This window comes from Agromyces sp. Y182 (assembly GCF_059445385.1).
On sequence record NZ_JCAIUF010000002.1, the window covers coordinates 1195583 to 1250803 of the forward strand.

A 55221-nucleotide genomic window follows, 5' to 3' on the forward strand; every position below is an offset into this window, starting at 1 on the left:
TCGGGGCCCCGCGTGCTGGGGCCGAATGAGACGGTCTGACCGGCACCTCGTCCGGCGCCCAGCACCTGACCTCAGCCCCTGACCTCAGCCCCTGACCGACGACGCGGCCTCGCCCGGACGCCGAGCGGATGCCACCATGTCGTGCACGACGGCGAGTTGTTCGACGACCGCGTCGCGGAAGGCCTTCGAACTGCGCACCGGCTCGGGGAACACCTCACCGATCGCGAAGAAGCGGTCGACGAGCGCACCCGGCTCGTCGGCGAGCGCGCCCGGTGTGCCGACGGCTGCGTGCAGTCGGTCGGCCAGTGGATCGTCGAGCGCCGGGGCATCCGGCTCCAGCGACCTCGTGACGTAGGCGATCCACGCAGCCACGACGAGCGCGAGCCCCGCGGGCACCGCACCGGCGGCGAGCCGGTCAGCGGCGGTGCCGAGCACCCGGATGGGCAGTTTGTGCGATCCGTCCATCGCGACCTGGGAGGTGGCGTGCGCGAGCGCCGGATTGGCGAACCGCGTGAGCACGCTGTCGCGATATTCGGCGAGGTCGATGCCCGCCGGCGCCGAGAGCGTGGGCAGGATGTCGTCGTCGAGCACGCGACGAGCAATGGCGTGAAGGCGCGGATCGGCGATCGCCGCTGCGATCGTGGCGTACCCGCTGAGCGAGCCGAGCCAGGCGAGCAGTGAATGCGTCGCGTTGAGCACTCGGAGCTTCACCTGCTCGTACGGTGTCACATCGTCGGTGAAGGTCGCGCCGGCGAGCTCCCAACGCGGGCGGCCGGCGGCGAAGTCGTCTTCGATCACCCACTGCGCGTACGGCTCGGCGACGACGAGTGCCTCGTCGCGGAGCCCCAGGAGCGAGAACGCCGCCAGGCGGTCGGCCTCGGTCGTCGCCGGCGTCAGTCGGTCGACCATCGACGACGGGAATGCGACCGACGCCTCGAGCCATGTACGGAATTGGCGACCACGGGGGCCGACCGTCTCGGCGATCGAGAGCACGAGCTCACGGGAGACGGCACCGTTGTGCGCGAGGTTGTCGCACGAGAGCACGGTGAACGGGCCGCCGCCGGTACGGAAACGGCGGGCGAGCCCCCGCACGAGGAGCCCGAGCGGGGTGCGTGACGCCGATGCGCCCGGCGCGGCTGCGAGCTCGCCGGCGATCAGGTCGACGTCGTTCGCGATGCCGGGATGACGCCGGTCGATGCCGCCCGCCTCCGCCCGGTGGTAGCCCCGCTCCGTGATCGTGAGCGTGGCGAGCTGCGTCGACTCGGCAGCCAGCGTCGCGACGATCCGCTCCGATTCGGTGCCCGGCCAAGCGCAGTCCACGACCGACCCGACGAGCCGCAGCGATGCCTCGTGCTCCCCTGAGACGAGCACGCCGTACAGGCAATCCTGCGGTCGCAGTTGTCGCACCACCCGGTCACTGCGACCGGTGACGCCGAGGATCCCCCAGCGGGTCTCGCCGGTCGCGGCCGCGGCATCCTCGGTCAGCAAAGCCTGATGGCTGCGGTGGAACGACCCGATGCCGAAGTGCACGATGCCGACCGTCAGCTCGGCGGGATCCACTCGAGGGCGGGTCACTTCTGCGGGGACCTTCGAGGGCGGCAGCGCCGCGAGCGCCTCGCGAGTCAGACGCGGCGGCGCCGCATCACTCATCGCGGGACTCCTTGACCTGGGCCACGAGTTGGGTCGGGTTGATGAAGCGCAGAGCGATGATCAGGATGAGGAGCATCAGGCCGGTGTAGACCACGCCCATCGAGGAGATCAACTGTCGTGCCTCGCCGCCGCCGGCGCTCGTCATGGCCCGATAGATCGCGACCACGAGCGTGTCGGACGTCGGACCCGACACGAGGAACGTGAGCTCGAACATCCCGACGGTTCGGACGAGCACGAGGATGCCCGCCGCGAGGATCCCGGGGATCAGGAGCGGCGCGAGGATTTTGGTGAAGACCTGCATCATGTTCGCCCCGCACATGCGAGCGGCGTTCTCGATCGACGGGTTGATCTGCTCGATGAACGGCGTCATCGTGATGATCACGAACGGGATCGACGGCACGAGGTTCACGAGGATCACGGCGAGGATCGTGCGACCGAGACCGAAGTTGTACATGACGGTCGCGAGCGGGATGCCGAAGGTGATCGGCGGAATCAGGATCGGGAGCAGGAACAGCAGCAGCACGAGCCGCTTGCCCGGGAAGTTGCTGCGCGCCAGCACGTACGAGGCCGGCACGCCGACGAGGATCGACACCACGATCACCGCGAACGCGACGAGGAGCGTCACACCGATGATCTGGCCGAGGTCGAAGCGAGTCCAGGCCTCCGCGTACCAGTTGAGCGTGAAGGTCTCGGGCAGCCACGTGTTGAACCAGGGCTTGCCGAGTGAGTCCACGAGCACACTCAGCACGATGCCGAAGAGGAACACGAAGAACACCGCGATGCCGGCCCAGACGAACCATGTGCCTGGGGAGGCGGCGAGCGAGCGCTCGCCGGGAGGCAGCTTGCCGCGCTGGGTTCCGGAGATGTCGACCGATTCGGTCGGGGGCGCCGCATTCGCGGGAGGCGTGGTGAGTGTGGAGACGGACATCAGCCCTTCCCTCCTGTCGAACCCTTGTAGAGGAAGGAACGGCCGAGGAACACGATCGCGATGACGATCAGTTCGACGACGCCCATCATGATGGCGATGGTGGAAGCCATGCTGTAGTCGAGCTGCTCGGCGAACGAGCGGTAGGCCATCAGCGCGAGCACGCGCGTCTCGCCTGCCGCGTCACCCACGAGTCTCGCCGAGGGGAACACGCTGAATGCGAGCACGAAGGTGAGGATGAAGGTCGTCGCGAGGCCCGGTGCGAGCAGCGGAAGCGTGATGCGCCGGAAGCGTTGCTGCCAGTTCGCACCGAGCGTCTTCGCGGCCGCTTCGAGCGACGGGTCGATGCCCGAGAGGTACGAGGAGATCAACAGGTACGCGAACGGAAATCCCGAGATCACAAGTGAGAAGAAGACGCCGAGGTAGTTGTTCACGAGTTGCAACGGCTCCGAGATGACCCCGATGTCGAGCAGGAATCGGTTCAGCCAGCCCTGCCGCCCCGCGAAGATCAGCAGTCCCTGCGCCGTGAGCACCGTTCCCAGTGCGATCGGCAGCACGAGGAGCGTCTGCATCGTGCGCTTTCCCCTGAACTTGCCGCGCAGCTTGTAGGCGATCGGAATCGAGACGATCACGTTGAACAGCGCCGCCGGCAACGCGAGCCGCATCGTGAGCCACACGGAGTCGAAGATGAACGAGTCCTGGAAGAACGCGATGTAGTTGGCGAACGGCCCGCCGCCCCAGCTCTGCTGAGTGGTCGCGAGCGGCTGAAGGGTCAGCCCGATGCCGTACGCGAAGGGATAGACGAACAGGGCGAGCGCGAAGACCACCGCCGGAGCCAGCAGCCAGAGTTTCGGGTCGATGCCGCGCTCGGCGAGCCGGTGCCTGCGGCTCGCCGAGCTCTTCGACCGCGAAGCAGCATCCGTCGACGAGGTCATCCCCGCACCTCCGCGAGCGGAGCCCGCTCGACGGGGGCGGGGTCGAGTGCGCCGTCGAGTGCGCTGCGATACACGAGCGCGCGGTCGGGGTCGACCGAGAGGGTCACCGTGGCCCCGGCTGCAGGTGCGAAATCCGCGTGCACGTGCAGGTTCACGCCCTCGCGTGTGGTGACGCCGACCGCGAACTCCCTGCCCTGGTACTCCACGACGTTGACCGTTGCCTCGATGGCATTCGCCGGCGGCGTGGCCGCGGTGTGCACGGTCAGGTCGGAGGGCCGGATGGCGAGCCGGATGCGCTCGCCGACCGCGACATGCTGCACTGGGCGGCCGACGAGCGAGAGCCCGTCGCCCGACACACGGGCATGGTGTCCGTCGACGGTCTCGACGGTGAGGTCGAGAAGGTTGCGATAGCCCATGAAGTCGGCGACGTGCCAGTTGGCGGGATGGTCGTGCAGCTCCTCGGGCGTGCCGATCTGCTGCACGCGACCCTCCCGCAGCACCACGAGGCGATCCGCGAGCGAGAGAGCCTCCTCCTGGTCGTGCGTGACGTAGACGGTGGTGAGGCCGAGCGACTGGTGCAGCCGCCGGATCTCGGTGCGCATCTCGAGCCGGAGCTTCGCGTCGAGGTTCGAGAGCGGTTCGTCCATGAGCACGAGCCGCGGCTCGAGCACGATGGCTCGAGCGATCGCGACGCGCTGCTGCTGTCCGCCCGAGAGCTGGCCGGGCAGCTTCTTCGCGTGCTCTTCGAGCTTGACGAGCGCGAGGCCCTCCGCCACCCGGCGGTTGATCTCCGTGCGCGGCAGCTTGCGCATCTGCAAACCGAACGCGATGTTCTTCGCGACGGAGAGATGCGGGAACAGTGCGTAGTTCTGGAACACCATGCCGAAGTCCCGCTTCTCGCTCGGCAGCACGTCGATGCGCTTACCGTCGATGCGGATCTCGCCATGGGTGAGCGGGAGCAGCCCGGCGAGGCAGTTCAGCGCCGTCGACTTGCCGCAGCCCGACGGTCCGAGCAGGGCGATGAACTCCCCCGCTCGGATCGTCAGGTTGAGGTCGACCAACGCCGCTCGACCGCCGAAGCTCCGCCCGACGTCGTTCAGCTCGAGGGACTCGAATGCATTGGCCGTGAGTGGCATGATCTACTGCGCCTCGTACTTCCCGGCACCGATCTCGCGGTCCCAGATGTCGAACGCCTTCACGAGTTGCTCGGCGGGCAATGGGGTCGCCTTCGGCATCTCTTCGATGAGGTCGTCGTACCAGTCACGACCGAACTCGGCGATCAGGTCCTGGCTCGCCTGCGGCGCCTTGTCGAGCGTCGCACCCTCGACCGCTGGGCCGGGGTAGAAGTACCCGCTGTCATAGGCCATCGCGTTGACCTCGGGAGTCAGGATGTACTCGAGCAGCAGCAGGATCGCCGACAACTTGTCGGCGGACTGCCCCTTCGGGACCAGCGCATAGTGCGCGTCGGTCACCCAGGTGAAGTCGTCGAACGGCGCGGCTTCGATCGTCGCCGGCTCCTTCGCCGTCGCGCGAGGCTCGATGTCCCAGCCCGTGGTGGTGGGGATCAGCGCCCAGCTTCCATCGGCCATGTTGGTGATGACCTGGCCGGTGCCCGTCGGGTAGTTGTCGATCGTGGCGCCGAGTTCCTTGAGGTAGGCCCAGGTCTTGTCCCAACCGTTCTCGGGATCGCCGGGATCGTCGTCGCCGAGGATGTAGGGCAGCCCCTGCAGGAACGTGCGGCCGGGGCCCGAGTTCGCGGGCCGTGCATACCCGAACTTGCCCGGATTCGCCTGCGCCCACTCGAGCAGTTCCTCGGGTGTCGACGGCACGTCGGTGACGACGGCCGGGTCGTACTGCAGCAGCGGCCCGGAGGGGTAGTACGTCGTGACGACCCCGTAGTCCTCTGAGAGTTCCTGCATGGCCGCAGCCGGTTCGAGGTAGTTCTCCTGGTTCGACACGCGATCGCCGTAATCGGTGACCAATGGGATCCAGAGGTCTTGGGCGATGCCCGCCGACAGGCCGTCGGTGCCGCTCATCACGAGATCGACCGACAGGTTGCCGCTGTCGACCTGTGGCTTGATGGTGCCGACGAGGTCGGGTGCGCCGGCGCTCTCCCAGGTGACGGCGGAGATGACGTCGGGGTACTCCTTGATGAACTCGTCGATCATCGGGCCGGTGAGCTTCTGGTTGCCCGCGACGTCGAGGATGTTCAGGGTGACCGGCGCCGAGGGCTTGTCGGGTACCTCGTTCGGGTCGCTCGCCGCGCTCGCGTCGCCGCCGCCCGTGTTCGGGGCGGTGCAGCCGGTCAGCGCGAGGGCCGTGACAGCAGCGAGTGCAGCCGCGATCTGGGTGGTACGTCGGATGCGCATTGGTGGTCCTTCCTCTTCTCTGGGTTCCAGACACCGCTGTCTGGAAGGAGCTCAGACGCTGAGTGCGCCCGAATGGGGGGTGTGCTCTGCGATCGCGACGGGCGCGACGCCGGTCGACTGCCGCACGATGAGCTGCACGGGTACGTCGGGGAGTTGCTTCGTCTCGGTCGAACGGCCGAGCACCGTATCGAGCAGCGTGTCGACACACGATCGACCCATCTGCACCCGCGGGTTCTCGACGGTCGTGAGATTCGGCCAGATCATGGTGGACACCGGGATGTTGTCGAACCCGGTGACACTGAAGTCATCGGGAACGCGGGCACCGCGTTGGCGCAGCCGATCGAGGAGGCCGAGTGCCATGAGGTCGTTGTACGCGACCACGGCGGTCGCGCCGGAGGCGATCGCGAGGTCGGCCGCCTGAACTCCGCCGGCGAACGATGGCGGGAAGGTGCCGAGCTCGACGAGCGTGAGCCCGGCATCCGCCTGGCCGAACGCGGTGAACGCCTCGGCGCGTTGCGCGTTGGACCAGGAACTCGGCGGGCCGGCCGCATAGGCGATCGACCGGTGCCCGAGCGCGACCAGGTGCGCCATGATGGCCCGGATACCGCTCGCATTGTCGAAATTGATCGAGGGTACGCCAGGTACCGACCGATTCAGCAGCACCAGTGGCGTCTCGGCGGCGAGCGAGAGCACCGCCTCTTCGCTGCCTCGCGCCGAAGCCAGGATGACGCCGTCGACCTGTTTCGCAAGGCTGCGCACGACCTCCGCCTCGAGCACCGGGTCTTCATCGCTGTCGGCGATGAACACCGCGTAGCCCGCGGCTCGGGCGCGATCCTGCACGCCCTTGCTGATCGAGCCGAAGAACGGGTTCTCGAGGTCGGGTACGACGAGACCGAGGCATCCAGTGCGCCCAGTGATGAGCCCGCTCGCGGCGCGATTCGGACGGTACCCGAGCTCGCGGGCCACCTGCTGAACGTGCGTGCGGGTGGGTTCGGCCACCTGCTCGGGTGAGGCCAGGGCACGTGAGACGGTCGAGATCGATACGCCGGCGGCCTTCGCCACGTCTCTGATCGTCACCGCCATGCCACACCGCCCTGTGCTTCGACCGGCGCACGCCGCCGGCATCGATACATTCTGCAAACCTTTTCAGACATCTGTCAAGCGGTTCGCCCAGAATGCCTGCCATCGAGTCGATGGCCACATCTGCCATCAGGACAGTCCGCAGAAATACGCCTATAGTGTGGGATCAGATGCCGTACGCAGCGGTAGGCCGGCACGTTCAACGCCTGAAACAAGACTGCATCTTGTTTCATCGCGTCACGAGCCGATACTTCGACGAGGGGCGGACATTGCCTGCACCATGGACACTTCACCCCGACCGCGCGCTGCCCGTCGATCCGGGCCAGCGTGCGATCGCGCGCGAAATCTATCGAGAGATCGCCTCGCTCCCGATCGTGTCCATGCACGGTCACGTCGACGCCGCGGCGCTCAGTCGCAACGAGAGCTTCGGCGATCCCGCCGAGCTGCTCATCATCCCCGACCATTACCTGGTGCGGATGCTCGTGTCGCAGGGATTCTCCCACCGTCAATTCGGCATCCGCCCGCTCGACGGGTCGGCGGTGGAGACCGACCATCGCCGCATCTGGCGACGGTTCGCCGAGAACTGGAAGCACTTCCGCGGCACCCCGACGCGCTATTGGCTCGAGCACGTCCTCGTCGAGGTGTTCGGCGTCACGCAGCCACCGAGCAGTGAGAGCGCCGACGCGCTCTACGACGAGCTCGCCGAGAAGCTCGCCCGCCCCGAGTTCCGCATCCGCGAGCTCTTCGATCGGTTCGGCATCGAGATACTGAGCACGACCGACTCGCCCGACTCGGATCTCGCCGACCACGCCGCGCTCGCCGCGGAGGGTTGGGGGGAGCGCGTCGTACCGACCTTCCGTCCCGACTGCCTGTTCTTCCCCGACCGCACAGGGTGGCGGAGCGACCTCGAGTCGCTCGAGGTCAGCGCCGAGCTCGAAGTCGTCGACTACCCGGGCTTCCTCGAAGCGCTGCGAATCCGGCGCCGGGCTTTCGTGGCGGCGGGCGCCCGGGCGAGCGACCACGGCCACCGCACCGCCGACACGACTCCGCTCGAACCGTACGAGGCCCGCCGGCTGTTCGCGGCGGCGCTCCGCGGCGAACTCGGCCGGGCCGAGTCGGAGGCGTTCGCCGCGAACATGCTCTTCGAGAGCGCTCGAATGTCGCTCGATGACGGGCTGGTCATGCAGCTGCATCCGGGAGTGTCCCGCAATCACTCCGACGCGATCCTCGGAACGTACGGCACCGACCAGGGCTTCGACATCCCCGAGGCGGTCGAGTTCACCCGTTCGCTTCGGCCCCTGTTGAACGCGTTCGGGCACGACCCCAGGTTCCGCCTGATCCTGTTCACGATCGACGAGACCGTGTACTCACGCGAACTCGCCCCGATCGCAGGCGCCTACCCGACGGTCAAACTCGGCGCACCATGGTGGTTCCTCGATTCCCCTGCCGGCATGACGCGCTTCCGGGAACTCGTGACCGAGACGGCGGGTTTCTCCAACACCAGCGGGTTCGTCGATGACACCCGGGCATTCGCCTCGATCCCCGCCCGCCACGACCTCGCGCGCCGGATCGACGCCGGCTACCTCTCGAAGCTCGTCGCAGAACATCGCCTTCCGCACGACGAGGCGATCGAGACCGCGATCGACCTCACCTATACGCTGCCGCTCGCGGCATACGCTCGGCGCGAGTGACGCCGGCCGCCCACCCGTCGCCACCCGTCGCCACCCGTCGCCCCTCACCGCAACAGCGCTTAACGGTGAGGGCTGCTCGGACTACGCTGGATGACGAACCCATCCCGTGTCGAGGAGATCATTCGTGCCTGTCACCCCTTCAGCAAACATCGGCGTCGTCGGCCTCGCGGTCATGGGGTCGAACCTCGCCCGCAACCTCGCGAGCCGCGAGGGCAACACGGTCGCCGTGTTCAATCGCTCCCCCGAGCGCACGCACACGTTGACGAGCGAGCATCCCGAAGCCGGGCTCGTCGCGTCAGAGAGCTACGACGACTTCGTCGCCTCACTCGTCAAGCCCCGCACGGCGATCATCATGGTGCAGGCCGGCAAGGGCACCGATGCCGTGATCTCTGAACTCGTCTCCCGCTTCGAGCCGGGCGACATCATCGTCGACGGCGGCAACGCGAACTTCCACGACACGATCCGCCGCGAGGCCGAGATCAGCCCGACGGGCATCCACTTCGTCGGCACCGGCATCTCGGGGGGCGAAGAGGGCGCACTCAACGGCCCGTCGATCATGCCCGGCGGCAGCGTCGAGTCGTACAAGACCCTCGGCCCGATCCTCCGATCGATCGCCGCCATCGCGCCCGACGGCGAGCCGTGCGTCACCCACGTCGGCACCGACGGCGCCGGCCACTTCGTCAAGATGGTGCACAACGGCATCGAATACGCCGATATGCAGCTCATCGCCGAGGCGTACGACCTCATCCGCCAGGGCACCGGCAAGTCCCCCGCCGAGATCGCCGACATCTTCGCCGAGTGGAACACCGGCGAACTCGAGAGCTACCTCATCGAGATCACGGCCGAGGTGCTTCGCCAGACGGATGCCACGACGGGCGAGCCGCTCGTCGACGTCATCCTCGACGAGGCGGGCGCCAAGGGCACCGGCGCGTGGACGGTGCAGAACGCCCTCGACCTCGGCGTGCCGACCTCGGGCATCGCCGAGGCGGTCTTCGCGCGCAGCCTCTCCTCGAAGCGCGCGCAGCGCGAAGCATCCGTCGATCTGCCCGGCCCTTCGACCGAGTGGAAGGTCGACGGCGCCGACGCCGACGCGTTCATCGAAGACGTGCGCCGCGCCCTCTACGCGTCGAAGATCATCGCCTACTCGCAGGGCTTCGACGAGATCGTCGCCGGCGCCGAGCAGTACGGCTGGGACATCAAGAAGGGCGACATCGCGAAGATCTGGCGTGCAGGCTGCATCATCCGCGCCCGGTTCCTGAACCGCATCGCCGAAGCGTACGCCGACGACCCGTCGCTCGTGGCGCTCGTCGTTGCACCCTACTTCCGCGACGCCGTCGCCGGCACGCAAGAGGCGTGGCGCCGAGTCGTCGCGATCGCGGCGCAGGCCGGCATCCCGACGCCCGCCTTCTCGTCTTCGCTCGCCTACTACGACGGGCTCCGCGCTCCGCGGCTCCCCGCCGCGCTCATCCAGGGCCAGCGCGACTTCTTCGGGGCGCACACCTACAAGCGGGTCGACAAGCCCGGCGTGTTCCACACGCTCTGGTCGGGCGACCGCTCGGAGATCGAGACGACTCCCTCGTCGCACTGAGGCTCGGCATGCAACTGACGCTCGGCATGCAACTGAGGCTCGGCATGCAACTGACACGCACCGGCACACCGCGACCGACCAGATCGACCGAGTAGAAACAGGCAGGCAGGGCATCCGTGGGCGAGCCGAAGTGGCGCGAAGAGGGCGAGGAGCCCGACTACCGGTTCACGCTCGCCAACGAGCGCACCTTTCTCGCCTGGATCCGCACGGCGCTCGCCCTCCTCGCGGGCGGCGTACTGCTGCACCAGTTCGCGACCGAACTCGACCCACGGCTCGTCGTCACGGTGCTCTCAGTCGGGTTGGGCGTGGTGGCCGCGGTGCTCAGCGTCACGTCGTACACGAGATGGCGAGCGAATGAGATCGCGATCCGGCGCGGACGCCCGCTGCCGTTCAGTTGGGTAATGCCTGGGCTCGCCGCCGTCTGCCTCCTCACGAGCGCCGTGCTCGTGGTGCTCCTCCTCGTGACGTGAACACACTCAGGATGGACGACTGACATGGCCGCACACAGTGTGCCCGCGACGGGCGATCGGGGCCTCCAACCCGAACGCACCGCGCTCGCCTGGAGCCGCACTGCGCTGGCCCTGGCGGTCAACGCGCTGCTCTCGATGCGTGCGGGTTTCATGGCCGGCGAACCCTGGCTCGTCGCAGTCGGGGCACTGCTGTTCGCGGCATCCGGCGGTGCAGTGGCCATCGGCACGGTGCGACGCCGTCAGCTCGCGGGTCATCGTCTCGTGATCACGCCCCCACGCGGCGCGCTCGCCGGCGTCGCCGTGGCCACGCTCCTCGCGAGCCTCGGCGGCATCGCCTCGATCTTCGCCGGCGGTGTCGTGTGAGCGAGCCGTATCCCGAGTTGCAAGGTGCCGACGACGACGACTCCCGAGGCCCTGTCTACGGCGAGCGGCGTCGCCGAATCATCCGCATCACCGTGCTCGTCGCCCTCGTCGCCATGCTGCTGCCCGTCGTGCTCTCGGTCTACGGCACCGCTCAGGCAGCGGCACAACGCGCGTGCGCGGTCTACGTCTCGCAATTCGACACGGATGCCGCGGGCGCTCGCGTCTCATTCGAGCTGTTCGGCCCGGACGGCGCCGGTTGGCAGTGCTTCTCCGTCGCCGAGAGCGGCACCGCGACGCTCATCGCCGAACTCGGACTCCTGCCCGGAGCCCCTCGCCCGATCGACGTCGACGAACGCGACACCTGAGGGCTCGGCGGGCTCAGCCGCGCGCGTGCACCGTCAACTCGGGAATGGCGGACTCGCCGATCACCCGCAGCAGATCGAGCGCAGCGGCATCCGCACTCCCGGTCTCGGCGGAGTACGCGACGATTCGCAGGTCTGCCCCCTGCACGGTCAGGATGTCGCAATCGAGGGTGATCACGCCGAGCTCGGGGTGCTCGATCCTCTTCCGGAGGGCAGCGTGAGTGGACTCTCCGTGGTCCCACAATTCGGCGAACCGCGGCGAGGCCGACTGAAGTCCGTGGACGAGATCCGCGAGCTCCCGGTCGCGCGGATACCGCGCGGTCGCCTGTCGAAGATCGGCGACGACCCCGGACTCGAGCGCACGCCGCTCGTGCGGGCTGTGTCGTACGCGCCCGCCCGAGCCGGTGAAGATCTGCCACGGCAGGTTGCGGTCGCGCACCGACCCTTGGAGCGGAGCACCCATGAGCGCATTCCAGAGCGGGCTCGAGGTGATGAGGGACCAGCGTGCATCGAAGACGGCGACCGGCAGGTCGCGCATGCGCTCGACGAGCCGCTGCACGCCGGGAGTGAGGTGGGCGTCGACGACTCCGGCCGATGGTGCGAGGAGGCCGGCGAGCAGGAACAGGTGGTCGCGTTCGTCGACGCTCAGTCGAAGGGTGCGCGCCAGCGCCGAGAGCACTTGCGGCGACGGATGCGTCGAGCGACCCTGTTCGAGGCGTGTGAGGTAGTCGACCGAGACGCCGGCCGCGAGCGCGACCTCTTCGCGCCGGAGGCCCGCTGAGCGCCGCTTCGGGCCGAGCGCGATGCCGACTTCGCGAGGATCGGCCCGGTCGCGCCAGGTGCGCAGCATCCGGCCGAGCTCGCGGTCGTCTTCTCTCATGCTTGAAGTATCCCGCGGATCGCGACGAGCTGGGTGGTACTGCCGGTCCCAGGACGAGGAGACGACTGGTCGGCGCACCCGCGGCGTCCGACGATGGGGAGATGACCATCACACTCATCACCGGGGGCAACAAGGGCCTCGGATTCCAGACCGCTCGCGAACTCGTCGCGGCCGGCCACACCGTCTATCTCGGAGCACGCGACCCCGATCGCGGGCAAGCGTCGGCCGCGGCACTCGGCGCACGACACGTCACACTCGACGTCACCGACGATGCCTCCGTCGCGGCGGCGGCCGAGTTCATCGAGGAGCGCGAGGGCATGCTCGACGTGCTCGTGAACAACGCCGGAATCAGCGGCTCGTTCACCTCACCGCGCGACACCCGCGCCGAGGAGGTGCGTGCGGTCTACGAGACGAACGTCTTCGGCATCGTGCGCATGATGCACGCGTTCATCCCCGTGCTCGAACGATCGGATGCGCCGGTCGTCGTCAACGTCGGCAGCGGCATGGGCTCGCTCGCGGTGACCACCGACCCGCAACGGCTCGAGTCCACGATCATCGGCATCGGTTACGCCTCGTCGAAGACCGCGATGAACATGATCACCTCGCAGTACGCGAAGGCGCTCCCCAGGTTCCGCGTCAACGTCGTCGACCCCGGTTACACGGCGACAGATTTCAACGGCGGCCGGGGCAACCAGTCCGTCGCCGAGGGTGCGTCGATCATCGTGCGCATGGCGCAGATCGGGGCGGAGGGCCCGACCGGCTCCTTCGTCGATGCCGCCGGTCCTCTCGGGTGGTGATCGCTCCGGCGCGACACCGCTCAGGTGACACGGCGGCGGTCCGCCCCGGCTCACGCCTCGGGCAGGAACACCCGCTTGTACTTTCGTCCGTCGGGCAGCTCGACCGTCTCGGCGCGCAGCAGCCCGCGCGTGACCCGCTGGTAGATCGCCTGCGGAGTCACTCCCAGCTTCGCGGCCGCCTCGGACACCGAGAGGCCGGGCAGCTCGGTCGGCACGCTCGAGGGTCGCTCGCGCTTGCGCTTGCGGCTCGCCTCGTGTCGAGCCGCGATCTCGTCGTCATCACCCGCCCAGCGGTACTTCGCGGCCGAGGCGCTGATGCCCGCGGCATCCGCGATCTCGTCCCACGACCGGCCGGCCTCGAGTGCCTCGCGTACCGAGGCGAGCGACGCCGGGTCGGCCTCGAGAGCGGCACTGAGCGAGCGGATGCCTCGGAGCCGCTCGAGCGGCGAGGCATCCGTCTCATCATCGGAGCCGCTGGTGCCGCCGTCGTCGAAGCCGTGCAGCGCGTCGAGCGCCACGAGTTCGGCGAGCGCGCGGGCGGTCTCAGCGGAGAGGAACGTCATGTCGGCGCCGCTCAGCTGTTCAGGAGGCCGTTGCGCACTTCGCGGCGCAACACCTTGCCGATGAGCGATTTCGGGAGTTCGTCGGCGACGAGCACGCGCTTCGGCACCTTGTAGGCCGTGAGCCCGTCGCGGGAGAAGTCGCGCAGCGCCTGCTCATCGAGCGTCGCGCCGGCACGCAGCACGACGACCGCGACGACCTGCTCGCCCGAGTGCTCGTCGGGCAGCCCGACGACCGCGGCATCCTCGACGTCGGGGTGGGCGCGCAGCGCCTCTTCGACCTCGCTCGGGGCGACGTTGAAGCCGCCCGTGATGATCAGTTCTTTGATGCGATCGACGATGCGCACGAAGCCCTCGTCGTCGATCGAGACGATGTCGCCCGTGCGGAACCAGTCGGCACCGCCGTCGGTCGCCGGCACGAACACGGCCTCGGTCTCTTCGGGCTTCTGCCAGTAGCCCGAGAACACCTGCGGGCCGCGCACGATGAGTTCGCCCTCGTCGCCCGCGGCGACATCCGTGCCGGGAGCGTCGGGGTCGACGACCCGCACCTCGGTCGACGGCAGCGGCAGCCCGACGGTGCCCGCCTTGCGGTTCGGCGCGACGGGGTTCGCCATGAGCACTGGCGCGCATTCCGACAGGCCGTAGCCCTCGACGAGGTAACCGCCCGTCTCGGCCTCCCACGGCTCGACGACGGCCGCCGAGAGCGGCATCGCACCCGAGATCGCGATGCGGATGCCGTCGAGCGAGACGCCCTCGGCGACGGCGGCCTTGGTGAGTCGGTCGTAGATGGGCGGCACGGCCGGCAGGAAGGTCGGCGGATGCCGCTTCACGACCTTCAGCACGAGGTCGGGTTCGAACTTGGGGAAGAGCACGAGGCGTGCGCCCATGCTCATCGCGAAGGTGAGGCAGAGCGTGAGCCCGTAGGCGTGGAACATCGGCAGCACGGCGTAGACGACGGCCGTGCCTCGCTCGATCTCGGGCACCCACGCGCGGGCCTGCGCTGCGTTCGCACCGAGGTTCGCGTGGGTGAGGGTCGCGCCCTTGGGGCTGCCGGTCGTGCCGCTCGTGTACTGGATCACGGCGACGTCGGAGACCTCTGGCCCGATGATGTGCGCATCGATCGGGTCGGCGCCGACGACCTTCTCCCACGTCGTCGTGCCGCGCACGCTCGTGGTCAGCGCCGCGCGCGACTCGCGCGCCTTCGCGATCGGCAGACGCAGCATCGCACGCATCGAGAACGGCATCGCGCGAGTCACGTCGACCGAGACGATCGTCTGCACCGCGACATCCGCCGGAAACGCCTGGATCGTCTCGACGACGTTGTTCCAGGCGACGACGACTCGCGCGCCGTGGTCTTCGAACTGGTGGCGCAGCTCACGCGGGGTGTAGAGGGGGTTGTGCTCGACGACGATCGCGCCGAGGCGCAGTACCGCGTAGAACGCGACGATGTGCTGCGGGCAGTTCGGGAGCACGAGTGCGACCGGGTCGCCCTTCTGCACGCCGAGAAGCCGCAGGCCCTCGGCGGCGCGCTCGATCTGCTCACCGAGCTCGGCATACGTCGTGGTGCGCCCGAAGAATTCGAGGGCGACATGGTCGCCGTAGGTGTCGACGGAGGAGCGGATGAGGTCGGAGAGCGAGCTGGTCTCGGCCGGGAGGTCGCTCGGCACACCCTCGGCGTAGCTCGTGAGCCACGGGCGAGGCGTCGTGATCGCCATCTGCGAACCTGCCTACGCCGCGCCGTCGAACATGCTCGTCACCGAGCCGTCTTCGAACACCTCGTGGATGGCACGGGCGAGGAGCGGCGCGATCGGCAGCACCGTCAAGCGGTCCCAGCGCTTCTCTTCGGGAACCGGCAGGGTATCGGTGACGACCACGCTGTCGATGACGTCGGACTGCAGGATCTCGGTGGCGGGGTTCGAGAACACCGCGTGGGTCGCTGCGACGACGACACCGGTCGCGCCGGCGGCCTTGAGCGCCTCGGCGGCCTTCACGATCGTGCGCCCCGTGTCGATGAGGTCGTCGACGAGCAGGCAGATGCGGCCGTTGACCTCGCCGACGATCTCGTGCACCGAGACCTGATTGGGCACGAGGGGGTCGCGGCGCTTGTGGATGATGGCGAGCGGTGCGCCGAGCTTGTCGCTCCAGATGTCGGCGACACGCACTCGGCCCATGTCGGGCGAGACGACCGTGAGCGTCGACGGGTCGAGTTTCTCCTTGAAGTGCTCGAGCAGCACCGGCATCGCGAAGAGGTGGTCGACGGGGCCATCGAAGAAGCCCTGGATCTGTGCCGCGTGCAGGTCGATCGACATGATGCGGTCGGCACCGGCGGCCTTGAAGAGGTCGGCGACGAGACGTGCCGAGATCGGCTCGCGGCCACGGCCCTTCTTGTCTTGCCGGGCGTAGGGATAGAACGGCGCAACGACGGTGATGCGCTTGGCCGACGCACGCTTGAGCGCGTCGATCATGATGAGCTGCTCCATGAGCCACTCGTTGATCGGGGAGGTGTGGGACTGGATGACGAACGCGTCGGAACCACGCACGCTCTCGTCGTACCGGGCGTAGATCTCACCGTTCGCGAAGGTGCGCGCGTCGGTGGGCACGAGGTCTGCGCCCAGCTCTTCGGCGATCTCGATCGCGAGCGAGGGGTGCGCACGACCCGACACCAACACGAGGCGTTTGGATCCGGTGGTCTCGATTCCCGACATTTCTGTCCTCTCCACCCGCGGTCTGCCGGTGCGTCAGTCGGCGGCGGGGCCGGATGCCGCTGCGGCCGCCTCAGCTGCGTCAGCAGCCGCGGTGCCGGATCGGTGCGTCTGGACCCATCCCTCGATGTTGCGTTGCGGGGCCACATTCACGGCGAGCGCGCCTGCCGGAACGTCTTTGCGGACGACGGTGCCGGCGCCCGTGTAGACCCCGTCAGCAATCCTAACGGGCGCGACGAACACCCCGTGCGACCCGGTGCGCACGTGCGAGCCGATCTCGGTGCGGTGCTTGTTCACCCCGTCGTAGTTCGCGGTGATCGAGCCGGCGCCGATGTTCGACTGCTCGCCGACCGTCGTGTCGCCAATGTAGCTGAGGTGGGGCACCTTGCTGCCCTGGCCGATGTTCGCGTTCTTCGTCTCGACGAAGGCGCCGATCTTGCCGTCGGCGCCGAGCACCGTGCCGGGACGAAGGTAGGAGAATGGCCCGACGGATGCCCCGGGGCCGACGACCGCGAGGGTGGCATCGGCGCGCTTCACCTCGGAATTCTCGCCGATCTCGCAGTCGACGAGCGTCGTGTCGGGGCCGATGATCGCCCCGGTCGCGATCGCCGTCGCACCCTTCAGCTGGGTGCCGGGGCGGATCGTGACATCCGGTTCGATGCGTACCGCGAGGTCGATCCAGGTGGTCGCGGGGTCCTCGATCGTCACGCCGTTCAGCTGCCAGCCGCGCACGATGAGCGCGTTCAGGCGGGCCGCGGTCTCGGAGAGCTGGGCGCGGTCGTTGATGCCGGCGACGAGCCATGGCTCGGACACCGGCACCGCCTCGACCTCCGAGCCGGCCGCACGGAGCAGGCCGATCACGTCGGTGAGATACTTCTCGCCCTGCACGTTGTCGGTCGTGAGGTTCGCGAGCTGGTCGCGGAGCGCGGCCGCGCCGAAAGCGTAGATGCCCGCGTTGATCTCGGCGATGGCGCGCTCGTCGTCGCTCGCGTCCTTCTGCTCGACGATGCGGTCGAAGAGACCGGTGTCGTCGCGCACGACGCGGCCGTACCCGCTCGGGTCGTCGTAGACGGCGGAGAGCACGGATGCCGCCGCGGAATCGGCGCGATGCTGTTCGAGGAACGCCGCCAGCGTGTCGGCGTTCAAGAGGGGCACGTCGCCGTTCAGCACGAGCACCTCGCCGTCGAAGTCGGCGGGCAGCGCGGCGAGAGCCTGCTCGACGGCACGGCCTGTGCCCGGCACCTCGTCTTGATCGACGATGATCGTGCCGGGCAGTTCGACCTCGACCGCTGCGGCGACGAGATCGCGCTCGTGGCGCACCACGGCGATGATGTGCTCGGCGTCGAGTGCTCGAGCCGTGGCGAGCACGTGCGCGACGATCGGCGCACCGGCGAGCGGGTGCAGGAGCTTCGGGACCGCCGACTTCATGCGGGTGCCTTGGCCGGCGGCGAGAACGATGATGGCGAGGTTCTGGTCGGTCATGCGCGCGCATTCCTCTCGGTGCGGTCGGTGGTTGCGGGGGCGGCAGGTCCAGCTCCGCCACCAGGATTCGAACCTGGACCGAACAGCTCCAAAGGCTGCCGTGCTGCCGTTACACTATGGCGGATCACTCGGGCCGACGCCCGTGCGCGACATCCAGTCTGCCATGATCCTCGGCCGTTCAGACGCGGTCCGCTCGTTGGCACGTGATGAGATGCACTCGCTGAACGCCGTGCCGATCAGGCTCATCTGCGACCGCCGTATCGACGAGTACCGCGCGGGCCGGCCTCGTCTCTCGCCGAACTGAGACGGCCGGATGTTCGTACCGAGCTCGATGCCGTCACCGGCTCGACGAAGTCACGGGCGCGACGAAGTCATTGCTCGAGACGGGCGAAGCACTCGCGCGCGGTGAGCGACTCCGCAACTCGAGCGGCGCGATAATGGCTGGATGACCGATGCTGACGAGGTCGACCGGATCGTCGACGATTGGGAACGCGAGCGCCCCGACCTCGATTTCTCGCCGCTGCAGGTGCTCTCGCGCGTCGCGCGACTCTCGAAGCACCTCGATCGCGCCAGACGTCAGGCGTTCACCCGGTCCGAACTCGAGTCGTCGGAGTTCGACGTGCTCTCGGCGCTCCGACGGGCCGGAACCCCCTACCGGCTCTCCCCCAAGGCCCTGCTGCTGCAGACGCTCGTCTCGAGCGGCACCATGACGAACCGCATCGACCGGCTCGTCGAGCGCGGACTCGTGACGCGCCAGACCGACCCGAACGACGGGCGCGGCATCCTCGTCGAGATGACGTCGGCCGGGCTCACCCGGGTCGATGCCGCGATCACGCGGCTCGTCGACGCCGAGGCCGAACTGCTCGGCAGCCTGCCTGCGGCCGAACAGAAGCGGCTTGCCGGGCTGCTGCGCAAGCTCAGCCTCGGATTCGACTGAGCTCGGCGGGCTGGTACCGGCGCGGCTCGCGTGCGAGCAGGGGCGGCGCCGCAGGTCAGAGAAGTTCTCCCCAGTCATCGAACATACGTTCGAATTCTGGTAGTATCGAGTCATGCAACCCCCACCGGTGATTACCAGATCAGACGGTAATTCGGCGCATGAATTCGGGCGTGATTCCGGGCACGATTCTGGCCGCTTCGATGCTCAAGAGCAGTCGCCGTATGCGATCGCACAAGACGGCCTCGCCGAACTCGTCGAAGCCTCCGTGCACGCGCAGCGCATCGAAGCGATGAACGCGGCGATGCGGGTCGATCTGATCTTCTTGACGGTGTCATTTGCGCTTCGCGCCGAGCAGGCCTTCGTCGCCCCGACGCTGTCCCCCGAACGACGACGAGAGATGGCGCATCGCAGCGTCACCGCCGAGCTCGCGACGGCACTGCACGTGCCCGAGCGCACGATGCAACATCAGATCGATGACGCTTGGGCGCTGTCGACGCAGCTTCCCGCAACGCTCGCGGCGCTGCGGTCCGGAGCGATCAGCCTGCAGCATGCGCGCGTGATCGTCGAGGCTGCCGCCGAGCTCGATGACGAACCCCGCGTCCGGGCCGACCTCGATGAAACGCTCGCGGTCTACGCGGCCGACCACACGCCGCCGAGCGTTCGTCGCCGAGCACGTTCATTGCGCGAAGAACTGCAAGCGCGAACTCTCGCCGAACGCCATCGTGCCGCCCGGGCGAAGCGTCGCGTCGAGATCGAGCCGGCTCCCGACGGCATGGCCTGGCTGCACGCCTACCTGCCGGCGGCAGACGCCCTGCTCATCAGAGATCGCCTCGATCATGTCGCTCGTGAGGTTGCTTCCGCACGCCACCACCGTCACGCGGCTCGATCCGATCGCGATGGCAACACCGGGCGCACCGATGACGGCACGGCGACTCTCTCCTCATCGACCCGCGACAACGCACGCGCCGACGCCGCACGCGATCTTCTGCTGTACGGCGGGCTCGGCGATGACTCCGCCTTCGCGGCTGCATGCGGCCGAGTGCGACCGAGCGTGCACGTGACCGTGCCGGTACTCACGCTCATCGGCTCCTCGTCCGACCCCGGCATCCTCGACGGCTACGGTCCGATCGACGCAGAGACGGCTCGCCGCCTCGCCGCCGATGCCCCGTCATTCGTGCGCCTGCTGACCGATCCGATCACGGGCGCGGTGCTCGACGTCGATCGCACCAGCTACCGACCGCCGGCCGACCTTCAGCGGTGGCTCCAGGTGCGCGACGAGACCTGCCGTTTCCCGGGCTGTCAGCGCGACGCCAGAAGCAGCGATCTCGACCACAGCACCGACTGGGCCGATGACGGCCGCACCGCATTCGGCAATCTGGCCCACCTCTGCCCGCTGCATCATCACCTCAAGCACGAGTCATCCTGGTCGATGCGGCATCTGGCCGGCGGAGTCCTCGAGTGGACCTCCCCCGCAGGTCGCCTGCACATCACCCACCCGGCCCGCTCGATCGAGGTCGACGGCGAGAGTGTTGAAGCCGGCGGCAACGTTCTCCGAGTCCCGCAGCACTTTCACAGTGCCGCCCCGCCCCGTGCCAGTGCCAGTGCCGGTGCCGGTGCCGGTGCCGACACCATGCGTGATGGCATCCAACCCGGGCTTCACGGCGTCGACTTCCAGACGAAATACGACCCAGCTCCGACCTCCCAAGTGGAATTCCCTGACGCACCCCCGTTCTGAACGTGCTCAGCCGCGTGATCGGACCGCGGTGACCTCGCATCGCAGCCCGTTGTCGCGCATCGTGTCACGCATGGCAGTGTCACGTAGGTTCGTGACGAGTGTCCCCGTCACGCATAGTCGTCGGGAGCGAACCAGCGAGCGCCCCCATCGTGCAGGATCAGCTGCGCACGCACAGCGACCCCCTCAGCGCGGCAGGCATCGCCGAGTTCGCGTGCCCACGCCCGATCGGCCGGCGTCGATTCGGCGCCCCCGGGTCGCTCCCAGACGAATACGAGCTTCGCGGCACCGATCTCGTGAACGATCGACGCGAGCCTGCTCGCCATCAGGCCTGCGGCGGTGCCAGACTCGGGCGTCGGCTCATCGGGTGACTCCGGGTAGCCGGCCATCGGCATGATGAGCGGACTCTGCACGTCGCGCTCATCGAGGTAGAGGGTCCACCACTGACGGCGGATCGCACGATCGAGCAGCATCGCGACACGCTCGAGCACGTCGTGGTCGGTGGGAATGGGCAGCCGGGTCGCCTCGTCGGCGTCGAGTCGGGTCATGCGACGATCGTCATCGACCGGGCTGCCTCACCATGGCGGAGCGCGCCTCGTTGTGGACGATTGGCACGATCTGCCCGTTGAGGAGGAGCAGTCGAAGTGCGGTCGAGGAGTAGCCGGCCAGACCAGCCGAACTATCGGCGCAGCACCTTCCGGGCGAGCCAGTTGCCGAGGAACTGCACGCCCTGCACGAACACGACGATGAGCAGCACCGCGGCCCAGGTGATGGCGGGCTGGAACTGCCGATAGCCGTACACCTGCGCGAAGGTGCCGAGTCCACCGCCGCCGATGAGTCCGGCCACCGCGGTCATGTCGACGATCGCGACGAGCACGAAGGTGTAGCCGAGGATGAGCGGCCCGAGCGCCTCGGGCAGCACGACCGTGCGCAGGATGCGAACGGGGCCGGCGCCCATCGCGCGAGCGGCCTCGATGACGCCCGGCGTCACGGTGAGCAGGTTCTGCTCGACGATTCGGGCGATTGCGAAGGAGGCCGCGATCGACAACGCGAAGATGAGGGCATCGTTGCCGATGCCGGTGCCGATGACGAGTCGCGAGAGCGGCTGTACCGCTGCAATGAAGATGATGAAGGGAATCGGCCGGAAGAAGTTGATGACGACGTTCACGACGTTGTAGACGGCGCGATTCGCGAGGAGGCTCCCCGGTCGCGTCGTGTACAGCACGACACCGAGCAGCAGCCCGACGAGACCACCGATGAGCAGCGTGAGCGCCACCATGTACAGCGTCTCGACGGCGGCGACCCAGAACTCGCCCTGCAGTTCGAAGAGGCGATCCATCACGACACCTCCGTCACATCGACGCGCGAGGATATCTCGGCGAGCACCGCGTCGATCGCGGCATCCGTGCCCCTGATTGCGAGGGTGAGATGCCCGAAGGCGCGACCCTGGATGTCGTTGATGCCGCCGTAGACGAGCTCGAACTCGACGCCCGCGGTGGCGAGTGCGACGAAGACCGCGGCCTGCGAGGCGTCGCCGTCGCGGAACGAGATCGTGACGATGCGACCCTCGTGACGCTCGCGCAGCACCGCGAGCTCCGACGGCGACGGGATGCCCTTCACGACGGTGCCGACGAAGCGCTGCGACGAGGGGTTCTGCGGGTTCGAGAAGACGTCGAACACCTCGCCGTGCTCGATCACCCGGCCTCCGTCCATGACCGCGACCTTCGTGGCGATCGACTGGATGACGTCCATCTCGTGGGTGATGACGATGATCGTGACCCCGAATTCACGATTGACGCGCTTGAGCAGTTCGAGCACCTCCCCCGTCGTCTCGGGGTCGAGGGCGCTCGTGGCCTCGTCGGCGAGCAGCAGGCGCGGCGAGGTCGCGAGTGCGCGGGCGATGCCCACACGCTGCTTCTGCCCGCCCGAGAGCTGGTCGGGGTAGTTCTTGGCCTTGTCGGTCAGGCCGACGAACTCGAGCAGCTCGGCGACGCGAGCGGCGATCTCCGCCTTCGACGCACCGGCGACCGTGAGCGGATAGGCGATATTCGCCCAGACCGTCTTCGAGTTGAAGAGGTTGAACTGCTGGAAGATCATGCCGATGCCGAGACGGATGCCGCGGAGCTCACGTTCGGGCATCGTCGTGATCTCGCGGCCGTCGACCTCGATCGAGCCCGAGGTCGCGGGCTCGAGTGCGTTCACGAGACGCACGAGCGTGGACTTGCCGGCGCCCGAGTAGCCGATGATGCCGTAGACATCGCCGGGTTCGACTTCGAGGCTCACGCCGTCGATCGCGACGACGGGTGAGCCGCCCTTCTCGGATGCGGGATACGTCTTGGTGACGTTGCGCAGGGCGACGAGCGCCATGGTGAAACTCCTCTTTCAACGCCGAACCGGGCGGCGGTCACCGAGTGTGTCGGTGACGGCCGCCCGAAGGGGGTGCGATCGATCTTGCGTGCGCGATCAGCCCTTGGCGGCCTTGGTGTCGGCCTCGACCTTGGCGAGGGAATCCTCGAGGTCGGCGGCGAGGATCTTCACGGCGACGCTGGTGCCGCCCGACGCCTCGAGGAGGCCGGCCTGCACCTCAGGGTCGGTCTGGAAGATCTCGACGAGCTTGAGGTAGGTCGTGTTGTCCTTGTCTTCGGCGCGGGTCGCGAAGATGTTGACGTAGGGCAGCGCGTTCGGATCGGTGGGGTCGTCTTGCGCGATCGCGTCTTCGAAGGTGAGGCCGGCGTCTTCGACGAAGTCGTTGTTGATGATCGCGGCGGCGAGGTCGGGCAGCGAGGTCGGCGTGAGCGATGCTTCGAGCGCGGTGACCTTGACCTTCGAGTTCGCCTCGTCGATGTCGGCGAGGTCGGAGAAGATCGTGCCGCCGCTCGAAAGCGTGATGAGCCCGGCCGACTGCAGCACGAGCAGGCCGCGGGCCTGGTTCGAGGCGTCGTTCGGCACGGCGACCGTCTCACCCGCGGGGATGTCCTTCACCGAGTCGTACTTCGTCGAGTAGAGCCCGAGCGGGTAGATCGCGGTCGAACCGATGGGAGCCAGGTCTTCACCGCTGGACACGTTGTAGTCGGCGAGGTAGACGATGTGCTGGAACTGGTTGAGGTCGAGCTCGCCCTCGGTCGTCGCCGGGTTCGGCTGTGCGTAGTCCGAGAAGTCGACGAGCTCGATCTCGATGCCCTCTTCGGCCGCGGCATCTTCGAAGGCGGCCCACTGCGGGTCGGCCTTGCCGACGACGCCGATCTTGATGACCTCGTTCGAGGCTTCCCCGCCGTCGCCTGCCGCCGGCGTGGCGCACGCGGCGAGGCCGAAGACGAGCGGCACTGCGGCGAGTGCGGCGATGAGCTTGGTGTGACGTGACGAGTGCTGTGACATGAGGATTCCCTTTCGCTTCCGGCCCACGCGATCGAGTGCTGATGGCGTGGAGCAGGCATGGCTCCGCCACGGTTGGTAACGGTGGGGGCTTCGATGCCGCGATCGCGGGTGCATCACTACGGTAAACGAAGATCCTCTACCCGCTCGCCAGTCGGGTCATAGATCGTCACAGCTTCTGCGACGTCACGCCTCGAGCGACTCGGAAACTTCGAGCCAGCGGGTCTCGAGGTCGGCGACGGATGCCTCGAGCTCACGCAACGAGTCGCCGAGCGCTGCCAATCCGACGTAGTCGCCCTGGTCGTGCACCGCGAGCTTCTCGTGCTGCAGCGCGATCTGGGACGCCAGTTTCTCGAGCTTGCGGTCGATCGAGGCGAGCTCCTTCTCGGCGTTGCGCCGGTCGGCGCCGGCGAGGGCTGCCGGAGCTGCCGGAGCTGTGCTCCCTGAGCTCGTCGAAGGGGGCTTCGCGCCGCCCTCGCTCGCTTCGACAGGCTCAGCGAGCGACGCCTTGCGCAGCTCGAGGTACTGCTCGACGCCGCGCGGCAGGTCGCGCAGGTGCCCGTCGAGAATGGCGAACTGCCGGTCGGTGACCCGCTCGATGAGGTACCGGTCGTGCGAAACGACGAGCAGGGTGCCCGGCCACGAGTCGAGCAGGTCCTCGATCGCGGCGAGCATGTCGGTGTCGAGATCGTTGGTGGGCTCGTCGAGGATCAGCACGTTCGGCTCCTGCAAGAGGATCAGCAAGAGCTGCAGGCGGCGCTTCTGGCCGCCCGACAGATTCTTCACGGGCGTCGACAGCTGCGCAGTCGTGAAGCCGAGCCGCTCGAGGAGCTGGCCAGGCGTCATCTCTTTGTCGCCCACCTGATAGCTCGAGCGCTGCTCTGCGACGACCGCGGAGACCCGCATGTCGGCCCATTCGGTGAGTTCGTTCAGCTCTTGGCTGAGCGTGGCGATGCGCACCGTCTTGCCGCGCTTCACCTGCCCCGTCGTCGGCTGCACCGCGCCCGTCACGAGCCCGAGGAGGGTCGACTTGCCGGCGCCGTTGACGCCCAGGATGCCGGTGCGCTCACCGGGCGCGATGCGCCACTCGATATCGCGCAGCACGGTCCGTGTCGCTGGGGCGCCGGTCGCGACATCCATCATCGGGAACTGCACCGTGACGTCGAGCAGGTCGACGACGTCTTTGCCGAGACGCGAGACGGCGAGACGGTCGAGCTCGACCTTGTTGCGCACCGGCGGCTCGTTCTCGATGAGCTCGTTCGCCGCGTCGATGCGGAACTTCGGCTTCGAGGTGCGCGCCGGCGCACCTCTTCGCAACCACGCGAGTTCCTTGCGCATGAGGTTCTGGCGCTTGGCTTCGGATGCCGCGGCTGAGCGATCGCGTTCGACCCGTTGCAGCACATACGCCGCGTAGCCGCCCTCGAAGGGTTCGACGATGCCGTCGTGCACCTCCCACGTGTCGGTGCACACCTCGTCGAGGAACCACCGGTCGTGGGTCACGACGACGAGGGCGCCGGAATCGGTCGCCCAACGGCGCTTCAAATGCCCGGCGAGCCAGGCGATGCCCTCGACATCGAGGTGGTTCGTCGGCTCGTCGAGGAACACGACATCCCAATCGCCGACGAGCAGTGCCGCGAGACCGACGCGTCGGCGCTGCCCGCCCGAGAGGTTCGCGATCTGTCCGTGCCAGGGCACATCGCCGAGGAGGCCCGCGATGACGTCGCGCACCTTCGCGTCGCCCGCCCACACGTGCTCTTCGATGCCGCCGACGACGAACTCGGCGACCGTCTTGCCAGGGTCGACCACGTCGGCCTGATCGAGCGTGCCGATGCGGATGCCGCGACGGCGCGTGACCCGACCGCCGTCGGGATCGAGACGGCCGTCGAGAAGCTTCAGGAGCGTGGACTTGCCGTCGCCGTTGCGGCCGACGACGCCGATGCGATCGCCCTCGTCGATGCCCAGGGTCACCTCGTCGAAGACCACTCGCGTCGGGAATTCGAGGTGCAGGCGCTCGGCGCCGAGGAGATGTGCCATGTCCTGACGAGCCTAGCTGTGATGTCCCGGGAGGTTGTTGAGCCTGCGCATTCCTGCCGAGCCTGCGCATTCCTGCCGAGACTGGGCATTCCTGCCGAGACTGGGCATTCCTGCTGCGCCCGCGCGTTCCCTGCTGCCTCTGGGCGGTCAGGGCCGCGAAGGGAACACGTGCGCGAAGCCGTGCACCGCGCGGCGGTCCGTGCCGTCGTCGGGAATGTCGCGTCGGCGCCACGACAGGAAGAGCTCGTCGAGCTGTCGGCCGAGCTCCGCGAGCTCTTCCGCGTTCAGGCGGAGCCAGTAGTGCCCGGAGACCGCGACGTCGTCCCATGGCGGCTCAGCGGACTCGACGAATTCACGTGCCCGATCGAACTGCCGCTCGAGCATGACGGCATCTGCAGATGACGCGGCGAACTCTGCGGCCGGGCGGTCGCGGAACTGGCCTGCGGACCAGCGCATACCGCGACTCACGAGCTTCCAATGACGCTCACGGAGGTCTGACGGATCCTGCGGGGCGCGGGCGACGAGTCCCGCGTCGGTGAGCACCTTCAGGTGGTGCGACACGCTGCCGGTCGCCACGCCGAGCGCACTGGCAAGTGCGCCGGTGGTCGAGTCTCCGTCGACGGCCAGGGCATCGACGAGGCGCGAGCGCACGGGATGTGCGAGCGCCGCGAGCGCACGCACATCGTCGATGGTCCGCACATCCCCTGGGTCCTCCTGATCTGACTCCACGTGCTGCATGCTTCGAGTCTACAGATTCCGCAAGCGTATTTGCGCAACTCTCCTTGCGGAGATATCTTCCTCACATGGGCAGCTCTGAGATGACCGACTCCGGTACGACCGAAGCCGGTATGACATACACCACGCTCGGTCGAACCGGCATGACGGTGTCCCGATTCGCGCTCGGCACCATGATGTTCGGGTCTGCCGGCAATGCCGATCACGACGAGTGCGTGCGGATCATCCACGCCGCGCTCGATCGGGGCATCAACTTCGTCGACACCGCCGACATGTACTCGGGCGGGGAGTCCGAGATCATCGTCGGCGAAGCACTTCGCGGTCGCCGCGATGACGTGATCCTCGCGACGAAGGGGCACTTCGCGCTCGAGGAAGGACGCAACCGCAGCGGCAATTCCCGGCGCCACCTGGTCCGCGCTGTGGAGGCCAGCCTGACCCGCCTCGGCGCGGACTACCTCGACCTCTACCAGGTGCACCGACCCGACTTCGACACCGACATCGAGGAGACGCTCGGGGTACTCACCGATCTCGTTCATGCCGGGAAGATCCGCGCTTTCGGCTGCTCGACGTTCGCCGCCCACGAGATCGTCGAGTCGCACCGGGTCGCCGGAGCACGCGGCCTCATGCGGTTCCGCACCGAGCAGCCGCCCTACAACATCCTGGCGCGCGGCATCGAGCGCGACGTGCTGCCCGTCGCGGAGCGTTGGGGAATGGGGGTGCTGACCTGGAGCCCGCTCGCGTTCGGGTTCCTCACCGGGCGATATCGGCGCGGCATGAGCACCCCGGCCCCCGAAGGGCGCGCCGCTCTCCGCCCCGCTTGGTTCGATCCGGACGAGCCCATCACGGCACGCAAGCTCGACGTCGTCGAACAGCTGCTCCCGATCGCAGAAGAGCTCGGCACGTCGCTACCTGCACTGGCTGTCGCGTTCCCGCTCGCCCACCGCGCAGTCACCTCGGTCATCCTGGGGCCGCGCACCATGTCGCAGCTCGAATCATTGCTCGAATCGGTCGGGGTCGAGCTCGACGACGACGTGCTCGATCGCATCGACGAGGTCGTGCCGCCGGGTACCGACGTGTATGCGCCCAACGGGGCCTTCCCCCTCCCCTGGCTCACCGACCCGAGCCAGCGGCGGCGCGGCAGGGGCCGGGGTGCCAGCGGGTCCCCCAACGACTAGACGTCTCTCCCGTTACGGTGGCGGCTGGCTACGCCGAGAGAGAGACCCGCCTTCGGCATTACTGGGTTCAGTTGCAATAGTGTGTGACGCACAGTAATATCGTCGGCATGAGCGCGCCAGAGGGATCCGAGACGCACCGCCACGAGCTGCGGCGCGGCACCGTGGTCCTCGCGTGTCTGCGGATCCTGCGAACGCCCGGATACGGCTACGGGCTGCTCGAAGACCTCGCTGTGCGCGGCTTCGAGACCGACGCGAGCACGCTGTACCCCCTGCTGCGCCGGCTCGAGAAGCAGGGCTGCCTGACAAGCGAGTGGGACACCGACGAGACCCGGCCCCGCAAGTTCTACCGCACCTCCGATGCGGGGGACCGCCTCGCCGACACGCTGACCTCCGACTGGCGCGCGCTGACCCGGGCCATCGACGCGCTGGCCGACTGACCGAGAGAGAACCGAGATGACCCGCGAACCGATCACCAGGGACGAGTACACCGAACGCTACGTCGAAGCAGCGACGAGAACGATGCCGGTCGACGGGCGCGACGACCACGCCGACGAGCTGCGGGCGTCTATCCGCGACCAGATCGACGATCGCATCGAGCAGGGCGAAGAGCCGGCCGCCGCCGAGAAGGCGGTGCTGAACGGGCTCGGCGACCCCGCCGTCCTCGCCGCCGGCTACGCCGACCGACCCCTTCACCTCCTCGGCCCTCGGTGGTACCCGACGTGGCGGCGGATCCTGCGGATCATCCTCTGGAGCGCACTGCCGGCCGTCGCGCTCGGGGTGGCGATCGGCTTCGCCGTCGAGGGCAGACCTTTCTGGGGGATCGTCGGGCCGATGGTCGGCATCACGCTCACCGCAGGAGCGTGGATCTTCACCATCACCACGATCACCTACGTCAAGCTGGACCGAGCCGATGCGCCGGTCGGACCGTGGACGGTCGACTCCCTCCCGGCCCGTGACCCGAACGAGGGAAAGCCGTCGAGCCGCGCCGAGCGGGTGGTGGGCATCGTCGGGGTGGTCCTGGCGGTGGCCGGGCTCGTCTTCGTCAGCGTGCCGTGGGATATCCCGGACGTCGGGCGGATGTCGGTGCTCGACCCGGTGCTCTGGCCGTGGAGCTTGATCCTCGGCATCGTGCTGATCGCCGCCGGGGCGCTCGTGACGGCGCGGGCGCGGGCGTTCGGCCGGTGGACGATCGGCGCCGCCGTCCTGAACGCCGTGATCGCGACCGCGTGGGCGGTGCTCATCATCGGCCTGACGGTGACCGGACGGCTCTTCGACCCGTCGTTCGTGGAGTTCATCGACATCGATCTCGACGCGCAGCGCGTGATCGCGGTGTGCCTGGTGGCCGGCACGATCGCGCTCACAGGATGGAGCGCCCTGAACGGGTTCCGAAGGGCTCGCCGCCCCTGACTGGGCGCGGCCGCGATCCTCATCCGGCCCTGCACATCAGAGGACACGCTCTGGCCAGTGCACCTAGATGATGCGCGCCCCGTGCACCGGCCCGTGCACGTGCACCGCGTTGAGCCGAGCGGCGGAGAGTGCGACCTGCAGCTCGAGGGCGGCGTCCGTGTCTTCGACGAGGAACGCGACCGTCGGCCCCGACCCGGAGACGAGTCCGGCGAGCGCCCCATGCGCCTCGCCCAGTTCGAGGATCCCCCCGAGCCCGGGCGCGAGACTCAGTGCCGCCGCCTGCAGGTCGTTGTGCAACGACTCGGCCAGGCGTGCGGCATCGCCCGCCCGGAGTGCATGCAGTACCGCCGTGTCGACGACGGGTGGCGTGCCGTCGGGCACGAGGGTGAGGCGGGATTCCCGTTGGTGATCGAGCTCGCGGTAGACCGCCGGCGTCGACAGCCCGAACTCGGCGACGGCGAGCACCCAGTGGAACGAACCGGTCGCAAGCGCGGGGCTCAGGCGATCGCCCCGCCCCGTACCGATGGCGGTGCCGCCCGAGAGGGCGAAGGGCACGTCGGCGCCGAGCTTCGCCGCGAGGGCGTGCAGTTCCTCTTTGGCAAGTGCGGTGCCCCAGAGGGCGTCGCACGCGACGAGGGTGGCCGCGGCATCCGCCGACCCGCCGCCCATGCCGCCGGCGATCGGCACGTGCTTGTCGATCTCGAGATGCACACCGCCCGGCACGCCTGCGGTGCGGGCCAAGAGCTTCGCGGCCTTGATCGCCAGGTTGGAGCGGCCGGTGGGCAGACCCGAGGCATCGACACTGCCGCCGAAGGTCACGCTGAATTCATCGTCGGGCCAGGCGCGCACATCTTCGTACAGCGAGACCGCCTGGTAGGCGGTGGCGACGTCGTGATAGCCGTCGGCCTGCACCGCGCCGACGCGCATGAAGACGTTGATCTTGCCGGGCGCCCGAACGTGCACTGCCTCGTCGGTCGCCGCGATCGTCATGAGTCCACGCTAACCGACCGACTCGACACCCCTACCCCACCCTGCTTCCCCACGGCACCACGCTAGCGCGTGATCAGGCCGCGCGGGCGATGCGGAGGAAGTCGGCGACCGTGAGCTGTTCGCCGCGCTCCTGCGGGGCGACGCCGGCTGCCTCGAGCACCGCCGAGGCCAGCGCTGCGGTGCCGCCGAGGACCGACGAAAGCGACTGCCGCAGCATCTTGCGCCGCTGCTGGAACGCCGCGTCGACGAGCCGGAACGTGGCAACACGCTCGGCCTCTGTGCCGGGGACATCCGCTCGCTCGAAGCCGACGAGTACCGAGTCGACGTTCGGCACCGGCCAGAACACCATGCGCGAGACCTGGCCTGCCGTGCGCCAGCGTCCGTACCAGGAGGCCTTGACGCTCGGCGCGCCGTAGACCTTCGAGCCGGGCTCGGCCGCGAGCCGGTACCCGACCTCGGCCTGCACCATCACGATGCCCGACTGCAGCGAGTCGAAGTGCTCGAGCAGGTGCAGCAGCACGGGCACCGAGATGTTGTACGGCAGGTTGGCGACGAGTCGCACGGGCTCGCCCGGCAGTTCGGTGACGCGCATCGCGTCTTCGGTCACGACCGTGAGCGACGTGCCCGGCTGCATGATGTCGGCGGTATGCGGCAGCTGGGCGGCGAGGCGCTTGTCGATCTCGACGGCGATGACGGTTGCCCCGACCTCGAGCAGCCCGAGCGTCAGAGAGCCGAGCCCGGGGCCGATCTCGAGCACGGTCTCCCCGGAGCGCACGCCGGCCGTCTGCACGATGCGACGCACGGTGTTGGCATCATGCACGAAGTTCTGGCCGAGCTTCTTCGTGGGCGTGACGTCGAGCAACTCGGCGAGATCGCGGATCTCGGCCGGTCCGAGCAAGCGCGGCGACACCGCGACACCCTCGCCCTCATGCCGATGCGCGTTCATACTGCAGCCCCCACCACGGGCTCATCATGCCACGAGCCGTACACGCGCACGGTGTTCGACGCGAGTTGCGCGCAGAACTCGTCGAGCTCGGCTCCGAGCACCTCGGCCATGAATCGCACCGTGTGAGGCACGAGATACGGCGCATTCGGGCGCCCGCGCAGCGGCACGGGCGTGAGATATGGGGCATCCGTCTCGACCAAGATGCGGTCGCGAGGGGCGACCCTGAGCGCCTCACGCAGGGTCTCGGCGTTCTTGAAGGTGACGTTTCCGGCGAACGAGAGATACCAGCCTTCGGCCGCCGCGAGTCGGGCGAGTTCTTCGCCGCCCGAGAAGCAGTGGAAGACCGTGCGCTCGGGCGCGCCGACGCGGCGCAGCGTCGACACGACTTCGTCGTGCGCGTCGCGATCGTGGATCTGCAGTGCGAGCCCGTGCCGTTTCGCGATGTCGAGGTGCGCCTCGAAGGAGCGGAACTGCGCACCACGACCCTCTTCACCGGTGCGGAAGAAATCGAGTCCGGTCTCGCCGATGGCGCGCACTCGCGGCATGGCTGCGAGCCTGTCGATCACGGCGAGAGCATCGTCGAGCGTGCCCGCCTCTTCGAGCTCGGGCGCCTCGTTCGGGTGCAGTGCGACCGCGGCGAGCAGTCGGGGCTCACGCGCGGCGACCTGGGCCGACCAGCGGCTCGTCGCGACATCCGTGCCGACCTGCACAGCGCCTGCGATGCCGACGGATGCCGCGCGCTCGAGGTGCTCGTGCACGTCGAGCGGGAGCGCGCCGTCGGCGATCTCCAAGTGCGTGTGGTTGTCGTAGACCGCGACGGGCAGCGGCTCGGGCGGCGGCGGATACTCGGCGGCCCGATTGCTCCCCGAGCCTGTCGAAGGGCGGCGAACCCTGAGGTGCGCCGCCCCTTCACCAGGCCCGGGGAGCAAAGTCACTCCGCGACCTCGACGCGCGGGAAGAGCGCCTCGAGCTGCGCCACCTGCGTGCCGAGCGACCACTCGTTCGCCTGGTCGACGCGCTGCTCCTGCACGGTGCCGGGGCCGCCGAGCGCGGTCCACAGCTTGGCCGTCGCGACCGGCAGCACCGGCGAGAGCAGCACGGCGAGAGTACCGAGGCCGTGATAGGCGGTGGCGAGCACCGTCTCGAGTCGATCGCGCTCGGCGGGATCCTTCGCGAGAGTCCACGGCTCCTCGATCGTGAGGTAGCCGTTCAGCGCATCGACGAGCTCCCAGGCCGCGCCGATCGCGTCGTGGATCGCGAGACGACCGATGGCCTCCCAAGAGGCATCCGTCGCCCGGTGCTCGACGCCGGCGATCTCGATGTCGGCTGCCGTCAAGGTACCGGCCGACGGCACGACGCCGTCGCAGTAGCGGTTGATCATCGCGACGACGCGCGAGGCGAGGTTGCCGAAGCCGTTCGCGAGTTCGGCCTGGTAGCGGGCAGCCAGGTCTTCCCACGAGAAGGAGCCGTCTTGCCCGAACGCGATCGCGCGCAGGAAGTAGTAGCGGAACGCGTCGGAGCCGAAGGTCTCGGTGATCTGCTCGGGGGCGATGCCCGTGAGCTTGGACTTCGACATCTTCTCGCCGCCGACGAGGAGCCAGCCGTGCGCGAACACGCCGCGGGGCACCTCGAGGCCGCCCGCGAGCAGCATGGCCGGCCAGATGACGGCGTGGAAGCGCAGGATGTCTTTGCCGATGATGTGCTGCGCGGGCCACCGCCTGGCGAACTCAGCCTCGTCTTCGCCGTAGCCGACCGCGGTGATGTAGTTCAGCAGGGCATCGAACCAGACGTAGAAGACATGGGTCTCGTCCCATGGCACCGTCACGCCCCAGTCGAACGTCGAGCGCGAGATCGAGATGTCGGAGAGGCCCCGGCTCACGAAGGAGACCGCCTCGTTGCGCGCCGACTCGGGCTGCACGAAATCGGGCCGCTCCTCGTAGAGCGCGAGCAGCTGATCGGCGAACGCCGACATGCGGAAGAAGTAGTTCTTCTCGTGCAGCAGTTCGACGGGCTTCGAGTGGATCGCGCAGACGAGCTGCCCCTCGTACTCCCCCGTGCCCGGAACGAGCTCTGACTGCTGCTTGTACTCCTCGCAGCCGACGCAGTAGTAGCCGTCGTATTCGCCGGCGTAGATGTGGCCGTCGTCGTAGAGCTTCTGCAGGAACTTCTGCACGCTGGCCTCGTGGCGCACATCGGTCGTGCGGATGAAGTCGTCGTTCGCGATGTCGACCGTCTTGAGGAGCGGCTTCCACGCTTCGGCGACGAGCTTGTCGGCCCACTCCTTCGGCGTCACGCCGTTGGCGGTCGCCGTGCGCAGGATCTTCTGGCCGTGCTCGTCGGTGCCCGTGAGCATCCACGTGTCTTCGCCCGCCTGGCGGTGCCAGCGCGCGAGCACGTCGGCGGCCACCTCGGTGTAGGCGTGCCCGATGTGGGGCACGTCATTCACATAGAAAATGGGCGTGGTGATATAGAACGAGGAGCCGTCGGCCATACCCCCAATCCTATGGGCGAGCGGATGTCCCGGGGTTCCGGTTACGACGACGTGCGAGCCCGACGGCTCGCGCGCTCCCCTACTCGGCCCGAGACCCGCTCTCCGCCTGCCGCTGCTCGCGGCGACGGCGGCGAACGCTCCCGTCGAGGATGGCGGGCGGCACCGCCTCCTCGACCTCGAGATGCTCGTGCGGCGTGGGCACGCCGAGCGTCACATCCTGTTCCTTGATCGCCGGCTCATGCACACGCTGGCTGGCGTAGCTGACAATGCGCAGCCCGATCACGATCTTGCCCGGCGCCTCACGGCGGTCGAGGGCGCGAAACGCGTCGGCGGCGGAGTCGAGCGGAAAGATATCGGCGATCGGCAACCGCACGCGCCGGGCAGCGACGAGCGCGGCGACCCTGCCGAGGGCCACGACGTCTCCGGCGTACGCCTTCACCGCCGTCTCCTGTTCGACGGCGTCCCAGTCGAGGGTCGTGAGGATCCTGGAGCGGGGAACGCCGAGCGCGATCGCCTCTTCGGTCTGACCGCCGAGGAAGTCGAGGAACCCCGTGATCGGTCCGGGAGCGATCGGCGGCACCCGTTCGGCGAGGTCGGGTCCATACGCCACGGGCAGCACCCCGAACTGCCGGAGGAAGTCGAATCGCATCTCGGCACTCGAGCCGATCACCGTGGCGCCGCGCATGCGGGCGAACTGGGCGGCGAGGCATCCGACGCCGCCCGCTGCCGCCGTGATGACGACCGCGTCGGAGGGACCGAGCGCGAGCCCCTCGACCGCCGACCAGGCGGTCGTTCCGGCGACGTAGAGTGACCCGGCCACCTCCCAGGTCAGCTCGGGCGGCTTCGGCAGCAACTGTCGTTCCGGCACCGCGACGTGGGTGGCGTGCGCACCGCGTTCGACGAAGCCCATGACCTCATCACCACGCGAGAACGCCGAGGCAGCGGGGCCCGTCGCCACGACGACGCCCGCGAGATCCTGGCCCTGCGACGACGGGAAGGTCACCGGCCAGCGTTCAGGATGCTCGCCGCGCCTGATGCCGCTCTCGACGGGGTTGAGCCCCGTCGCGAACACCTCGACGAGCACCTCGCCCTCGCCGGGCTCGGGCATCGGAACTTCGACCACCTCGAGCACCTCTGGCCCGCCGAACCCGGAGAATCGGATCGCGTGAGCAACGTCGTGAGTCAGATCGTGAGTCATGTCGCACCTCCACCGCCGTGTGGTACTGCCGATCTTCGCGGTACTGCCATTGTCCGCTTTCGGGGCCGATTCCGACAGGGCGGGCATCGGTGCGGCCGATCGGCGGGCCGGTGCCTATGCCGGCACTCAGATCGTCCCGAGCCAGATCGTGAGTGCCGCGATAGCGAGGAGCGCGACGTTGAGGCCGATCTGTCGGGCTTCCCCACGGGCGAGGTGGAGGGTGATGCCGCCTGCCTGGAGCAGCACGAGTCCGGAAGCAGCCGCCATCGCCAGCCACGGAGCGATGCCCGTCAACGGGGGCAGAATCAATCCGATCGCGGCGAGCACCTCCAGAACTCCGATGACCCGCACGACCGGCATCGGGGCGCTCTGCACCCAGCCCATCATCGGCTGCAGTCGTTCACGACTCTGGATCACCTTCTTCCCACCGGAGTACACGTAGAACAGGGCGAGCAGCCCGGCGATGATCCAGTAGGCGATCTGCATGGATTCATTCCTTGATTTCGGTTTGTGCGTGCGGGTTGCTTCTCGTGCGTGAAGGTGCTGTTCGTCCGCTCACTGTGCGTGAGTGGAAGAAATGGGCAAGCGGTGTGCGCTTCTCAGCTGCGCTTGCGCGCCTGCAGCGCCGCCTCGTAGAGGTCACGAGTACTGAGGCCGCTCTCGGAGGCCACGAGGGCCGCGGCGTCTTTCAGGCGGGTTCCGGATGCCGCGAGCCCGAGAACCCGCTCGAGTGCGCGCTCAGGGTCGGACTGTTGTTCGGCCGCGCCGCCCACGACGATGACGATCTCACCGCGCACGCCGGCCGCGGCCCACGTCGCGAGCTCGCCGAGCGGGCCGCGGCGCACCTCTTCGTAGAGTTTCGTGAGCTCGCGGCAGACCGCCGCGGGCCGATCGGCACCGAACGATTCGGCGAGCGCGGTGAGGCTCGCGGCGAGGCGGGACGGCGCCTCGAAGAAGATGAGCGTGCGCCGGTCGCCGGCGAGCTCGGAGAGTCGGCGACTGCGCTCCCCCGCCTTTCGCGGCAGGAACCCCTCGAACGCGAACCGGTCGGTCGGCAGCCCCGAGACGGCCAGGGCCGTGACCACTGCTGACGGCCCGGGGATCACGGTCACCCGCACCTCGGCGGCCGCGGCGGCCGAGACGAGCTGGAACCCGGGGTCGGAGACCGTCGGCATGCCCGCATCGCTCAACACGAGCAGGTCGGCGTCACGTGCGAGCTCGACGAGCTCAGCCGACTTCTGCCGCTCGTTGTGCTCGTGCAGGGCGATGAGTCGCGGCCGATTCGCGATGCCGAGTCCCGCGAGCAGGCGCTGCGTCACTCGGGTGTCTTCGGATGCCACGACCACGGCTGTCTCGAGCGCCTCCCGCAGCCGCGCCGAGGCGTCGCCGAGGTTGCCGATGGGCGTCGCCGCGAGGATGATCATGCCTCCAGTGTGTCGCACCGCGTGCGGGTCCGGGTCGCGATGCGGGGGTCTCCCCCCACACGAACACTGTGGATGACCCTCGGCATGGCCAAGGCCAAGTTCGACTCCGACCCCGAGGCCGCCAGAGCCATGCTCGAGACGGCGCACGGCGACGCGAAGGCGGCGATCACGACGTGTCGATCGATGCGCCGAACACCCCCGACGCCACGACCGTCGTTCGCATCGAGACGACGGTCGGCGACATCACCGTCGACAACTGACGGGGCCGCAGGCAACCGCCCCTCGTCCACCCGATGTGCTCACCGCCCACCCCGTCCTCGCGGATAGGGTGGGCGCATGAGTGTGCTGGCCGCGTCGGGTGCTGACGACGCCGATCGCCAGCCCGACGGCACCGAGATCGACGTCGACGGTGAACTCGGCGCAGACGTCGAGATCGAAGCCGACGCCGAGCTCGACCCGGACGCCGAACTCGACCCCGACACCCGTCCCGACCCAGACACCCGTCCCGACCTCGACCTCGTCGAGGAGTCCCGTGGCACACGACTCGACGACTGGTGGGGGCGGGTGCTCTCCACCCCGAGACGCCGAGCGCTCTGGTACTGGGGCGGTCCGATCCTCGTGACCCTTATCGCCGCCGTGCTGCGGTTCTGGAACCTCGGCAATCCGCACGCGATCATCTTCGACGAGACGTACTACGTGAAAGACGCGTGGACGCTTCTGCAGAACGGCTACGAGTCGAGCTGGCCCGAGGGCTCCGACGCCGACTTCGCGGCGGGCGACACCGGCATCTTCCAGGACTCCCCCTCCTACGTCGTGCATCCGCCGCTCGGCAAGTGGATGATCTCGCTCGGCATGGCCGCCTTCGGCGCCGGCGACGCGTTCTGGTGGCGGGCGTCCACGGCCCTGGCCGGCACGATCGCGGTGTTCCTGATGACCCTCGTCGCACGACGCCTCTTCGCCTCGACCATCCTCGCGGTCATCGCGGGTCTGTTGTTCGCGGTCGACGGCAACGCGATCGTGATGTCGCGAGTGGCCCTGCTCGACAACTGGCTCATGCTCTTCGCCCTCGTCGGGTTCTGGTTCGTGCTGCTCGATCGCGACCGGTCGAAACGGCTGCTCGACTCGCGGCTCGCCGATGCCCGCGCCGCCGGCCGCGAGCCGCATTACGGACCGGCACTCTGGGCGCGCCCGTGGATCGTCGCCGCCGGCATCGCGTTCGGCGCAGCCTGTTCAGTCAAGTGGTCGGGCCTCTGGTTCCTCGCGGCGTTCGGCCTCTACCTCGTCATCGTCGACGCCGTCGCCCGACGTCGCGCCGGCGTGCCGTTCTGGCTGACGGCCGCGCTGCTGAAGCAAGCGCCCGTCACGTTCGTGCTGCTCGTACCGGTGGCGGCCGCCGTCTACCTCGCCTCGTGGACCGGCTGGCTGGTCACCGACGGCGGCTACTACCGGCACTGGGCAGAAGAGGCGGGCAACGCCGCGACCGGCTGGTTCTCATGGGTGCCGCTGGCCCTGCAGAGTCTCTGGCACTACCACGAGGCCGCCTACGGCTATCACCTCGGGGTGCACAGCCCGCACCCGTGGCAGTCGAACCCGCTCACCTGGCTCTTCATGATCCGCCCGACGAACATGTACTTCTCCTCGACCGACGACGGCTCGGGCGGCTGCGGTGCCGACACCTGCTGGTCGTCGATCATCGAGGTGGGCAACCCGCTCATCTGGTGGGCGGCGGCCGCGGCATCCGTCTACCTGGTGTACCGGCTCGCGCGATACCGGGAATGGCAGGTCGGGGCGATCCTCGTGGGGCTCGCGGCCGGGTACCTGCCGTGGCTCATGTACTTGAATCGCACCGTCTTCCAGTTCTACTCGATCGCGTTCGAGCCCTTCACGGTGCTCGCGCTCGTGTTCGTGATCGGGCTGATTCTCGGCCGGCGCGACGATCACCGCTGGCGTCGGGAGCGCGGCATCGCCGTCGTCGTCGTCTTCCTCGGGTTCGTGGTGCTCGTCTCCGCGTTCTTCTTCCCGATCTGGTCGGGCATGCCGGTGACCCCGACGTTCCGGCAGCTGCATTTCTGGCTGCCGAGCTGGGGTTAGCGTAGGAGCATGCGTGAACGGATGCCGGGACTTCTCGTCGCGGCATCCGCAGCACTCATCGCGTGGCTCGCTCACCTGGTGCTGCCCGCCGTGCCGATCCTCACCGCGGCGGTCGCGCTCGGCATCGTCGTCGGGCAGATTCCGGCCGTGCAACCCGCGCTCACGGGCGCACTCGCACCTGGCCTCAAGATCGCCGCGCGCGGCCTGCTGCGCGTCGGCATCGTACTGCTCGGCCTGAAACTCAGCCTCGTCGACATCGCCGCGCTCGGCTGGGTGTCGATCGCGACGACGGTCGCCGTCGTGGTGCTCACCTTCGTCGGCACGATCGGCCTCGGACGCGCGATGGGACTGCCGGGGCACCAGCCGCTCCTGATCGCGAGCGGCTTCTCGATCTGCGGCGCATCCGCGATCGGTGCGATGGGCGCCGCCGTGCGTGCCCGTGACGAGGAGCAGGCGGTGCCCGTGGCGCTCGTCACCCTGTGCGGCACGCTCGCGATCGCGGTGCTGCCGGCGCTGTGGCATCCGCTCGGCCTCTCGACCCTGCAGTTCGGGCACTGGGTCGGCGCCGGTGTGCACGATGTGGGCCAGGTGGTCGCGACCGCGCAGATCGCCGGCACCGCGGCCCTCGCGGTCGCCGTCGTCGTGAAGCTCACCCGGGTGCTCATGCTCGCCCCGATGGTCGCGATCACTTCCGCGATCGAACGGCGCAGGGCGACGGATGCCTCGGGCCCGCGCCCCCCGATCGTGCCGCTCTTCGTGGCGGGCTTCCTCGCCGCCGTGCTGCTGAACACGTTCGTTCCGTTGCCCGAGTGGCTGCTCTTCGGGGCCGACCAGGTGCAGACCGTGCTGCTGGCCATGGCGCTCTTCGCGCTCGGCGCGTCGATCCGGCTCGGCGAACTCGCGAGCACGGGGTGGCGTGCGCTCGTCGTGGGGCTCACGTCGTGGGTGCTCGTGGCGGCGCTCGCGTACGGCGCGGTCCTGCTCGGTTGAAGCGCGGTGCGTGATGCGCAGTGCCGCCCTGCCGGGCGGTTCAGACCTCGATGACCACCTTGCCGCGCACGGCGCCCGACTCGAGCCGCGCGACCGCCTCGGCGGCCCGTGCGAGCGGGAACACGTCGTCGACGACGGGTGAGAGCACGCCCGCATCGATGCTGCGCGCGAGCTCGGCGAGGTCGTCGCTGTTCCGCGTGGCCGCGAGCGGCCGGAGCCGCTGGGAGCCGAACATCGACACGACGGATGCGCGGATGATGCGTCCGAACGGGCCGAACACCGCACCGCCCGTGCCCGACGAGAGCACGAGCGTGCCGCGCGGCGTGAGCGCGCGCCGAACACTGGCGAGCGGATGGTCGGCGACGAGGTCGAAGATCACGTCGTAGCGGTCTTCACTCGCGGTGAAGTCCTCGCTCGAGTAGTCGATGACGTGGTCGGCTCCGATCGCGCGCACGTGCCCGGCCTTCGCAGCGCTGCACACGCCCGTCACCTCGGCGCCCATCGCCTTCGCGAGCTGCACGGCGAACCCGCCGACGCCGCCAGAGGCGCCGTTCACGAGCACGAGCGCGCCGGGCCCGACGCCTGCGAGCCGGAGTCCCTGCAGTGCGGTCGTGCCCGAAACCGGCACGGCGGCCGCGTGGATCGCGTCGACGGTTCTCGGCCGCATCGCGACGAATCGCTCCGGTACCGCGACGAACTCCGCGTAGCCGCCCTGATTCGACTCGGCGAACACGGCGTCGCCGACGTGGAAGCGGGTGACCCGTGCGCCGACCGCCTCGACTTCGCCCGCGACATCCCGACCGATCGTCGGCTGCTTCGGCCGCCGCAGCCCGAATGCGAGACGAACAGCGCGCGGCACTCCCCGCATGATGAGGGCGTCGCCCGCGCTCACCGCGACGGCCTGCACCCGGATGAGGACCTCGTCGTCGGCTGGAACCGGAGTGTCGACCTCGCCGAGCGAGAGCACCTCGGGTCCGCCGTAGCGGTGCTGCATGATCGCCCTCATGATGCTGCCTCGGGCCGCTTGGACTCTTCGGGCACTGCGGGCGCCATCACCACGACGACGTTTCCGGCCTTGTGACCGGTGTCGACCCGGCGATGCGCTTCGGCGATCTCGTCGAACGGCACGATGCGGTCGATGACGGGCACGATCGCTCCGGACTGGGCCAACTCGCCGATGAGCACCAGGTCTGCCGACTTCGCCGCGGCCGCGCGGAGGCCGGTGAACAGGATTCCGCCGCGCCGCCCGGTCTCGGCCGACTTCGCACGCCTCGTGCGGAGCAGCACTGATGGAGACGGCACCGTTGAGAGGTAGATGCCGTCGCGGGTCAGTGCCTGCCGGCACGCGCCGAACGAGCGCTTGCCCACGGCGTCGAAGATCACGTCGTAGCGATCGGTCGCACGAGCGAAGTCCTCTTGCGTGTAGTCGATCACTTCGTCGGCGCCGAGGGAGCGAACGAGATCGACGTGGCCGGTGCTGCACACCCCGACGACGACGGCACCGAGGTGCTTCGCGAACTGCACCGCGGCTGAGCCCACCGCGCCGGATGCGCCGTTCACGAGCACCGTTTGACCGGCGCGCACACGCCCGCCGTTGCGCAGGAACGGAATCGCCGTGAAGAAGCTGTCGAGTATCGCGACGGCACCCGCCGCGTCGAGACCGTCGGGGATCCGCGCGACCACGCCGTCCTCCGCGATCCGCACCCGTTCGGCGTGCGCACCGGGCGACGGCGCGAGCGTACCGTAGACGCGGTCGCCGGGCGCGAACCGCCGAACGGCCGGCCCGACGCGTTCGACCACGCCGGCGAAGTCGTATCCGAAGACCGGATGGCGCGGCCGCGTGAGCCCGAAGAAGAGCCGTGCGTAAACCGGGTGCCCGAGTCGGTTCGCGCCGTCGGTCGGGCCGACCGTGGTCGCCTCAACACGCACGAGCAGATCGCGTTCGGAGATGACCGGCTCGTCGACCTCCCGCAGGCGCACCACCTCGGGCGCGCCGTACCGTTCCACCACTGCTGCCCTCATGACGCCGTCTCCTCATTCTCTGTCGTCTCTTCGCTCCGCGGGTACTGGAACACGTCGTCGAGCGGGACGCCGAACACCCGCGCGATCTGGAAGGCCATCTCGAGGGAGGGCGAGTAGCGCCCCTGTTCGATGGCGATGACGGTCTGGCGGGTCACGCCGATGCGTTCGGCGAGCTCGGCCTGGGTCATCTCGCCGTGGCGAAAGCGCAGGGCGCGGATGTCGTTGGTCACGCTCGTCGGCTTCACCACGTCGGCACCCCCTTGCGGTAGACGACGACCTTGGTGACGCTCGACAGCAGCGCCGAGAGCACGAAGCAGAGGTAGATCACGTTGGCGATCCAGAACCACTGCGCCTCGAGCATCGCCAGCACGAGAGCCACCAGCATGCCGATCACCAGGAACGCGTTGCCGACGCGCTCGCCGAGCCGGTCGATCTCCTTGTCGCGCACGTCGCCGCGCGTGCTGCCGCTCGGCGCCACGATCTCGACGAGGATGCGCAGGACGATCGCCCCGACGATCGCGCCGCCGATGGTCCAGAGCATCGCAGGCACGTAGTCGATCTCATCGACCGGAACCCCGCCCAGAATCTCTGGAAGGACGAGGAACAGGTACACGACGTACCCCGTGATCGCGACCACGAGGTAGACCCACGTGCCCTTCTCTTCGTACGACATGTCCACTCCGATGCACTCGATCGATGTCAAAAACCTTTGACATGCTGAATGTAAAGCACCGTAGACACAATGTCAATGATTTTTGACACGGTGGACTGTTCGCCCACTGAACCGCGACGAACCGGCGCGACTAGTGCCCGGCGCCGTCGTCGACGAACTTGAGGCCGATGACGCAGCCGATGAGCCCGACGAGTAGGGCGATCTTGATCCACGAGACATCCGTATCGCCCGTGATCATCGCCCAGACGACCGTGAGCGCCGCGCCGATGCCGACCCACACCGCGTAGGCGGTGCCGGTCGAGATGTCGCGCATCGCCCACGCGAGGCCGCCCATCGAGAGGGCGAGTGCGCCGAAGAAGATCACCGACGGCCAGAGTTTCGTGAAGCCCTCGGACTTGCCGAGTGCGGTGGCCCAGACGGCTTCGAGCACGCCTGACACGATGAGGATGACCCAAGCCATTTTGTTCACTCCCGTGGCCAGTCTTGTCGCGTTCCGGGTACTGATCCCTCGTCCGGGGCCCGCGCGATTCGAACTCCGCGGCGACCTGTCAACAGGATAGCAACGCCGTCTGAGCAGGCCCCGTGCAGGCAATGCGCAGGGCAGCGGATGCCGCGGCATCCGCTCGTCTCAGTCGACGCGCGTGACCTCGGCGAAGTGCTCGACCCTCGGGAACGGATCGTAGAACCCGTGCAGCAACGCCCGCCACCGCTCGTACTCGGGCGAACCGCGGAAGCCGAGCTCGTGCGCCTCGACGCTCTCCCAGTGCACGAGCAGGAGGTACTCGTGCGGCGACTCGATCGAGCGGGACAAGCGCAGGTCGACGAACCCCGGCATCCCCGCGATGATCGCCTTCGCTTCGGCGAACGCCGCCTCGAACTCGGCTTCACGGCCCGGGACGACGGGCAGGAGCGCATGTTCGAGGACGGCGTGCTCACGGACCATCCGCCCACCTTAACGCGTTTCGAAACAGGCATCCGCGCCCGGTGGCGTGGCGTGTCTGCCTGTTCTCGTGGCCAACCGGCCAAATCCGCCTGTTCTCGAAACTCGGGTCGCGAGATCGGGCACGATGATGGCATGCCATTCGACTCCGCCCGCTTCGACGTCAACGCCGCCCTCATCGTGATCGACGTGCAGCAGGCCTTCGACGACCCAGTGTGGGGCGCCCGCAACAACCCCGAGGCGGAGGCGAACATCGGCCGCCTCGTCGAGGCATGGTCGGATGCCTCGCGGCCGATCGTGCTCGTGCGCCACGACTCCGTCTCGACGGGGTCGCCCCTCGCGGCAGGCTCCCCCGGCAACGCGCTGAAGCCCGTCGTGGCGGATGCGCCGCACGAACTCTTCGTCACGAAGCACGTGAACTCGGCGTTCTACGGGCAGCCCGACCTCGGTGCATGGCTCGAAGCCCGCGGCATCCGCCAGCTCGTCATCTGCGGCATCCAGACCAACATGTGCGTCGAGACCACCGCACGCATGGCCGGCAACCTCGGCTTCGACGTGACCGTGCCGCTCGACGCCACCCACACCTTCGATCTCGAAGGCCCCGGCGGACTGCGCCTCACGGCCGACGAGCTCGCGCGCGCGACCGCGGTGAATCTCGCGGGGGGCGGCTTCGCCCGGGTCGTGACGACCGACGAGGTGCTCGCGGCCTGATTGCCTCGGATTACGCTCGCGCCGCAGCATCCGCCACGCGCTCGGTAGCGTTAGCCGCATGGCAGACCGCGAATACGGCTTCAAGACCCGCGCCATCCATGCGGGCAACATCCCCGACCAGGTGACGGGCGCCCGCGCGCTGCCGATCTACCAGACGAGCGCGTACGTCTTCGATGACACCGCAGACGCTGCGGCACGCTTCGCACTGCAGAAGTACGGCAACATCTACTCGCGCCTCGCGAACCCGACCGTCGCGAGCTTCGAGGAGCGCGTCGCGAGCCTCGAGGGCGGGCTCGGCGCGGTCGCGACGGCATCCGGCCTCTCCGCGCAGTACATCACCTTCGCGAGCCTCGCAGGCGCGGGCGATCACATCGTCGCCTCGGCGAACCTCTACGGCGGTTCGATCACGCAGCTCGATGTGACCCTGCGCCGCTTCGGCATCGAGACGACCTTCGTGCGCAGCGCGAACGCCGAAGACTACGCCGCCGCGATCACCGACAAGACCAAGGCGCTCTTCGTCGAGACGATCGCAAACCCCTCCGGCGAGATCGCCGACCTCGAGGCGCTCGCCGACGTCGCCCATGCACACGGCATCCCGTTCATCGTCGACTCCACCATCCCCACGCCGTACCTCAACCGGCCGATCGAGTGGGGCGCCGACATCGTCACCCACTCGGCCACGAAGTTCCTCGGCGGTCACGGCACGACCCTCGGCGGCGTCGTCGTCGAGTCGGGCCGGTTCGACTGGCACTCCGAGAAGTTCCCGCTCTTCGGCCAGCCCGTGCCGAGCTATGGGGGCTTGCAGTGGTCGGGCAACTTCGGCGAGTACGCGTTCCTCACCCGGCTCCGCGCCGAGCAGCTGCGCGACATCGGGCCGGCGCTCGCACCGCACTCGGCCTTCCTGCTCGCGCAGGGCGTCGAGACGCTGCCGTACCGCATCCAGGCGCACGTCGACAACGCCCGCGTGGTCGCGGAATGGCTCGAGTCCGACTCGCGCATCGAGCGTGTGCTCTGGGCGGGCCTGCCCGATCACCCGCATCACGACCGCGCGCAGAAGTACCTCCCGAAGGGTGCTGGGTCGGTGTTCAGCTTCGAGGTGAAGGGCGGCCGCGCCGTCGGCCAGGCGCTCATCGAGAACGTCAACCTCGCGAGCCACCTCGCCAACATCGGCGACGCGAAGACCCTCATCATCCATCCCGCATCGACGACGCACGCGCAGCTGAGCGAGCAGCAGCTCGTCGACGCGGGCGTCCTGCCGGGGGTTGTGCGCCTGTCCGTCGGCATCGAGGATGTGGAAGACATCATCGACGATCTCGACCAGGCCCTCACGATCGCGACGGGAGCAACACGATGACGACCCTTCGACAGGCTCAGGACGGCGCGGATGCAGCCATCATCGACGACGCCACGGAGACCGTGCGCCTCGTCAACGGCCTCTCCTGCGAGCTGCCTGCGAGCTCACCGCTCGCAAAGCTCTTGAAGTCGCAGCGCACCTGGACCGGCCCCGACGCGAAGCAGCGCCTCGCGATCCTGCGCGCCGCGAAGTCGGTCGCGATCGTCGGCGCCTCGCCGAACCCGGCCCGGTCGAGCTTCTTCGTCGGCACCTACCTGCAGCAGTCGAGCGACTACCGGCTGTACTTCGTGAACCCGAACGCGACCGAGATCCTCGGGCAACCCGCGTACGCGAGCCTCGCCGACCTGCCCGAAGTGCCGGACATCGTCGTGGTGTTCCGCCGCGGCAGCGACATCCCGCAGGTCGTCGACGAGGTCGTGGCATCCGGTGCCAAGACCATCTGGGTGCAGCTCGGCATCTGGAACCAGGACGCTGCGTACGACGGCGAGGCGAAGGGCCTGACGGTCGTCATGGACCGCTGCATCAAGGTCGAGCACGCCCGGTTCCACGGCGGATTGCACCTGCTCGGTTTCGACACCGGTCAGATCACGGCCCGCAAGACGTTGCGCTGACGGAACCGGTCAAGCGCTCGCCGGGCCGCTGCAACGCCTCCACTCGCGAGCGAGCCCAGCGGCAAACGGAAATGGCCGTTTACCGCTGAGCTCGCTGAGCGGGCCCGCCCGCCGAACGGGTGGCGGTGCGCCACCGCCACCCGTCCGGCGGGCAGCGGGGCGCCTCCCCCCGCCGAGAGGGTCAGTTGCCGGGCCACACCGTTTCGTCGAGGTTGGGCAGGGTTCCCGGGCTCAGGTGCTCGGTGTCCTTCGCGGCCAGGTGACCCGGGCCGAAGCCGGCCATCGGGCCCGAGACCGGAAGATTCAGTTTCGAACCGCTCAGACCGACCGTGTAGGTGGTCGCCGCGTTGTCGGCGGCCAAGACACCGTTGCGGCTGCCGCTGACCACGACGCCGAGCTGGTGACCTGCCGGGACGACGACGTCGCTGGCAGCCAGTTCGACGGTGACCTTGTGGTTGCCGGCCCCGTCCAGACGGGCCCAGCCCCGGGCCAGCACCTGCAGCTCGGTGCTCGAGATGCGCTTGGCGACCTCGTTGTAGCAGGCGTCGTCGGTTGCGGTCGCCGGGCCCCAGCAGGACTCCGTGCTCAGCGTTTGCGCACCGTCACCGGCGGAGCTGATGCGATCCATCACGCCGTAGTCGACCAGCATGACCGACACCTGCCCGACCGGCGCGGTGTGCGTGACATCGAGGTCAAGCGTCGGCGTGCCCGAGATCCGCACGTCGTGCTTCGTCGTGCCGGTGAGGAATTGCAGCCGGTTGGGGTTGTCGCCGATTCTGACTGCGTTCGCCTCGCTCAGCGACGTGGAGTTGATGTAGCTGGCCGTGGAGCGGTCCTGCTTGCCCAGCATCATCGTGCCGTCGGAGTGCAGGTTCAGCGTCTGGGTGCGTGCCGACGAGATCGGCCAGGTCCGTGACTGCTCCCACTGGTTCGGCGCGGTCTCGACGCTCACCGCGGGCTCACGGTCGATGCCGTTGTCGACGTCCATGAGCTCGTGGTCGAACCATCGGTGAAGGGTGTCGACCCACAGGGCGCGCTCGGAGTCGAAGGGGTCCACGTGACCGAGGCGGGTGAGCCACATCTTGCGGTCCACGCCCTGCTCGCCGAGGTCGTCCCACCACTTCGAGGCGTTCATCGTCTTGACGTTGGTGTCCTGCAGTCCGTGGATGATGAACACGCTGGCCTTGACGTTGGACACGTCGTAGTAGGTGCCCTCGCGGTAGTCGCGCTCGGCCCAGAAGTCGGTATAGGCGCCCGTCTCGTCACCGTCGTTGGCGTTCATCCAGTTCAGCCGCGCCGAGCAGTCGGTCTCGATGGTCCGGTTGGACGCGACCGACCGGGACAGGCTGCTCGGGTAGTTGTTGGACTTCACCGCGCCCTGCCAGCGGTTGTAGTCGTACCACGAGCTGATCGCGCTGATCGGCACGATCGTCTTCAAGCCGTCGACGCCGGTGGCAGCGACACCATTGGCCAGGGTCCCGTCGTAGGACTTGCCGATCATGCCGGTCTTGCCATTGCTCCAGTCGGCGTTGACGACGGTTCCGCTGGCGTCGTGGGCGACCCCCTTGCCACCCAGCCACTCCACGACGGCCTTGACCGACTCGATGTCGGAGCGGCCACCTTCGTCGGTGCAACCGGTCGAACGGGCAGTTCCGGCCATGTCGACGGCGACGAACGCGTAGCCGCGGGGCACGAAGTAGTTGTCGTAGTAGAGCGGGAAATTCACGAGGTTGCCGTCGGCGTCATAGACCTTGCGCTCCGCCTCGTTACCCCGTCCGGAGCTCAGGTAGTAGGGGCTGGCGTCCATGATGATCGGGACCCGGGCGTTGCCGTCCAGTTCGGTGGGGCGGATGATGTCGGTCGCGATCCGCTCGTCGTCACCGTCCCCGTCGAGGTCGGGGGCGGTGACCCATACCGTCTCCCGAATGGCGCCGGCGTAGTCGTAGATCGGGGCAGTGGCGTTGCCGACGAGCGTGACCGGCGGGTTGTCGGTCGGTGCCGCGCTGGCCACCCCCGCCGCGCCGAGTGCGAGTGGTGCCGCGATGGCCAACGAGCCCGCGAAGACGAGGATTCTGGATTTCACTGAGGTCCTTTCGGTCACAGGACAACGCTGTCCCACAGGGTGATGGACTCTCCCATTGGGATGTGCGCGGTCATGAAAGCAACGTACGATGCTCGACGAGATTGGTCAACAATCCTCGACGAGATTGGTCCACAATCGTCGACGCTGGGTGCCCATCCGGTGATCGGGCGAAGCCATCGAATGACGATCGGTCGTCGACACCGGGCAGATCACGAACCGAAAGACGCTGGGCCGAGTACCGCGGTCACGCCTTCCGCATGTAGGCCCGCACCGTGAGCGGTGCGAACGCGGCCACCACGGCGAGCGAGCCCAGCAGTGCGAACCAGACTTCGACGCCCGCCGTTCCCGTCATCGTCAGGTCGCGGGCGGCGGTCACCAGATGCGACACGGGGTTCACCGCGACGAACCAGCCGAGCCAGTCGGGCAGCGTCGACGCCGGGACGAAGGCGTTCGAGAGGAACGTCAGCGGAAAGAGCACCATGAGCGAGATCCCCTGCACGGCGGCGGCCGAGCGCGCCATGACGCCGAAGAAGGCGAAGATCCAGCTGAGCGACCATGCCGAGACGATGACGAGCACGGTCGCGAGCGCGACGCCGGCGAAGCCGCCGCCCGGGCGGTAGCCCATGATGAGCGCCGTGCCGAAGGTGACGAGCCCGGCGATCGCGTAGCGCACGGTGTCGGCGAGCAGTGCGCCCGCGAGCGGCGCAACGCGGGCGATCGGCAGCGACCGGAACCGGTCGAAGACCCCCTTCGCCATGTCTTCGCGCAACTGCACGCCCGTGACGACCGAGGTCATGATCACGGTCTGCACGAGAATCCCGGGCACGATGAACGGCAGGTAGTCCTCGGGGGTGCCGGAGATCGCCCCGCCGAAGATGTACGTGAACATCACCGTCAGCAGGATCGGCTGGAACGTCACGTCGAAGAGCTGCTCGGGCGTGCGCTTGATCTTCAGGAGACCACGCCACGCCATCGCGAGCGAGTTCGACAGTGTCTGGCCGAGGCTCACGGAATTCGCGAGCGAGCGCTCGGCGCCCGGGGTGATCGACGATGGGGTGATGGCTGCGGTGCTCATGCGCCCGCTCCTTCGAGGGCAGCGGATGCCGCGGCATCCGCTTCGCCGAGTTCGACTCCGTGGCCGGTGAGGGTGAGGAACGCCTCGTCGAGGGTCGGTTTCGAGACGCTCAGCTCGGCGAGATGGATGCCGGCCTCGCGGAAGGTCACCAGAAGTTCGGTGACTCGGTCTGGATCGTGCATGGGTGCGGTGAGCCGAGCGTTCTCGGGCGAGCGCGTCGGGGACGTGCCGAGCACGCGCTCGATCGCCATGACCGCGTCATCGAGGTCGCCGCCGTCGGCGAGCCGGAGTTGCAGGCTCGATTCGCCGACCGACGCCTTCAGCTCATCGGTCGTGCCCTCTGCCACGACTCTGCCCCGGTCGATGACGGCGACGCGGTCGGCGAGCTGGTCGGCCTCATCGAGGTATTGGGTGGTGAGCAGCACGGTCGATCCCGTCGCGACGAGTCGACGGATCGTCGCCCACATCTGCGCACGGGTGCGCGGGTCGAGGCCCGTCGTCGGCTCGTCGAGGAAGATGAGCGGAGGCTGCGCGATGAGGCTCGCCGCGAGGTCGAGGCGCCGCCGCATGCCGCCTGAGTACTGCGTGACCGGCTTCTTCGCGGCATCCCCGAGCCCGAACTCCTCGATCAGCTCCCCCGCCTTCGCTCTGGCGTCGCGACGGCTGAATCCCTGCAGCACGGCGAAGAGCACGAGGTTCTCGATGCCGGAGAGCATGTCGTCGAGCGACGCGAACTGACCGGTGAGGCCGATGAGCTGGCGCACGACCTGGGATTCACGCACGACATCGTGCCCGAAGACACGGGCATGCCCCGCCTCGGGCCTGAGCAGGGTGGCGAGCATCGAGATGGTCGTCGTCTTGCCCGCGCCGTTCGGCCCGAGCACGCCGTAGACGCTGCCCGTGGCGACGCGAAGGTCGACGCCGTCGACGGCGCGAGTCGCCCCGAACGACTTCACGAGACCCTCGGCCTCGACGGCCAGGTCATTGAATCGGATGGTCATCTGCCCCTCAGAACTGCTCGAGTCGAGCGATGAGTGCTGCACGGTCGACGCCGGCGTATTCGAGGGCGCGAGGCACGGTGCCGAGATCGGCGCGCAATATGCCGATGAGCGCGTCGCCGACGGCGAGGCGTTCGCGTTCGGCGCGGCCACGGCCCCGGTGCGCCATGAAGTCGCCACGGCGCAGCGCGTCGCGGATCGACGCACCCCAGACCGGACGGGAGTTGCGAGTGGCCTGGAGCCGACCGCCCGAGACGGGCTCGATGCCCGCGGCCCGCAGCGAGCGTTCGCGCTCATCCTGCAGAGCCACCTCGATCGCGGCATGATCGAGTCCCGTGTCGGCGAGCACCTGGGCTGCGGCATCCCCGCTCCCAGCGATCGCGAGCAGCAGATGCTCGGCCTCGACCTTGGCCGCGCCCCGCCGAATGGCCTCGTCGATCGAAGCCTTGATCACGGTCTTCAGCGTCACGCCGAGATCTTCGTGCAGTTGGTCAGACACTTCGCCTCCTCAGTTCGAGTCCCGCGGTCTCGAGTCGCCGGTGGTGCTTCTTGTGCACGGCCTGCCTGGTCACGCCGAGCGCCTCGGCGACCTGGCTCCAACTCCAGCCGGCGCGCATGGCGCGTTCGACGGCGGCGTCTTCGAGCTGGTCGGCGAGCTCGCGGAGTGCGACGACGGCGGCGAGGTCATCGGCCTCTGCTCCGGTGGGTTCCGGGCTCTGCTGATTCGGCGGGGGCATATAAGCAACCTAGGTTGCTCGGCGCAACTTGTCAACTCTGGTTGCTTATCGGATGAGCGGGGCAATGCCATCGAACGACGATTGGCCGTTGCTCAGCGAGGGCATCCACGGTTGCATCGGAATATGCCTGCAGAATCCCCCGACGACTTCGAGTTCTCCACCGATCCCACGCGTCTCGATCTCGAGCTCATCCACGCATGGCTCTCCGAAGAGTCCTACTGGGCGATCGGGCGATCGCGCGCAGCCCACGACGCTGCGGTCGCCGCTTCGCGCAACTTCGGAATCTACGACCGATCCACCGGCGAGCAACTCGCGTACGCCCGGGTCATCACCGACGGCGTCACCTTCGCGTGGCTGTGCGACGTCTTCGTCGCCGTCGAGGCCCGTGGGCGCGGCGTCGGCGTTGCGCTCATCGACGGCGTCGTCGAATCGCTCGCACCGCTCGGGCTACGACGCATCGCGCTCACTACGGGCGACGCTCACGGACTCTACGAGAGGTTCGGGTTCCGGCCGCTCGAACAGCCCGAGCAATGGATGGCGCTGGTCACCACGCCCGAGGCGGCCTGAGTTCAGGCGACGCCCACCTCGCCCCGTGCAGCGTCGACCTCGTCGATCTCGCGACCGTACGCCAGCATGAGGAAGCTCGAACCATCGGGCCGCTCGAACGTGAACTCCCGATCATGCAGCCGCGCGAAGCCAAGGCGCTCATAGAGCCGCCGCGCAGACACCATGTCGCCGCCGGTGTTGAGCACCACACGGTCGACGCCGCGGATGCGTGCGAGCCGCAAGACATGCTCGACGAGGACTTCCCCGATGCCGCGGCGACGCGCCTCGGCCGCCACCCCGAGGAACCGGAAGTCGAGCTCACCGGCACGGGCGAGCGGTGAGATCGCAGCGCCCGCCACGGGTGTCGAAGCCGTGCCGAGGATCGCGCCGCTCGAGGCATCCGTCGCGACCCAGACCTGGTGGTCGCGCGCTCGCTCGGCGACCGCGGCGATGTCCGCCCGATACGCCGGGTTCAATTCGAAGTCGTTCGCGTACGCACGCTCGACGAGTTCGGAGACTGCGTCGGCCTCATCGGCCAGCATGAGCCGCACGCGCACGTCGTCTCGCGCCTGCAGGCTGAACCCGTACGCGAGCGATTCGACCTCGTCGTCCGGGTCTCGCTCGGGGAGCCGCTCGAACCCGAGTCGGCCGTAGAGCGTCTGCGCCCGCGTGTTGAGTTCACCGGTATCGAGCACCATCGCCTCGGCGCCCCACCCGAGCGCGGTCTCCATGCTCGCCCGCATGAGGGCCTCGCCCACGCCTGCACCCTGCGCCGAACGCGCCACGGCGACGAGGCGCACCTCGGCCTCGCCTCGTTTCGCGACCCTGGCGTTCGGCGTGCCGGCTCGCAAGACGCTCGCCGTGCCGATCAGCCGTTCGCCCGCGACCGCGACGAGCACCGCTCCGGATGCCGCGCGACCCGCCGTATCCCGTTCGAAGGCGCGCCGCTCGGCACTCACAGGCCGATGCCCGTAGGGGCCGGACGCGAACGCCTCCTCGATGATCGCGGACTCGGCGGCGGTCTCGCCGTCGCGGATCCGGCGGATGGTGAACGGGGTGGAGTTGGTCTGCGACATCGCCTTCAAGCCTATGACGATCCACTCGCATTAGGCTCGACTGCGTGCCGCACACCCCGACCGACGCGCCCCGCGTCGCCCTCCTCGGGCCAGTGCTCGTCGAGGCCAGGAACGGCACCCTCGTCGAACCGCCCGGGGCTTTGGCGAAGGCCCTGATCGCGCTGCTCGCCGAGGCCGCCGATCGCCCCGGCGGGCGTGGTCTGAGCACGAATGCGATCACGGCCGAGCTCTGGGGCGAGGCCCCGCCCCGAAACGCGAAGGCCGCGCTGCAGACGCTCGTCTCCCGCGCGCGCGGCACGACCGCCGAGGGTCTGATCATCTCCACGAGCACCGGCTACGCGCTCGACACCGCCGGCGGCCCGAGCGATCTCGCCCTCGCGAGGTCGCTGCTCGCGCACGCGCGATCCCTGCTCGATCACGACCCCTCCGAGGCATCGCACGCCGTCGACCGCGCCCTCGCGCTGTGGCGAGGCGAGCCAGGAGCCGACCTGGGCGATGCTCCGATCGGGGTGGAGCTCGCGACGGCCGCGGGGGCGCTCCGAGACGAGCTCATCGAGGTGCGCGCCCGTTCGCGGCTCGAGACCGGGCGCTCCGGCGAAGCCGTCGACGACCTCGAACAGCTCACCGCGATGCATCCGCTGAACGAACGCCTCCAGCACCTGCTGCTGCGCGCGCTCGCAGACGATGGCCGACGCCAAGAGGCCCTCGAGCGGTTCGGCCGCTTCCGCGGGCGACTCCGCGACGAACTCGGCGCATCGCCCGGTGCCGAACTCGTCTCACTCAACACGAGGCTGCTCGACGACGAACCCCGCGCCGCGACGCACGTGCGCCTCGGTCTCCGCGCCGAGCCCAATCAGCTGCTCGGGCGCGAAGCCGACGTCGGCGCCATCGAAGCGCAATTCCACTCGACGCGCCTCGTGACCGTGCTCGGTCCGGGAGGTCTCGGCAAGACGCGGCTCGCGCAAGCCGTCGCCGCCCGGGCCGCCGACCCGGTGGTCGTGGTCGTCGAGCTCGCGAGCGTGCGCAGCGACGACGATGTGACCCTGGCCTTCGCGTCGACGCTCGGCATCCGCGAGCCGACGGCGAGCACCCGACTGGCCGACGCCGCGCCGCGACCCGATCTCGCGACTCGCGTCATCCAGCAGCTCAGCGAGCACCCCACCCTGCTCGTGCTCGACAATTGCGAGCACGTCATCGACGGCGCCGCGCGCTGGACGGCCACGCTGCTCGCCGCGTCTCCCCGACTCAGGGTGCTCGCGACCAGTCGCAGCCCGCTCGCGATCACGGCAGAGCACGTCTATCCCTTGGACGCCCTGCCGACGACCGGCGTCGACGGAGCGCCGGGCGCCGCCGTACAGCTGTTCCTCGACCGAGCGAGCTCCGCGCGCCCCGGCGTGACCCTCCCCCGTGATGCCGTCGAGCGCCTCTGCGTGCACCTCGACGGGCTCCCGCTCGCCATCGAGCTGGCCGCCGCGCGAGTGCGGTCCATGTCGGTCGAGCAGATCGAAGCCCGACTCGAGCATCGTTTCGCCCTGCTCATCTCGGGCGACCGTGCTGCGCCCGAACGGCACCGCACGCTGCAGGCGGTGATCGAGTGGAGCTGGCGCCTGCTCGAGCCGGCCCAGCAACGCGCGCTCGCGCGACTCTCGCTGTTCGTCGACGGGTTCGCCGTCGATGCCGCCGCCCGGGTGCTGGGAACCGACGAGACTGCGGCCGACTTCGTCGTCGACGCGTTGGTCGCACAATCCCTGCTGGCCGTGTCGGAGCCGCATGGCTCGACCGCACCTCGCTACCGCATGCTCGAGACCGTGCGCGAGTTCGGCCAGCTCGAACTCGATTCGATCGGTGGCACCGATGACGCCCGAAGCGCGCTGTTCGAATGGGCCGCAGAATTCGCGATCGAATCGCTCACGCGCACGGGCGATCAGCGCCAGCTCGACATGCTGCACCGCGTGGCGCTCGAGCAGGACAATCTCGTGTCGATCCTGCGCGGGGCGATCGCCGCGCGCGACGCGCACGTGGCGCTCGTCGTCTTCGCAGTGCTCGCGTACTCGTGGTCGGTGCGCGGCAGCCACGACGAGGTGCTCGCGTTCATCGCCGACGTGCTGGCGGCCAGTCACGGGCACATTCCCGAACCGCGGTTCGCCGAGCCGACCGCCACGGCGTACATCACGATGGCTGCGACCGCCCTCGTCGCCGAGCAGCGCCAGGGGCTCATCGCACTCGCGCGCCTGCGCCGGCTCGTGCGCTCGGGCGCGGTGCTCGCACCGTGGCAGCGGGGAGCATCCGGGTTCCTGCTCGCAATGCCCGATCTCAAGCGCACGCGCGACGCGCTCGAGCGCATGGCCGGTTCCGACGATCTCACCGAGGCGCTGTTCGGCGGCATCCTCGCGGCGCAGCTCGCAGAGAACGACGGCGACATCGAAGCCGCCGCCATCGCCGCACGACGCACCTTCGACCTCTCGGAACGGAGCGGGGAAGCCTGGATCGGCGCAATGGCGGCGATGACGCTCGCGCAGCTGGCCAGTCAGTCCGCGCAACCTGCCGAGGCGTTGCGGTGGAGCGCGGAGGCTTCACGACGCCTGCGGCGGTTCGGCGCGGCGCCGGACCTGCTCCAACTCGAGTGGATCGATGCGGCGGCCATGTTCGCGCTCGGTCGACTCGATGAAGCCCAAGTGCGCTTCGAACGGATGACGCAGGGCGAGTGGGTCGGCGACGACCGATTCGATCTCGGCGCGATCGGCGAACTCGGGCTCTCCGAGATCGCTCGCGCGCGGGGCGAGACCGCCGAGGCGCACGAGCGCATGCGCCGCACGCTCGTCCGTTACACGATGCCCGGCCGCCGGGCGTCGCCGTGGTACGTTCTCACGCTCGCGGCGTTCGTCGCCGCCGGCGTCACCGACGCCCGCGATGCTGGCGAGGTCGCCGAGTTGGCGGGGCGGCTGCGTGCTCTCACGCTCGCCGTGCATCGGGTGCGGCCGGGCATCGGCGACAAACCGGTGCTCGGCACGGCGCTCGT

General features: G+C 68.7%; 55 protein-coding genes, 1 tRNA gene and 1 riboswitch (2 of these 57 only partly in view). Of the genes, 19 read left to right on the forward strand and 37 right to left on the reverse strand.

Annotation, left to right across the window (positions count from 1 at the left end; genetic code table 11):
* Nucleotides 1-39, forward strand: the 3' portion of a protein-coding gene (locus AC1C2R_RS20115) for a FadR/GntR family transcriptional regulator (RefSeq protein WP_495353332.1). It extends 774 nt beyond the left edge of the window; only the last 39 of its 813 coding nucleotides appear in the window; its start codon lies off the left edge, out of view; its stop codon occupies nt 37-39.
* Between the two features lie 45 nt (nt 40-84).
* Here AC1C2R_RS20115 and AC1C2R_RS20120 read toward each other — a convergent pair whose 3' ends face one another.
* From AC1C2R_RS20120 to AC1C2R_RS20145, 6 genes are read right to left on the reverse strand one after another with little or no spacing between them, the layout of a single operon-like run.
* Entirely contained in the window at nt 85-1650 is a 1566-nt protein-coding gene (locus tag AC1C2R_RS20120) for a mannitol dehydrogenase family protein (RefSeq protein WP_495381058.1), read from the reverse strand.
* On the reverse strand, nt 1643-2578 hold the full coding sequence (locus AC1C2R_RS20125; RefSeq protein WP_495381059.1) for an ABC transporter permease: 936 nt from the start codon (nt 2576-2578) through the stop codon (nt 1643-1645). Before AC1C2R_RS20125 ends, AC1C2R_RS20120 begins: the two co-directional genes overlap by 8 nt.
* Complete coding sequence (locus AC1C2R_RS20130; RefSeq protein WP_495353329.1) at nt 2578-3510, reverse strand: ABC transporter permease; 933 nt, start codon at nt 3508-3510, stop codon at nt 2578-2580. Before AC1C2R_RS20130 ends, AC1C2R_RS20125 begins: the two co-directional genes overlap by 1 nt.
* Nucleotides 3507-4646 carry an ABC transporter ATP-binding protein gene (locus AC1C2R_RS20135; protein ID WP_495381060.1) on the reverse strand — a complete coding sequence of 380 codons (1140 nt, stop codon included), beginning with the start codon at nt 4644-4646 and terminating at the stop codon, nt 3507-3509. Before AC1C2R_RS20135 ends, AC1C2R_RS20130 begins: the two co-directional genes overlap by 4 nt.
* Nucleotides 4647-4649: 3 nt before the next feature.
* Nucleotides 4650-5879, reverse strand: a complete 1230-nt coding sequence (locus AC1C2R_RS20140) for an extracellular solute-binding protein (RefSeq protein WP_495381061.1) — start codon at nt 5877-5879, stop codon at nt 4650-4652.
* 51 nt (nt 5880-5930) lie between these two features.
* Nucleotides 5931-6962: a LacI family DNA-binding transcriptional regulator gene (locus tag AC1C2R_RS20145; RefSeq protein ID WP_495353326.1), complete on the reverse strand. Its 1032-nt coding sequence runs from the start codon at nt 6960-6962 to the stop codon at nt 5931-5933.
* A 266-nt stretch (nt 6963-7228) separates the two neighbouring features.
* Between AC1C2R_RS20145 and uxaC the strand changes: the two genes are divergently transcribed.
* The 5 genes from uxaC (at nt 7229) to AC1C2R_RS20170 (ending at nt 11436) form a co-directional block, all read left to right on the forward strand.
* Nucleotides 7229-8650 (forward strand): glucuronate isomerase, encoded by a 1422-nt coding sequence (gene uxaC, locus AC1C2R_RS20150; RefSeq protein ID WP_495381062.1) that lies wholly within the window; start codon nt 7229-7231, stop codon nt 8648-8650.
* A gap of 124 nt (nt 8651-8774) precedes the next feature.
* On the forward strand, nt 8775-10238 hold the full coding sequence (gnd, locus tag AC1C2R_RS20155) for an NADP-dependent phosphogluconate dehydrogenase (RefSeq protein ID WP_495353324.1): 1464 nt from the start codon (nt 8775-8777) through the stop codon (nt 10236-10238).
* A 116-nt stretch (nt 10239-10354) separates the two neighbouring features.
* Nucleotides 10355-10708, forward strand: coding sequence for a YidH family protein (locus AC1C2R_RS20160; RefSeq protein ID WP_495381063.1), 354 nt, complete (start codon nt 10355-10357; stop codon nt 10706-10708).
* 24 nt (nt 10709-10732) lie between these two features.
* On the forward strand, nt 10733-11071 hold the full coding sequence (locus tag AC1C2R_RS20165; RefSeq protein WP_495353322.1) for a DUF202 domain-containing protein: 339 nt from the start codon (nt 10733-10735) through the stop codon (nt 11069-11071).
* A complete protein-coding gene (locus AC1C2R_RS20170; RefSeq protein WP_495353321.1) occupies nt 11068-11436 on the forward strand; it encodes a hypothetical protein in 369 nt (122 codons plus the stop codon). Before AC1C2R_RS20165 ends, AC1C2R_RS20170 begins: the two co-directional genes overlap by 4 nt.
* Before the next feature lie 13 nt (nt 11437-11449).
* Here the strand turns inward: AC1C2R_RS20170 and AC1C2R_RS20175 are convergent, their stop codons facing one another.
* Nucleotides 11450-12313, reverse strand: coding sequence for a helix-turn-helix domain-containing protein (locus AC1C2R_RS20175; RefSeq protein ID WP_495381064.1), 864 nt, complete (start codon nt 12311-12313; stop codon nt 11450-11452).
* 101 nt (nt 12314-12414) lie between these two features.
* Here AC1C2R_RS20175 and AC1C2R_RS20180 point away from each other — a divergent pair, with 101 nt between their 5' ends.
* Nucleotides 12415-13110 (forward strand): SDR family NAD(P)-dependent oxidoreductase, encoded by a 696-nt coding sequence (locus AC1C2R_RS20180; protein WP_495381065.1) that lies wholly within the window; start codon nt 12415-12417, stop codon nt 13108-13110.
* 50 nt (nt 13111-13160) lie between these two features.
* On the opposite strand, the gene AC1C2R_RS20185 is transcribed toward AC1C2R_RS20180, so the two are convergent.
* From AC1C2R_RS20185 to AC1C2R_RS20205, 5 genes are all read right to left on the reverse strand, one after another.
* Complete coding sequence (locus AC1C2R_RS20185; RefSeq protein ID WP_495353318.1) at nt 13161-13673, reverse strand: hypothetical protein; 513 nt, start codon at nt 13671-13673, stop codon at nt 13161-13163.
* Nucleotides 13674-13684: 11 nt separating this feature from the next.
* Entirely contained in the window at nt 13685-15385 is a 1701-nt protein-coding gene (locus AC1C2R_RS20190; RefSeq protein WP_495381066.1) for a long-chain-fatty-acid--CoA ligase, read from the reverse strand.
* Nucleotides 15386-15397: 12 nt separating this feature from the next.
* On the reverse strand, nt 15398-16375 hold the full coding sequence (locus AC1C2R_RS20195; protein ID WP_495353316.1) for a ribose-phosphate diphosphokinase: 978 nt from the start codon (nt 16373-16375) through the stop codon (nt 15398-15400).
* A gap of 33 nt (nt 16376-16408) precedes the next feature.
* Nucleotides 16409-17854, reverse strand: coding sequence for a bifunctional UDP-N-acetylglucosamine diphosphorylase/glucosamine-1-phosphate N-acetyltransferase GlmU (gene glmU / locus AC1C2R_RS20200; RefSeq protein WP_495381067.1), 1446 nt, complete (start codon nt 17852-17854; stop codon nt 16409-16411).
* Between the two features lie 52 nt (nt 17855-17906).
* Nucleotides 17907-17978 (reverse strand) — tRNA-Gln (locus AC1C2R_RS20205).
* A gap of 321 nt (nt 17979-18299) precedes the next feature.
* On the opposite strand from AC1C2R_RS20205, the gene AC1C2R_RS20210 reads away from it, so the two are divergent.
* Together AC1C2R_RS20210 and AC1C2R_RS20215 are read left to right on the forward strand one after the other, a co-directional pair.
* Nucleotides 18300-18791 carry a MarR family winged helix-turn-helix transcriptional regulator gene (locus tag AC1C2R_RS20210; RefSeq protein ID WP_495381068.1) on the forward strand — a complete coding sequence of 164 codons (492 nt, stop codon included), beginning with the start codon at nt 18300-18302 and terminating at the stop codon, nt 18789-18791.
* 112 nt (nt 18792-18903) lie between these two features.
* Nucleotides 18904-20526, forward strand: a complete 1623-nt coding sequence (locus tag AC1C2R_RS20215) for an HNH endonuclease signature motif containing protein (RefSeq protein ID WP_495381069.1) — start codon at nt 18904-18906, stop codon at nt 20524-20526.
* A 107-nt stretch (nt 20527-20633) separates the two neighbouring features.
* Here AC1C2R_RS20215 and AC1C2R_RS20220 read toward each other — a convergent pair whose 3' ends face one another.
* From AC1C2R_RS20220 to AC1C2R_RS20245, 6 genes are all read right to left on the reverse strand, one after another.
* Nucleotides 20634-21071, reverse strand: coding sequence for a hypothetical protein (locus tag AC1C2R_RS20220; protein WP_495353309.1), 438 nt, complete (start codon nt 21069-21071; stop codon nt 20634-20636).
* A 131-nt stretch (nt 21072-21202) separates the two neighbouring features.
* Nucleotides 21203-21862 carry a methionine ABC transporter permease gene (locus AC1C2R_RS20225; protein ID WP_495353308.1) on the reverse strand — a complete coding sequence of 220 codons (660 nt, stop codon included), beginning with the start codon at nt 21860-21862 and terminating at the stop codon, nt 21203-21205.
* Nucleotides 21862-22890, reverse strand: a complete 1029-nt coding sequence (locus AC1C2R_RS20230; protein ID WP_495353307.1) for a methionine ABC transporter ATP-binding protein — start codon at nt 22888-22890, stop codon at nt 21862-21864. The genes AC1C2R_RS20225 and AC1C2R_RS20230 overlap by 1 nt, the downstream gene beginning before the upstream one ends.
* Nucleotides 22891-22986: 96 nt before the next feature.
* Entirely contained in the window at nt 22987-23898 is a 912-nt protein-coding gene (locus AC1C2R_RS20235) for a MetQ/NlpA family ABC transporter substrate-binding protein (RefSeq protein ID WP_495353306.1), read from the reverse strand.
* Between the two features lie 183 nt (nt 23899-24081).
* Complete coding sequence (locus AC1C2R_RS20240; RefSeq protein WP_495381070.1) at nt 24082-25929, reverse strand: ABC-F family ATP-binding cassette domain-containing protein; 1848 nt, start codon at nt 25927-25929, stop codon at nt 24082-24084.
* 147 nt (nt 25930-26076) lie between these two features.
* A complete protein-coding gene (locus tag AC1C2R_RS20245; RefSeq protein WP_495381071.1) occupies nt 26077-26667 on the reverse strand; it encodes an ArsR/SmtB family transcription factor in 591 nt (196 codons plus the stop codon).
* Nucleotides 26668-26732: 65 nt separating this feature from the next.
* Between AC1C2R_RS20245 and AC1C2R_RS20250 the strand changes: the two genes are divergently transcribed.
* From AC1C2R_RS20250 to AC1C2R_RS20260, 3 genes are all read left to right on the forward strand, one after another.
* Complete coding sequence (locus AC1C2R_RS20250) at nt 26733-27839, forward strand: aldo/keto reductase (protein WP_495381072.1); 1107 nt, start codon at nt 26733-26735, stop codon at nt 27837-27839.
* A gap of 107 nt (nt 27840-27946) precedes the next feature.
* Entirely contained in the window at nt 27947-28276 is a 330-nt protein-coding gene (locus tag AC1C2R_RS20255) for a PadR family transcriptional regulator (RefSeq protein WP_495353302.1), read from the forward strand.
* Nucleotides 28277-28292: 16 nt separating this feature from the next.
* Entirely contained in the window at nt 28293-29246 is a 954-nt protein-coding gene (locus AC1C2R_RS20260; RefSeq protein ID WP_495353301.1) for a permease prefix domain 1-containing protein, read from the forward strand.
* Between the two features lie 63 nt (nt 29247-29309).
* Here AC1C2R_RS20260 and AC1C2R_RS20265 read toward each other — a convergent pair whose 3' ends face one another.
* The 7 genes from AC1C2R_RS20265 to rsmI form a co-directional block, all read right to left on the reverse strand.
* Nucleotides 29310-30236: a 4-(cytidine 5'-diphospho)-2-C-methyl-D-erythritol kinase gene (locus AC1C2R_RS20265; protein ID WP_495353300.1), complete on the reverse strand. Its 927-nt coding sequence runs from the start codon at nt 30234-30236 to the stop codon at nt 29310-29312.
* Nucleotides 30237-30309: 73 nt separating this feature from the next.
* Nucleotides 30310-31182, reverse strand: coding sequence for a 16S rRNA (adenine(1518)-N(6)/adenine(1519)-N(6))-dimethyltransferase RsmA (gene rsmA, locus AC1C2R_RS20270; protein ID WP_495353299.1), 873 nt, complete (start codon nt 31180-31182; stop codon nt 30310-30312).
* The gene (locus AC1C2R_RS20275; RefSeq protein ID WP_495353298.1) at nt 31179-32117 is read right to left on the reverse strand and encodes a TatD family hydrolase; all 939 of its coding nucleotides are present in this window, start codon (nt 32115-32117) and stop codon (nt 31179-31181) included. Before AC1C2R_RS20275 ends, rsmA begins: the two co-directional genes overlap by 4 nt.
* Nucleotides 32114-33673, reverse strand: coding sequence for a methionine--tRNA ligase (metG, locus tag AC1C2R_RS20280; RefSeq protein WP_495381073.1), 1560 nt, complete (start codon nt 33671-33673; stop codon nt 32114-32116). The genes AC1C2R_RS20275 and metG overlap by 4 nt, the downstream gene beginning before the upstream one ends.
* 79 nt (nt 33674-33752) lie before the next feature.
* Entirely contained in the window at nt 33753-34871 is a 1119-nt protein-coding gene (locus AC1C2R_RS20285) for an NADP-dependent oxidoreductase (RefSeq protein ID WP_495381074.1), read from the reverse strand.
* Nucleotides 34872-34997: 126 nt separating this feature from the next.
* Nucleotides 34998-35357, reverse strand: coding sequence for a DoxX family protein (locus AC1C2R_RS20290; protein WP_495381075.1), 360 nt, complete (start codon nt 35355-35357; stop codon nt 34998-35000).
* A 113-nt stretch (nt 35358-35470) separates the two neighbouring features.
* Nucleotides 35471-36295 (reverse strand): 16S rRNA (cytidine(1402)-2'-O)-methyltransferase, encoded by an 825-nt coding sequence (rsmI, locus tag AC1C2R_RS20295; RefSeq protein ID WP_495381076.1) that lies wholly within the window; start codon nt 36293-36295, stop codon nt 35471-35473.
* Nucleotides 36296-36631: 336 nt separating this feature from the next.
* Here rsmI and AC1C2R_RS20300 point away from each other — a divergent pair, with 336 nt between their 5' ends.
* Nucleotides 36632-38386, forward strand: a complete 1755-nt coding sequence (locus AC1C2R_RS20300) for a dolichyl-phosphate-mannose--protein mannosyltransferase (protein ID WP_495381077.1) — start codon at nt 36632-36634, stop codon at nt 38384-38386.
* 9 nt (nt 38387-38395) lie between these two features.
* The gene (locus tag AC1C2R_RS20305) at nt 38396-39376 is read left to right on the forward strand and encodes a YeiH family protein (RefSeq protein ID WP_495381078.1); all 981 of its coding nucleotides are present in this window, start codon (nt 38396-38398) and stop codon (nt 39374-39376) included.
* A gap of 40 nt (nt 39377-39416) precedes the next feature.
* Here the strand turns inward: AC1C2R_RS20305 and AC1C2R_RS20310 are convergent, their stop codons facing one another.
* The 6 genes from AC1C2R_RS20310 to AC1C2R_RS20335 all read right to left on the reverse strand — a co-directional run bounded on the left by AC1C2R_RS20310 (nt 39417) and on the right by AC1C2R_RS20335 (nt 43014).
* Nucleotides 39417-40382: an NAD(P)-dependent alcohol dehydrogenase gene (locus AC1C2R_RS20310; protein WP_495381079.1), complete on the reverse strand. Its 966-nt coding sequence runs from the start codon at nt 40380-40382 to the stop codon at nt 39417-39419.
* Nucleotides 40379-41398, reverse strand: coding sequence for an NAD(P)-dependent alcohol dehydrogenase (locus tag AC1C2R_RS20315; protein ID WP_495381080.1), 1020 nt, complete (start codon nt 41396-41398; stop codon nt 40379-40381). The genes AC1C2R_RS20310 and AC1C2R_RS20315 overlap by 4 nt, the downstream gene beginning before the upstream one ends.
* The gene (locus tag AC1C2R_RS20320) at nt 41395-41646 is read right to left on the reverse strand and encodes a helix-turn-helix transcriptional regulator (RefSeq protein WP_495353289.1); all 252 of its coding nucleotides are present in this window, start codon (nt 41644-41646) and stop codon (nt 41395-41397) included. Before AC1C2R_RS20320 ends, AC1C2R_RS20315 begins: the two co-directional genes overlap by 4 nt.
* A complete protein-coding gene (locus AC1C2R_RS20325; RefSeq protein ID WP_495353288.1) occupies nt 41640-42071 on the reverse strand; it encodes a hypothetical protein in 432 nt (143 codons plus the stop codon). Before AC1C2R_RS20325 ends, AC1C2R_RS20320 begins: the two co-directional genes overlap by 7 nt.
* Nucleotides 42072-42201: 130 nt before the next feature.
* Entirely contained in the window at nt 42202-42531 is a 330-nt protein-coding gene (locus AC1C2R_RS20330) for a DMT family transporter (protein ID WP_495353287.1), read from the reverse strand.
* A 12-nt stretch (nt 42532-42543) separates the two neighbouring features.
* A riboswitch (guanidine-III (ykkC-III) riboswitch) is annotated at nt 42544-42610 on the reverse strand.
* Nucleotides 42611-42699: 89 nt separating this feature from the next.
* Nucleotides 42700-43014: an antibiotic biosynthesis monooxygenase family protein gene (locus tag AC1C2R_RS20335; protein WP_495381081.1), complete on the reverse strand. Its 315-nt coding sequence runs from the start codon at nt 43012-43014 to the stop codon at nt 42700-42702.
* A 132-nt stretch (nt 43015-43146) separates the two neighbouring features.
* Here AC1C2R_RS20335 and AC1C2R_RS20340 point away from each other — a divergent pair, with 132 nt between their 5' ends.
* The 3 genes from AC1C2R_RS20340 to AC1C2R_RS20350 are packed head-to-tail and all read left to right on the forward strand — an operon-like array spanning nt 43147 to nt 45687.
* Complete coding sequence (locus AC1C2R_RS20340; protein ID WP_495381082.1) at nt 43147-43722, forward strand: cysteine hydrolase family protein; 576 nt, start codon at nt 43147-43149, stop codon at nt 43720-43722.
* 58 nt (nt 43723-43780) lie between these two features.
* Nucleotides 43781-45076 carry an O-acetylhomoserine aminocarboxypropyltransferase/cysteine synthase family protein gene (locus AC1C2R_RS20345; RefSeq protein ID WP_495381083.1) on the forward strand — a complete coding sequence of 432 codons (1296 nt, stop codon included), beginning with the start codon at nt 43781-43783 and terminating at the stop codon, nt 45074-45076.
* Nucleotides 45073-45687 carry a CoA-binding protein gene (locus tag AC1C2R_RS20350; protein WP_495353283.1) on the forward strand — a complete coding sequence of 205 codons (615 nt, stop codon included), beginning with the start codon at nt 45073-45075 and terminating at the stop codon, nt 45685-45687. Before AC1C2R_RS20345 ends, AC1C2R_RS20350 begins: the two co-directional genes overlap by 4 nt.
* 181 nt (nt 45688-45868) lie before the next feature.
* Here AC1C2R_RS20350 and AC1C2R_RS20355 read toward each other — a convergent pair whose 3' ends face one another.
* The 5 genes from AC1C2R_RS20355 to AC1C2R_RS20375 all read right to left on the reverse strand — a co-directional run bounded on the left by AC1C2R_RS20355 (nt 45869) and on the right by AC1C2R_RS20375 (nt 50580).
* Entirely contained in the window at nt 45869-47770 is a 1902-nt protein-coding gene (locus AC1C2R_RS20355) for a CocE/NonD family hydrolase (protein ID WP_495381084.1), read from the reverse strand.
* 244 nt (nt 47771-48014) lie between these two features.
* Complete coding sequence (locus tag AC1C2R_RS20360; protein ID WP_495381085.1) at nt 48015-48845, reverse strand: ABC transporter permease; 831 nt, start codon at nt 48843-48845, stop codon at nt 48015-48017.
* Nucleotides 48842-49846 (reverse strand): ATP-binding cassette domain-containing protein, encoded by a 1005-nt coding sequence (locus AC1C2R_RS20365; protein ID WP_495381086.1) that lies wholly within the window; start codon nt 49844-49846, stop codon nt 48842-48844. The genes AC1C2R_RS20360 and AC1C2R_RS20365 overlap by 4 nt, the downstream gene beginning before the upstream one ends.
* A 7-nt stretch (nt 49847-49853) precedes the next feature.
* Entirely contained in the window at nt 49854-50342 is a 489-nt protein-coding gene (locus tag AC1C2R_RS20370; RefSeq protein WP_495381087.1) for a Clp protease N-terminal domain-containing protein, read from the reverse strand.
* Nucleotides 50335-50580 (reverse strand): helix-turn-helix domain-containing protein, encoded by a 246-nt coding sequence (locus AC1C2R_RS20375; RefSeq protein ID WP_495353278.1) that lies wholly within the window; start codon nt 50578-50580, stop codon nt 50335-50337. Before AC1C2R_RS20375 ends, AC1C2R_RS20370 begins: the two co-directional genes overlap by 8 nt.
* A 123-nt stretch (nt 50581-50703) precedes the next feature.
* On the opposite strand from AC1C2R_RS20375, the gene AC1C2R_RS20380 reads away from it, so the two are divergent.
* Nucleotides 50704-51147, forward strand: a complete 444-nt coding sequence (locus AC1C2R_RS20380) for a GNAT family N-acetyltransferase (protein ID WP_495381088.1) — start codon at nt 50704-50706, stop codon at nt 51145-51147.
* 2 nt (nt 51148-51149) lie between these two features.
* On the opposite strand, the gene AC1C2R_RS20385 is transcribed toward AC1C2R_RS20380, so the two are convergent.
* Nucleotides 51150-52202 (reverse strand): GNAT family N-acetyltransferase, encoded by a 1053-nt coding sequence (locus AC1C2R_RS20385; protein ID WP_495381089.1) that lies wholly within the window; start codon nt 52200-52202, stop codon nt 51150-51152.
* 44 nt (nt 52203-52246) lie between these two features.
* Here AC1C2R_RS20385 and AC1C2R_RS20390 point away from each other — a divergent pair, with 44 nt between their 5' ends.
* Nucleotides 52247-55221: the 5' portion of an ATP-binding protein gene (locus AC1C2R_RS20390; protein WP_495381090.1), read on the forward strand. The gene runs 247 nt beyond the window's last position; only the first 2975 of its 3222 coding nucleotides appear in the window; its start codon is at nt 52247-52249; its stop codon lies off the right edge, out of view.

Coding starts and splice junctions, on each gene's coding strand:
- AC1C2R_RS20120 (WP_495381058.1), bottom strand. CDS start 1,650: ATGAGTGATGCGGCGCCGCCGCGTCTGACTCGCGAGGCGCTCGCGGCG.
- AC1C2R_RS20125 (WP_495381059.1), bottom strand. CDS start 2,578: ATGTCCGTCTCCACACTCACCACGCCTCCCGCGAATGCGGCGCCCCCG.
- AC1C2R_RS20130 (WP_495353329.1), bottom strand. CDS start 3,510: ATGACCTCGTCGACGGATGCTGCTTCGCGGTCGAAGAGCTCGGCGAGC.
- AC1C2R_RS20135 (WP_495381060.1), bottom strand. CDS start 4,646: ATGCCACTCACGGCCAATGCATTCGAGTCCCTCGAGCTGAACGACGTC.
- AC1C2R_RS20140 (WP_495381061.1), bottom strand. CDS start 5,879: ATGCGCATCCGACGTACCACCCAGATCGCGGCTGCACTCGCTGCTGTC.
- AC1C2R_RS20145 (WP_495353326.1), bottom strand. CDS start 6,962: ATGGCGGTGACGATCAGAGACGTGGCGAAGGCCGCCGGCGTATCGATC.
- AC1C2R_RS20165 (WP_495353322.1), top strand. CDS start 10,733: ATGGCCGCACACAGTGTGCCCGCGACGGGCGATCGGGGCCTCCAACCC.
- AC1C2R_RS20175 (WP_495381064.1), bottom strand. CDS start 12,313: ATGAGAGAAGACGACCGCGAGCTCGGCCGGATGCTGCGCACCTGGCGC.
- AC1C2R_RS20180 (WP_495381065.1), top strand. CDS start 12,415: ATGACCATCACACTCATCACCGGGGGCAACAAGGGCCTCGGATTCCAG.
- AC1C2R_RS20185 (WP_495353318.1), bottom strand. CDS start 13,673: ATGACGTTCCTCTCCGCTGAGACCGCCCGCGCGCTCGCCGAACTCGTG.
- AC1C2R_RS20190 (WP_495381066.1), bottom strand. CDS start 15,385: ATGGCGATCACGACGCCTCGCCCGTGGCTCACGAGCTACGCCGAGGGT.
- AC1C2R_RS20195 (WP_495353316.1), bottom strand. CDS start 16,375: ATGTCGGGAATCGAGACCACCGGATCCAAACGCCTCGTGTTGGTGTCG.
- glmU (WP_495381067.1), bottom strand. CDS start 17,854: ATGACCGACCAGAACCTCGCCATCATCGTTCTCGCCGCCGGCCAAGGC.
- AC1C2R_RS20210 (WP_495381068.1), top strand. CDS start 18,300: ATGACCGATGCTGACGAGGTCGACCGGATCGTCGACGATTGGGAACGC.
- AC1C2R_RS20215 (WP_495381069.1), top strand. CDS start 18,904: ATGCAACCCCCACCGGTGATTACCAGATCAGACGGTAATTCGGCGCAT.
- AC1C2R_RS20220 (WP_495353309.1), bottom strand. CDS start 21,071: ATGACCCGACTCGACGCCGACGAGGCGACCCGGCTGCCCATTCCCACC.
- AC1C2R_RS20225 (WP_495353308.1), bottom strand. CDS start 21,862: ATGGATCGCCTCTTCGAACTGCAGGGCGAGTTCTGGGTCGCCGCCGTC.
- AC1C2R_RS20230 (WP_495353307.1), bottom strand. CDS start 22,890: ATGGCGCTCGTCGCCCTGCGCAACGTCACCAAGACGTATCCCGCATCC.
- AC1C2R_RS20235 (WP_495353306.1), bottom strand. CDS start 23,898: ATGTCACAGCACTCGTCACGTCACACCAAGCTCATCGCCGCACTCGCC.
- AC1C2R_RS20240 (WP_495381070.1), bottom strand. CDS start 25,929: ATGGCACATCTCCTCGGCGCCGAGCGCCTGCACCTCGAATTCCCGACG.
- AC1C2R_RS20245 (WP_495381071.1), bottom strand. CDS start 26,667: ATGCAGCACGTGGAGTCAGATCAGGAGGACCCAGGGGATGTGCGGACC.
- AC1C2R_RS20250 (WP_495381072.1), top strand. CDS start 26,733: ATGGGCAGCTCTGAGATGACCGACTCCGGTACGACCGAAGCCGGTATG.
- AC1C2R_RS20255 (WP_495353302.1), top strand. CDS start 27,947: ATGAGCGCGCCAGAGGGATCCGAGACGCACCGCCACGAGCTGCGGCGC.
- AC1C2R_RS20260 (WP_495353301.1), top strand. CDS start 28,293: ATGACCCGCGAACCGATCACCAGGGACGAGTACACCGAACGCTACGTC.
- AC1C2R_RS20265 (WP_495353300.1), bottom strand. CDS start 30,236: ATGACGATCGCGGCGACCGACGAGGCAGTGCACGTTCGGGCGCCCGGC.
- rsmA (WP_495353299.1), bottom strand. CDS start 31,182: ATGAACGCGCATCGGCATGAGGGCGAGGGTGTCGCGGTGTCGCCGCGC.
- metG (WP_495381073.1), bottom strand. CDS start 33,673: ATGGCCGACGGCTCCTCGTTCTATATCACCACGCCCATTTTCTATGTG.
- AC1C2R_RS20285 (WP_495381074.1), bottom strand. CDS start 34,871: ATGACTCACGATCTGACTCACGACGTTGCTCACGCGATCCGATTCTCC.
- AC1C2R_RS20290 (WP_495381075.1), bottom strand. CDS start 35,357: ATGCAGATCGCCTACTGGATCATCGCCGGGCTGCTCGCCCTGTTCTAC.
- rsmI (WP_495381076.1), bottom strand. CDS start 36,295: ATGATCATCCTCGCGGCGACGCCCATCGGCAACCTCGGCGACGCCTCG.
- AC1C2R_RS20300 (WP_495381077.1), top strand. CDS start 36,632: ATGAGTGTGCTGGCCGCGTCGGGTGCTGACGACGCCGATCGCCAGCCC.
- AC1C2R_RS20305 (WP_495381078.1), top strand. CDS start 38,396: ATGCGTGAACGGATGCCGGGACTTCTCGTCGCGGCATCCGCAGCACTC.
- AC1C2R_RS20310 (WP_495381079.1), bottom strand. CDS start 40,382: ATGAGGGCGATCATGCAGCACCGCTACGGCGGACCCGAGGTGCTCTCG.
- AC1C2R_RS20315 (WP_495381080.1), bottom strand. CDS start 41,398: ATGAGGGCAGCAGTGGTGGAACGGTACGGCGCGCCCGAGGTGGTGCGC.
- AC1C2R_RS20325 (WP_495353288.1), bottom strand. CDS start 42,071: ATGTCGTACGAAGAGAAGGGCACGTGGGTCTACCTCGTGGTCGCGATC.
- AC1C2R_RS20330 (WP_495353287.1), bottom strand. CDS start 42,531: ATGGCTTGGGTCATCCTCATCGTGTCAGGCGTGCTCGAAGCCGTCTGG.
- AC1C2R_RS20335 (WP_495381081.1), bottom strand. CDS start 43,014: ATGGTCCGTGAGCACGCCGTCCTCGAACATGCGCTCCTGCCCGTCGTC.
- AC1C2R_RS20340 (WP_495381082.1), top strand. CDS start 43,147: ATGCCATTCGACTCCGCCCGCTTCGACGTCAACGCCGCCCTCATCGTG.
- AC1C2R_RS20345 (WP_495381083.1), top strand. CDS start 43,781: ATGGCAGACCGCGAATACGGCTTCAAGACCCGCGCCATCCATGCGGGC.
- AC1C2R_RS20350 (WP_495353283.1), top strand. CDS start 45,073: ATGACGACCCTTCGACAGGCTCAGGACGGCGCGGATGCAGCCATCATC.
- AC1C2R_RS20360 (WP_495381085.1), bottom strand. CDS start 48,845: ATGAGCACCGCAGCCATCACCCCATCGTCGATCACCCCGGGCGCCGAG.
- AC1C2R_RS20365 (WP_495381086.1), bottom strand. CDS start 49,846: ATGACCATCCGATTCAATGACCTGGCCGTCGAGGCCGAGGGTCTCGTG.
- AC1C2R_RS20375 (WP_495353278.1), bottom strand. CDS start 50,580: ATGCCCCCGCCGAATCAGCAGAGCCCGGAACCCACCGGAGCAGAGGCC.
- AC1C2R_RS20380 (WP_495381088.1), top strand. CDS start 50,704: ATGCCTGCAGAATCCCCCGACGACTTCGAGTTCTCCACCGATCCCACG.
- AC1C2R_RS20385 (WP_495381089.1), bottom strand. CDS start 52,202: ATGTCGCAGACCAACTCCACCCCGTTCACCATCCGCCGGATCCGCGAC.